49 protein-coding genes and 1 pseudogene (1 of these 50 running past the window's edge) are annotated in these 57,671 nt (G+C 63.3%); 16 read left to right on the forward strand and 34 right to left on the reverse strand.

Annotation, left to right across the window (positions count from 1 at the left end; translation table 11 throughout):
• The 6 genes from JQ641_RS09400 to JQ641_RS09425 all read right to left on the reverse strand — a co-directional run.
• On the reverse strand, positions 1-682 hold the 5' end (the start) of the coding sequence (locus tag JQ641_RS09400; protein ID WP_211995689.1) for a hypothetical protein. It extends 830 nt beyond the left edge of the window; the window shows 682 of its 1,512 coding nt (coding positions 1-682); it begins with the start codon at positions 680-682; its stop codon lies off the left edge, out of view.
• Between the two features lie 186 nt (positions 683-868).
• Positions 869-1,951 (reverse strand): zinc-binding dehydrogenase, encoded by a 1,083-nt coding sequence (locus JQ641_RS09405; RefSeq protein ID WP_211995690.1) that lies wholly within the window; start codon positions 1,949-1,951, stop codon positions 869-871.
• Between the two features lie 98 nt (positions 1,952-2,049).
• Positions 2,050-5,136 (reverse strand): autotransporter outer membrane beta-barrel domain-containing protein, encoded by a 3,087-nt coding sequence (locus JQ641_RS09410; RefSeq protein ID WP_211995691.1) that lies wholly within the window; start codon positions 5,134-5,136, stop codon positions 2,050-2,052.
• Between the two features lie 200 nt (positions 5,137-5,336).
• Complete coding sequence (locus JQ641_RS09415; RefSeq protein WP_210337193.1) at positions 5,337-6,281, reverse strand: DMT family transporter; 945 nt, start codon at positions 6,279-6,281, stop codon at positions 5,337-5,339.
• A gap of 312 nt (positions 6,282-6,593) precedes the next feature.
• Positions 6,594-7,436 (reverse strand): aldo/keto reductase, encoded by an 843-nt coding sequence (locus tag JQ641_RS09420; RefSeq protein ID WP_211995692.1) that lies wholly within the window; start codon positions 7,434-7,436, stop codon positions 6,594-6,596.
• A gap of 7 nt (positions 7,437-7,443) precedes the next feature.
• Positions 7,444-8,073 (reverse strand): LysR family transcriptional regulator, encoded by a 630-nt coding sequence (locus tag JQ641_RS09425; RefSeq protein ID WP_211995693.1) that lies wholly within the window; start codon positions 8,071-8,073, stop codon positions 7,444-7,446.
• Positions 8,074-8,201: 128 nt separating this feature from the next.
• On the opposite strand from JQ641_RS09425, the gene JQ641_RS09430 reads away from it, so the two are divergent.
• Together JQ641_RS09430 and JQ641_RS09435 are read left to right on the forward strand one after the other, a co-directional pair.
• Positions 8,202-9,077 (forward strand): VOC family protein, encoded by an 876-nt coding sequence (locus JQ641_RS09430; protein ID WP_211995694.1) that lies wholly within the window; start codon positions 8,202-8,204, stop codon positions 9,075-9,077.
• Positions 9,070-9,744, forward strand: a complete 675-nt coding sequence (locus tag JQ641_RS09435; protein WP_211995695.1) for an L-2-amino-thiazoline-4-carboxylic acid hydrolase — start codon at positions 9,070-9,072, stop codon at positions 9,742-9,744. The genes JQ641_RS09430 and JQ641_RS09435 overlap by 8 nt, the downstream gene beginning before the upstream one ends.
• Before the next feature lie 9 nt (positions 9,745-9,753).
• On the opposite strand, the gene JQ641_RS09440 is transcribed toward JQ641_RS09435, so the two are convergent.
• The 6 genes from JQ641_RS09440 to JQ641_RS09465 form a co-directional block, all read right to left on the reverse strand.
• Positions 9,754-12,456 (reverse strand): nitrate reductase, encoded by a 2,703-nt coding sequence (locus tag JQ641_RS09440; RefSeq protein WP_211995696.1) that lies wholly within the window; start codon positions 12,454-12,456, stop codon positions 9,754-9,756.
• 13 nt (positions 12,457-12,469) lie between these two features.
• Positions 12,470-13,687, reverse strand: coding sequence for an NAD(P)/FAD-dependent oxidoreductase (locus JQ641_RS09445; RefSeq protein WP_211995697.1), 1,218 nt, complete (start codon positions 13,685-13,687; stop codon positions 12,470-12,472).
• A gap of 55 nt (positions 13,688-13,742) precedes the next feature.
• The gene (locus tag JQ641_RS09450; protein ID WP_192734817.1) at positions 13,743-14,537 is read right to left on the reverse strand and encodes an ABC transporter ATP-binding protein; all 795 of its coding nucleotides are present in this window, start codon (positions 14,535-14,537) and stop codon (positions 13,743-13,745) included.
• Between the two features lie 12 nt (positions 14,538-14,549).
• A complete protein-coding gene (gene ntrB, locus JQ641_RS09455; RefSeq protein WP_211995698.1) occupies positions 14,550-15,470 on the reverse strand; it encodes a nitrate ABC transporter permease in 921 nt (306 codons plus the stop codon).
• 60 nt (positions 15,471-15,530) lie between these two features.
• Positions 15,531-16,844 (reverse strand): CmpA/NrtA family ABC transporter substrate-binding protein, encoded by a 1,314-nt coding sequence (locus JQ641_RS09460; protein WP_211995699.1) that lies wholly within the window; start codon positions 16,842-16,844, stop codon positions 15,531-15,533.
• Between the two features lie 331 nt (positions 16,845-17,175).
• Positions 17,176-18,114 carry a dioxygenase family protein gene (locus JQ641_RS09465; protein ID WP_211995700.1) on the reverse strand — a complete coding sequence of 313 codons (939 nt, stop codon included), beginning with the start codon at positions 18,112-18,114 and terminating at the stop codon, positions 17,176-17,178.
• 135 nt (positions 18,115-18,249) lie between these two features.
• On the opposite strand from JQ641_RS09465, the gene JQ641_RS09470 reads away from it, so the two are divergent.
• On the forward strand, positions 18,250-19,512 hold the full coding sequence (locus JQ641_RS09470; RefSeq protein ID WP_211995701.1) for a serine hydrolase domain-containing protein: 1,263 nt from the start codon (positions 18,250-18,252) through the stop codon (positions 19,510-19,512).
• 49 nt (positions 19,513-19,561) lie between these two features.
• Here the strand turns inward: JQ641_RS09470 and JQ641_RS09475 are convergent, their stop codons facing one another.
• The 3 genes from JQ641_RS09475 to JQ641_RS09485 form a co-directional block, all read right to left on the reverse strand.
• Positions 19,562-20,881, reverse strand: a complete 1,320-nt coding sequence (locus tag JQ641_RS09475) for a TRAP transporter large permease (protein ID WP_211995702.1) — start codon at positions 20,879-20,881, stop codon at positions 19,562-19,564.
• Complete coding sequence (locus JQ641_RS09480) at positions 20,878-21,393, reverse strand: TRAP transporter small permease (protein ID WP_211995703.1); 516 nt, start codon at positions 21,391-21,393, stop codon at positions 20,878-20,880. Before JQ641_RS09480 ends, JQ641_RS09475 begins: the two co-directional genes overlap by 4 nt.
• 81 nt (positions 21,394-21,474) lie before the next feature.
• Positions 21,475-22,473 carry a TRAP transporter substrate-binding protein gene (locus tag JQ641_RS09485; protein WP_211995704.1) on the reverse strand — a complete coding sequence of 333 codons (999 nt, stop codon included), beginning with the start codon at positions 22,471-22,473 and terminating at the stop codon, positions 21,475-21,477.
• A gap of 276 nt (positions 22,474-22,749) precedes the next feature.
• Here JQ641_RS09485 and JQ641_RS09490 point away from each other — a divergent pair, with 276 nt between their 5' ends.
• A complete protein-coding gene (locus JQ641_RS09490) occupies positions 22,750-24,258 on the forward strand; it encodes a sensor histidine kinase (protein ID WP_211995705.1) in 1,509 nt (502 codons plus the stop codon).
• 193 nt (positions 24,259-24,451) lie between these two features.
• Here JQ641_RS09490 and JQ641_RS09495 read toward each other — a convergent pair whose 3' ends face one another.
• Positions 24,452-24,772, reverse strand: a complete 321-nt coding sequence (locus JQ641_RS09495) for a hypothetical protein (RefSeq protein ID WP_211995706.1) — start codon at positions 24,770-24,772, stop codon at positions 24,452-24,454.
• 589 nt (positions 24,773-25,361) lie between these two features.
• Here JQ641_RS09495 and JQ641_RS09500 point away from each other — a divergent pair.
• Positions 25,362-25,757 (forward strand): helix-turn-helix domain-containing protein, encoded by a 396-nt coding sequence (locus tag JQ641_RS09500; protein ID WP_192734827.1) that lies wholly within the window; start codon positions 25,362-25,364, stop codon positions 25,755-25,757.
• 191 nt (positions 25,758-25,948) lie between these two features.
• Here the strand turns inward: JQ641_RS09500 and JQ641_RS09505 are convergent, their stop codons facing one another.
• From JQ641_RS09505 to JQ641_RS09510, 3 genes and pseudogenes are all read right to left on the reverse strand, one after another.
• On the reverse strand, positions 25,949-27,130 hold the full coding sequence (locus tag JQ641_RS09505; RefSeq protein ID WP_349628524.1) for an FAD-dependent monooxygenase: 1,182 nt from the start codon (positions 27,128-27,130) through the stop codon (positions 25,949-25,951).
• Between the two features lie 91 nt (positions 27,131-27,221).
• Positions 27,222-27,605: pseudogene (locus JQ641_RS38650) on the reverse strand (FAD-dependent oxidoreductase); the annotation flags it as partial.
• A 77-nt stretch (positions 27,606-27,682) separates the two neighbouring features.
• Positions 27,683-28,666 carry a Bug family tripartite tricarboxylate transporter substrate binding protein gene (locus JQ641_RS09510; protein ID WP_211995707.1) on the reverse strand — a complete coding sequence of 328 codons (984 nt, stop codon included), beginning with the start codon at positions 28,664-28,666 and terminating at the stop codon, positions 27,683-27,685.
• 169 nt (positions 28,667-28,835) lie between these two features.
• On the opposite strand from JQ641_RS09510, the gene JQ641_RS09515 reads away from it, so the two are divergent.
• Positions 28,836-29,561, forward strand: a complete 726-nt coding sequence (locus JQ641_RS09515; protein WP_211995708.1) for a glutathione S-transferase family protein — start codon at positions 28,836-28,838, stop codon at positions 29,559-29,561.
• 20 nt (positions 29,562-29,581) lie between these two features.
• Positions 29,582-30,427 carry an enoyl-CoA hydratase gene (locus JQ641_RS09520; RefSeq protein ID WP_211995709.1) on the forward strand — a complete coding sequence of 282 codons (846 nt, stop codon included), beginning with the start codon at positions 29,582-29,584 and terminating at the stop codon, positions 30,425-30,427.
• A gap of 156 nt (positions 30,428-30,583) precedes the next feature.
• Here the strand turns inward: JQ641_RS09520 and JQ641_RS09525 are convergent, their stop codons facing one another.
• The 8 genes from JQ641_RS09525 to JQ641_RS09560 form a co-directional block, all read right to left on the reverse strand.
• On the reverse strand, positions 30,584-31,666 hold the full coding sequence (locus tag JQ641_RS09525) for an isocitrate/isopropylmalate dehydrogenase family protein (RefSeq protein WP_211995710.1): 1,083 nt from the start codon (positions 31,664-31,666) through the stop codon (positions 30,584-30,586).
• A gap of 134 nt (positions 31,667-31,800) precedes the next feature.
• The gene (locus JQ641_RS09530; protein WP_211995711.1) at positions 31,801-32,868 is read right to left on the reverse strand and encodes an alcohol dehydrogenase; all 1,068 of its coding nucleotides are present in this window, start codon (positions 32,866-32,868) and stop codon (positions 31,801-31,803) included.
• A gap of 171 nt (positions 32,869-33,039) precedes the next feature.
• Positions 33,040-34,020 (reverse strand): ABC transporter ATP-binding protein, encoded by a 981-nt coding sequence (locus tag JQ641_RS09535; protein WP_211995712.1) that lies wholly within the window; start codon positions 34,018-34,020, stop codon positions 33,040-33,042.
• A complete protein-coding gene (locus JQ641_RS09540; protein WP_211995713.1) occupies positions 34,017-35,012 on the reverse strand; it encodes an ABC transporter ATP-binding protein in 996 nt (331 codons plus the stop codon). Before JQ641_RS09540 ends, JQ641_RS09535 begins: the two co-directional genes overlap by 4 nt.
• On the reverse strand, positions 35,009-35,881 hold the full coding sequence (locus tag JQ641_RS09545) for an ABC transporter permease (protein WP_192734835.1): 873 nt from the start codon (positions 35,879-35,881) through the stop codon (positions 35,009-35,011). Before JQ641_RS09545 ends, JQ641_RS09540 begins: the two co-directional genes overlap by 4 nt.
• Positions 35,868-36,818 (reverse strand): ABC transporter permease, encoded by a 951-nt coding sequence (locus JQ641_RS09550; protein ID WP_211995714.1) that lies wholly within the window; start codon positions 36,816-36,818, stop codon positions 35,868-35,870. The genes JQ641_RS09545 and JQ641_RS09550 overlap by 14 nt, the downstream gene beginning before the upstream one ends.
• Before the next feature lie 6 nt (positions 36,819-36,824).
• On the reverse strand, positions 36,825-38,366 hold the full coding sequence (locus JQ641_RS09555) for an ABC transporter substrate-binding protein (RefSeq protein WP_211995715.1): 1,542 nt from the start codon (positions 38,364-38,366) through the stop codon (positions 36,825-36,827).
• 153 nt (positions 38,367-38,519) lie between these two features.
• Positions 38,520-39,725, reverse strand: coding sequence for a CaiB/BaiF CoA transferase family protein (locus JQ641_RS09560; RefSeq protein WP_211995716.1), 1,206 nt, complete (start codon positions 39,723-39,725; stop codon positions 38,520-38,522).
• A 193-nt stretch (positions 39,726-39,918) separates the two neighbouring features.
• Between JQ641_RS09560 and glgA the strand changes: the two genes are divergently transcribed.
• Complete coding sequence (gene glgA / locus JQ641_RS09565) at positions 39,919-41,346, forward strand: glycogen synthase GlgA (protein WP_211995717.1); 1,428 nt, start codon at positions 39,919-39,921, stop codon at positions 41,344-41,346.
• A 265-nt stretch (positions 41,347-41,611) separates the two neighbouring features.
• A complete protein-coding gene (locus JQ641_RS09570) occupies positions 41,612-41,896 on the forward strand; it encodes a hypothetical protein (protein ID WP_249150296.1) in 285 nt (94 codons plus the stop codon).
• A 107-nt stretch (positions 41,897-42,003) separates the two neighbouring features.
• On the opposite strand, the gene JQ641_RS09575 is transcribed toward JQ641_RS09570, so the two are convergent.
• The 3 genes from JQ641_RS09575 to JQ641_RS09585 form a co-directional block, all read right to left on the reverse strand.
• Positions 42,004-43,950 (reverse strand): alkyl/aryl-sulfatase, encoded by a 1,947-nt coding sequence (locus JQ641_RS09575; RefSeq protein WP_211995718.1) that lies wholly within the window; start codon positions 43,948-43,950, stop codon positions 42,004-42,006.
• A 43-nt stretch (positions 43,951-43,993) separates the two neighbouring features.
• Positions 43,994-45,814 carry a flavin-containing monooxygenase gene (locus JQ641_RS09580; protein ID WP_211995719.1) on the reverse strand — a complete coding sequence of 607 codons (1,821 nt, stop codon included), beginning with the start codon at positions 45,812-45,814 and terminating at the stop codon, positions 43,994-43,996.
• Positions 45,815-45,908: 94 nt separating this feature from the next.
• Positions 45,909-46,337, reverse strand: a complete 429-nt coding sequence (locus JQ641_RS09585; RefSeq protein ID WP_211995830.1) for an anthrone oxygenase family protein — start codon at positions 46,335-46,337, stop codon at positions 45,909-45,911.
• Between the two features lie 53 nt (positions 46,338-46,390).
• Between JQ641_RS09585 and JQ641_RS09590 the strand changes: the two genes are divergently transcribed.
• The gene (locus JQ641_RS09590) at positions 46,391-46,873 is read left to right on the forward strand and encodes a MarR family winged helix-turn-helix transcriptional regulator (protein WP_211995720.1); all 483 of its coding nucleotides are present in this window, start codon (positions 46,391-46,393) and stop codon (positions 46,871-46,873) included.
• Between the two features lie 141 nt (positions 46,874-47,014).
• Here the strand turns inward: JQ641_RS09590 and JQ641_RS09595 are convergent, their stop codons facing one another.
• On the reverse strand, positions 47,015-48,031 hold the full coding sequence (locus tag JQ641_RS09595; protein WP_211995721.1) for an ABC transporter substrate-binding protein: 1,017 nt from the start codon (positions 48,029-48,031) through the stop codon (positions 47,015-47,017).
• A gap of 109 nt (positions 48,032-48,140) precedes the next feature.
• Between JQ641_RS09595 and JQ641_RS09600 the strand changes: the two genes are divergently transcribed.
• From JQ641_RS09600 to JQ641_RS09625, 6 genes are all read left to right on the forward strand, one after another.
• Entirely contained in the window at positions 48,141-48,788 is a 648-nt protein-coding gene (locus JQ641_RS09600; RefSeq protein WP_211995722.1) for a TetR/AcrR family transcriptional regulator, read from the forward strand.
• Positions 48,789-49,002: 214 nt separating this feature from the next.
• Entirely contained in the window at positions 49,003-49,773 is a 771-nt protein-coding gene (locus JQ641_RS09605; protein ID WP_211995723.1) for an ABC transporter permease, read from the forward strand.
• A gap of 15 nt (positions 49,774-49,788) precedes the next feature.
• Entirely contained in the window at positions 49,789-50,826 is a 1,038-nt protein-coding gene (locus tag JQ641_RS09610; protein ID WP_211995724.1) for an NAD-dependent epimerase/dehydratase family protein, read from the forward strand.
• Positions 50,813-51,637, forward strand: coding sequence for a GNAT family N-acetyltransferase (locus JQ641_RS09615; protein WP_211995725.1), 825 nt, complete (start codon positions 50,813-50,815; stop codon positions 51,635-51,637). The genes JQ641_RS09610 and JQ641_RS09615 overlap by 14 nt, the downstream gene beginning before the upstream one ends.
• Positions 51,638-51,645: 8 nt before the next feature.
• Positions 51,646-52,701 carry a dihydrodipicolinate synthase family protein gene (locus tag JQ641_RS09620; protein WP_211995726.1) on the forward strand — a complete coding sequence of 352 codons (1,056 nt, stop codon included), beginning with the start codon at positions 51,646-51,648 and terminating at the stop codon, positions 52,699-52,701.
• Positions 52,689-53,477: an ABC transporter ATP-binding protein gene (locus JQ641_RS09625; RefSeq protein WP_211995727.1), complete on the forward strand. Its 789-nt coding sequence runs from the start codon at positions 52,689-52,691 to the stop codon at positions 53,475-53,477. Before JQ641_RS09620 ends, JQ641_RS09625 begins: the two co-directional genes overlap by 13 nt.
• A 38-nt stretch (positions 53,478-53,515) precedes the next feature.
• On the opposite strand, the gene JQ641_RS09630 is transcribed toward JQ641_RS09625, so the two are convergent.
• Genes JQ641_RS09630 through JQ641_RS09640 form a run of 3 tightly spaced genes read right to left on the reverse strand, consistent with a single transcriptional unit; the run spans position 53,516 to position 57,436 of the window.
• Entirely contained in the window at positions 53,516-54,619 is a 1,104-nt protein-coding gene (locus JQ641_RS09630; RefSeq protein WP_211995728.1) for an ABC transporter ATP-binding protein, read from the reverse strand.
• Between the two features lie 28 nt (positions 54,620-54,647).
• A complete protein-coding gene (locus JQ641_RS09635) occupies positions 54,648-55,679 on the reverse strand; it encodes an ABC transporter substrate-binding protein (protein WP_249150297.1) in 1,032 nt (343 codons plus the stop codon).
• A gap of 20 nt (positions 55,680-55,699) precedes the next feature.
• Complete coding sequence (locus JQ641_RS09640) at positions 55,700-57,436, reverse strand: ABC transporter permease (RefSeq protein ID WP_211995729.1); 1,737 nt, start codon at positions 57,434-57,436, stop codon at positions 55,700-55,702.
• Positions 57,437-57,671 lie beyond the last annotated feature (235 nt).

The raw sequence follows: 57,671 nt of genomic DNA on the forward strand, positions 1-57,671 counted from the left end.
CCTGGGCCTGACGCTGATCGAGCTTGCGAATGTTGTCGAGCACCTTCTGTTGCTTGGTACCGTCACGCGTCTCGAGAAACGGCGTCCACTGCCACAGCGGCGCATCGGCCGCCATGCGGGCGAGATCGGCGTCGTATTTTTGCAACCGCGCGGCCTCCTGATCGTCCACCGCCTTGCGCATCTGCGACAGCGGCCAGATCGAGGCGCAAACCGCAACGATCATCGCCAGCAGGACACCGCCGACAATCCGAATGGTGCCTGCGCGTAATCGCGCGGCCGACAGCGTGAATAGAGCCCACACAACGATCAGCGGCGGCACCAGCGCCGGAATAATGATGGGCCACGAAAACGGTGAAGCGAAAGGGCGCGCGAGCAAATCGGCAGCAAGCGCTGCCACGAGGCCCGAAGCCGGAACGATGACCAGCGCGGCAATTTTGGCGGCCCGGGGCGCTACACCTCTGGCGCCGGCGAGAATCGTCAGGACCATCAGCAGCAGCCACAGCACGGTCATCTGGATCGCCGCATAGGCCTGCGCGAGGCCGTTGCCCGCCGCATCGCTCTGGCCAAGACTGGCCACGGTCACCAGCTGCAGGCCCCATAGCAGGAGAATGACGATGCCGAGGACGGCACCGGCGGCGATGGCACCGACGGGAGGCTTTGGCTGGGCTGGTGTGCTGTTCATCGGCCCTGCCTAGCACGTGGATCACGCCGTCGTCCCGGCCTTGAGCCGGGACCCATAATCCCGGTCATCTGTTGTTGAAAAAAGGCCGTCGAGCAGCGTGCCTAATAACTACGGCCGCGGCGTATGGGTCCCCCGATGCGCAATTGCGCATCTGAGATCGCGCTTCGCTTGTCCGGGACGACGGAATCACCGCCACGGCTCCACGATGATCTTGGTGTGCCGCTCCGGATTCGCGAGATCCGCGAACGCCTGCGCGACGCCGTCGATACCGACGCTTGCGGTCACCAGTGAGGCCGCATCGACTTCGCCTTCCGCGATCAGGCGCAAGGAATAGGCGAATTCATCCGGCGTGTAGCCGAGCACATATTGGACGTTGAGCTCCTTGAGGATGCCGAGCATCGGCTCGGAGCGGTCGGTCTCCATGCAGACGCCGACCACGACGATGCGCGCATCGCGCGGCGCGCCTTCGAACACCTGCTGGATCACGCCGGGGATGCCGACGCATTCGAAGATCAACGCAGGCTTCAGCGCCGGCAACAGGGCCTGCAGCGGCGGCCGCGCGGCTTTTTCCTCCGGCGACATCGCGGCGTGCTCGGCCCAGGTCGTGTAAGGTTGGCTGCGCGCAGGGTCGACGACAATGTCAGCGCCGAGCTTTTCGGCCAGCGCCCGGCGCGCCGGCGAATAATCCGCCGCCACGATCGGGTGCAATCCCCTGATCTTGAGCGCGGCGATGACGGCAAGCCCGACCGGGCCGCAGCCGATCACCAGCGGCACTTCGCCTCCTTGGATATTGGCTTTGGCGACCGCGTGAACGCCGACCGCCAGCGGTTCGGTCAGCGCCGCATGCTCGGCCGCCAAGCCGTTCGGGACTTCCAGCAGCAGTGCTTCGCTGAGCAGCATGCGCTCGGCATAGGCGCCGACATTGTCGTTGGAATAGCCGATGCCCTGCGGGCCTTCCGCGGTCAGCAGCGCCGGCAGCGAGCACACCCTGGTGCCGGCCTTGAGTTTTCGCGTGGTGCCCGGACCATAGTCGAGAATTTCGCAGCAGAATTCGTGGCCGAACACGACGTCACGGGAAAGGTCCATCGGCTTTCGGCCAGGAAAATGTTTTGCAAGTTCGACCATGCGGTGGGCGTGCTTGCGCGCGTGCAGATCGGAGCCGCAAATGCCGCAGGCCAGCGATTTGACCAGCACCATGCCGGGGCCCGGCTTGGGCTCCGGCATCTGGTCGACGACGATCTCACCGTTCCGGAAGATTGCAGCCCGCATCGGCGTTCTCTCCTGTTATTCGTTGTCTTTTCCTCTCCCACAGCTGGCTGCGGAAGGAAAGAACGAAAACAGGCGGCGGTTTACCCCGGAAGACGGCGTCACCAAGTGTAACGGATGACGCCCTTGCCGGCATAGGAGCGGGTGATGTCGGAGAACTCGCCCTCGAAGGTAGCGGCGGCGGACCAGCCGTTCAGCCATTTCATTTCGGCGGAGGCCGTGGTCAGCGCGGTGTTCGGCGCCTGCGCGGCGCCGCTGACCAGGAAGGTGGCGCCGGGCACCGACTGGAACAGCGCCGTGATGCTGCGATCGGTGTTGAAATTATGCGCCCAGGCGGCGCGGCCGCGCAGCGTGAGGACCGCGTTCTGCATCGCAAAGGAGCGGTCGAGCCGGACGCCGAGTTCGCTGCGCCCTGTCGTGACATCCTTGGCCGCATAGTTCAGCGCAAAGGCATTCGAACCCGACAGCACCTGTTCGGCATAGGCCGGCAATTGATAGGTGGTGAACTGGCCGGCGGCATAGGGCGTGATGCCCATCCATGGCGTGACGTAACGGTAACCGCCCTCGACGCGTCCGGACCAGGCATTGGCGTTGAACTCGGCGCGCAGGCGGTCGACACCGGCCACGGTGACGGTGCGATCGGTCGTCACATCCTGCCAGCCATAAACCGCCGCGGCGGTGACATAGGCCGCACCGACATTGTGGCGCACGAAAGCGCCGGCCTGGAACAGGTCCGACCGCCCGTAGCCCGAGCCATTGACGTTGAAATTGGTGCCGCCGCCGGCCAGGGCGAAGCCGACCAGCGTCGACGGCGAGATCCGGTAGTCCGCGCCGGCGGCGAGACCGAACGCGCGCACCGCGGCGTTGTTCGATCCGACATTGGCGTTGCCGTCGCTGTTGCTGCCGCCGCCAAAGGCCGAACCCCACACGCTCCAGCGCTGATCGAACAGATCGTTGCGCGCGACATCGGCCTTGGTCGGGAATTTGGCGAAGGCGTCGCGCGCAGTGCCCTGCCGCTTCGCCGCATAGGCGTATGAACCGCTCTCGTCAGTGAACGGCGTGGCGCTGCTGCCACCGACGCTCGCGCCACCACTGCGGCCGGCGATGAAGGGATCGGTCAACAGGCCGAGGAAGATGTTCATCGCGTCGAAGGTCGACTGCTGCGATCCGGTCGCCAGCTCGCCCGAGATCTGCGTCAGGCCGGCGGATGTCAGGGAGCCGACCGCGACCGGAACGCCGCTGCCGGAATTAAAGGCATTCGTCAACGCGTTGGCGACGTTCTGCTGGTTCGGCGTGAGACCGCTCGTGAAGCTGAGCGCGAGATTGAGATACACATTGCTGGCGTCGTAGCTCAGGGTCGTCTTGAAGTTCGGCGCAACGTTGCCGACCACCGGGTTGAACGTGCCGTTGATGCCGCCGGCAGCGTTGAGGATGGTGTACTGCCTGGCGACGTAGTTTCCAGGCTCGAAGCTCACATTGACGGTGGCGCTGCCGAGCGTCGCGGTACCCGTTACGTTGGTGCGGTCGGCAGTGGTGGGTGAAACCTCGACCATGTAGCTCGCCGCTGCGGTGAAGACGAGACTGCCCGCCACGGTGAGGGTACCGATCGAATTGCCGGGCGCCAGCGCGCCGCCGTTGATGGTGGTGTTGCCGACGGTGCCGGTGCCGCCGAGCGTGCCGCCGGCGTTGACGGTCACGACGCCATTGATGACGCCGTTGACCGAGAGCGTCCCTTCGAGGACGTTCCAGTCCTGCGAACCCGTTCCGGTCACGGTCCAGTTCGAACTGCCGATCTTGTTGAAGGTCGAGAAGCCGTCATATTGATTGCCGGGACCGATCAGGCTGAGATTGAACGTGTCCTTGCCGCTGCCGCCGAGCTGGAACGTGTCGGTGCCGGTGCCCAGCACCAGACCGTAGATGGCGCTGCCCGGGCCCAGGGTCAGAGTATTGCCGATGCCGCAGCCGCAGAATTCGATCGCGGCGAAACCCGTCGCGGCATTGATTGTGCCTGAGTTGAAGACGTTGCCAGGCCCGTTGACGAGAATCCCGGTACCGCCCACTCCGACATTAATTGTCCCGGTGTTGATAATCGTATTGCTGCCGAACAGGCTGGTGATGTCGATGCCGGTAGCTACGCCATTTCCGACCGTGATCGTGCCGCTGTTGGTAACGGTGATGGAATCGCCCAGCACGATCATGCCGACGGTATCATCGCCGCCGACGATGTGGCCGCTATTGGTGACCGTGCTCGAAAAGCCGTTGTACACCATGCCGGCGCTGGTGTTGCCGGTCGTCAACGTGCCGCTATTGGTGATCACGGCACGATCGCCCTGCACAAAAAGCGCCGGCGTATCGACGGTGGTGATCGACCCGGCATTGCTGACGGTCGCATCATTGCCCTGGGCGATGATGCCGGCGACACCGCTGCCGACATTGATGCGGGCTCCTGCCGAATTGGTAACCGTGTTGAAGTCGTTGATCGCAACGATGCCGCCCGCGAAACCGCCGCCCGACGCGCCGACCGTAACGCTGCCGTCGTTCGTCACCGCGCTGTTGCCGGCAACGAAGATTCCCGGACCATTGTCGACAACGGTGATGATGCCGGTCGCGGCGTTGGTGATCGTATTATTCACGCCCGCGAAGATGCCGGAGCCGAACGTTCCGACCGCCAGCGTGCCGGTGTTAGTGACGACATTGTTGTCGAAGACCGAGATCGCAACACCGCTCGCGCCTGCGGTGATGGTCCCGCTATTCTTTATGGTGTTGGCGTTGAGCGCGGCAATGCCGGTCCCGAGATCGCCGACGTTCATGGAGCCGCTGTTGACGATGGTATTGAGATTGCCGGCGTTGATGCCGATCAGGCCGGCGGCGGGCGCCAGCGTACCGGCATTGGTGACAGTGTTGGAATCGTTGACCCCGATCGACGCCGTGCCATTGTCGTTGACGGTGGCTCCGGCAACCACGTTGACGGTGAGATTGTTGACGCCGGCGCCGGCCTCGAAACCACCGGCCACGACGCCGCTGCAGGTGACCGTCTGACCGCTCGTCGCCGGGTCAGGCGCACACGCCGCGTTCGCTGATGTCGTCGAAAGGCCGAAGCCAACGAGAAGCGCCGACAAGCCAACCAACAGCCCGGCCACGCGCTGCCGCAGCCGTTTCTCCACGCCCGATGCCGATCGAAAATGCACGCCCAAACCCCACTACCCCCAGCGCTCTGCGGCACTGTCCGGGCACAACCTAGCATGGGGTTCCTCCGTACAATTACGGTTTGCCGGGAATCCCTTGTTCTGGCTTCGGAAAATGGGCGTTTCCGGACACACTGTGGTACCCGGGCAACGCTTGGGGCGCGGTCCTTCTCATTCAGCGCAAGATCGTCGGCCGGGACCGCTCAGGCGTTCGGCGACGACTCGGCCGCGACCGTCAGCAGCTGCGAGCGGCGCACCCGTTCGCGATGCGCGGTGTAGAGACCGCTGGCGACGATGAAGCAGGCACCGGTCACGGTATAGACGTCAGGCACCTCGCCGAAGATCAGGAAGCCGAGGATGCTGACCCAGAGCAATTGCGTGTAGGAGAACGGCGCCAGCACCGAGGCATCGGCGTAACGGAACGCCAGCACCACGATCCACTGTCCCGCGGTCGAGGCGACGCCGATGAAGATGCCGAAGGCGATGTCGTGCCAGCTCGGCGTCACCCAGACGAACGGCACCAGTGCGCTGAGGATGCAGACGCCGGCGATCGACGAATAGGTCATCACCGTGATGGCGCGCTCGGTGCCGCTCATCATCCGCGTCATGATCAGCGTGCAGGCCCAGGCGAGCGCCGAGACCAGCGGAAAGAACGCGGCGGGGTGAAACGCTCCGGTGCCGGGACGCAGGATGATGATGACGCCGATCAGGCCGACGCCGGTCGCGATCCAGCGCCGCAGGCCGACCTTCTCGTTCAGGAACACGATCGACAGTGCGGTGACGAGCAGCGGCGCGACGAAGCCGGTGGCGGAGGCTTCCGCGATCGGCAGGTACCGCAGGCCGGAGATGAAGAACAGCGACGAGGCCAGCACCGTCACGCCGCGCATCAATTGCAGGCCGGGCCGCCTGGTCTGCAGCGCAAACAGCGGCGAGCCCGGCAGCATCGCCGGCATCATGATCATGGCGAACACCACGAAGCGGATCCACGCAATCTCGATCGAGGGCAGCGTCGCGGACAGATATTTCGCCGTCACATCCGAGATGCCGAGGAATACCGTCGACGCCAGGATCAGCGCGATGCCCTTGAACGGACGATCGGCACGAGCGGGCGCTTTAGGGGTGGAGTACTTCTTCTCGGGCAACGGCAATGGCGCGCTGTCCAGCCTGGCGGCTGCGGCGGGGGGCGGTGTCACGGCAATCTCGAAGGCAAAATGATCGAATCGGGCGAGGCTCTAAAAAACGCCATTTGAGGGGGAACAACAAGGTCCGATAACGGGATGCGGATATGCGCTGAGGGCGCGATTGCAACACTTTGTTAAGAACCGTGCTGCGCTGAAGCTCCACTCTCCTCTTCGTCATGGCCGGGCTTGTCCCGGCCATCCACGTCTTCCTCTCTTATAGAGACAAGACGTGGATGCCCGGCACAAGGCCGGGCATGACGTAAAACTGAATCGCGTTCACTACAGCATCGGCAGACCGCGCGGCTTCGGGCCACGCGGAAACGCGTTGTCGAGGGCTTCGATCTCGCTGGCGCTCAGCGTCAACTTCCCCGCCGCCGCATTATCCGCGGCATGCTCCGCGCTCGCGGCTTTCGGAATGGCAAACACCGCTGGTATGCGCGTCAGAAACGCGAGCGCGATCTGGCGCGCGGTGACGCGGCGCGCATCGGCAATCGCCTGCAACACCTGCCCTTCCCTGCTGTGCGGCGAGGGAAAATCATTGTGACCGAACGGTGAATAGGCGACGACGGCAACGCCGTGCCGTTCGCACCACGGGATGACCGCATGCTCGATCGCGCGCTCCTGCAAATGATAGAGCACCTGGTTGCAGGCGATCCTGCCCTCACCGGCGACCGCCAGCAGTTCGTTGAGATCGTCGGTGTCGAAATTGCTGACGCCCCATGAGCGGATTTTTCCGGCTGACATCAACTGATCGAACGCCGCCACGGTGTCTTCAAGCTCATGGGATCCGCGCCAGTGCAGCAGGTAGCAGTCGAGGTAATCGGTCTTCAGCCGCTTCAGCGATCGCTCGCAGGCCGCAATGGTGCCGCGACGCGACGCGTTGCTCGGCAACACCTTGGAGACGAGATAGAGATCCTCGCGCTCGCCGGCGGCCATCGCATCGGCGATCACGAGTTCGGCATCGCCATACATTTCAGCGGTGTCGACATGGGTCATGCCGAGCTCGATGCCGCGGCATAATGCTGCGACCGCGCTCTTGCGGTCGCCACGATCGATGTACCAGGTGCCCTGCCCGATGACGGACACTTCCGGGCCTTTGACGCCGAATTTTTTCTGCTTCACGATCGCCTCAACTTCTGATGTTGCCGACCAGACGAGGGCGGCGATGAACTTCGAGCGGGTTCTCGACCGGCAGCGCGCGCAGCCAATCGCGGAAGCTGACGATTTCGGGACAGTCAGCGGTGCCTTCAGGCGCAATCAGCCAGTCGCCCAAACCGGATCCCTCATCGACGCGGTCGCAGCGATAGCCTGGATGGTGGCCCAGGCCGCGGGCGATCAGCAGGTCGACTTTGCCCTCGACCAGCTCGTGCAGGCCGGCGGGCTGCAGGACCCGCAAGCCGATTTCCGCATTCGCGCTGCGAAACGCCGCCAACTCCAGCCGGCGCAGGTCGAAGCTGCCGTGGACCCCGAGCTGCAGCAGCACCGCGCCCGCCGGTTTCAATTGCGAGGTCGCGTCCGCAATGCGACGAAAGCCGTCCGATATTTCAGGCAGATAGGCTTGGCCGGCCGCGGTCAGGATGAGCTGTTTATGCAGCCGCTCGAACAGGCGTACGCCGAGGCGCGCCTCCAGCGCTTTCACCTGCTGCCCCACGGCGGCAGGTGTCACATGCAGCTCGTGCGCAGCCAGTTTGAAGCTGAGATGTCGCGCGGCGGCTTCGAATGCGCGAAGCGCATTGAGTGGTGGAAGGGTGTAGGTCATCGCGCTGCAGTTTGTCACTGATAGGCCCTGGCCTTGCAATAGATTTTCTAGTGCTTGAGCGAAGGAACTATGCTTTGCGCTGACCTGATGTCCCCGGTTACGGTCGCTTCGCAGCATCCGGAGATCCCATGCCTCGCCGACTGGATCATCTCGTTATTTGCGTCCACAATCTGGCAAAGGCCGCGGTGGACTGGCAAACGCTCGGCTTTTCTCTGACGCCGACCGGCGTCCATCCCTTTGGAACCAGCAACCGTCTGGCGATGTTCGGGAATAATTTTCTGGAACTGCTTGGTGTCACCGATGCCGGGGCGGTGCCGCCAGCGGCGCCCGGCCACTTCAGCTTCGCCGCCCACAACCAGGATTTTCTTCGCACCGGTGAAGGGATGTCGATGCTGGCCTTGCACAGCACCGACTCCCATGCCGAAGCGGCGCGCTTCAACGCGGCCGATATCGGCGGCTATGCGCCGTTTGATTTTGGCCGTGACGCGGTGCTGCCGGGCGGAGGCACGGCCCGGGTCGGATTTTCGCTGGCGTTTGCCACTGATCCTGCGATGCCCGGGCTCGCCTTCTTCACCTGCCAGCAACGCCATCCGCCGGAACTGTTCTGGAAGGCCGAATACCAGCATCATCCCAACGGCGCCTTGCGCGTGATCGAGGTCGTGATGTCGGCGCCGGCGCCGGCGCAGCACCGTGCGTTCCTCGAGCGCCTCACGGAGGGTGCCGCCGAGCTCGCGCCCGGGCGGTTGACGATCGGCGAGCGCGGCGACCGGATCACCGTGCTCGGCCCGTCCGAGATGGCGCGCCGGTTGCCGAATTGCGCCGCCGATGGTTCGCCACGTTTTTGCGCACCGCGGCTGGCGGTCACCGATCTCGATGCGACCGGGCGTGTCTTGAAGAATAACGGCGTCGCGTTCGAGGTCATCGGCAATGTGTTGCTGACTTCGCCCGCCGCATCGCATGGCCTGGCTCTCGAGTTCGTCGAACAGGAGACTGCCTATGGCTGAGATTCACCCCTTTTACGAACAGCATCGCGCTGCAATGGAAGCCGCCATGCGCCATCGCCTCGACCTTGCCGAGGCGATGTTGTGTGAGCGCGCGCAGCTATCCAATATTGACGGGATCAGGCAGGAGGTGATGGACGAGTTCGAAATCGTGCTCACCCAAATGCCCTATGTCGGAGGTGCCGCAAGTCGCATGAGCGATTTCTTCATGCGCCTCATCGGCTTTATGGCCATCAGCCGGGTGCTCCGGCGACACGGCGTGTCTCTGCCCGTGATCGGCGAAATCGAGCGGGAAACCTACAAGGCGCAATTGCTCACCGTGCCCGAAGCGGAACGCCTCGCCTCGGGGCGTCAATTCATGTCGGCAGAGAATCAGGCTTTGCTGCGCGAGCAGGCTGCAAAAAGCCATCAGCAAGAATTTCCGGAAGATTTCGTCTACGATTTCGTCGAGCCGGATACGGGTGACAAGTTTGAATTCGGCATCAACTACAAGGCTTGCGGCTTCTGCAAATTCGCGGCGCGCCATGGCGACAAGGAGATCCTGCCGCACATTTGCGGGCTTGATTTCGACGCCTATGCAACGCGAGGCATCCACCTGGAAAGGACACAGACGTTGGCTGGCGGCGCGAGCCACTGCAATTTCCGATTCTCGCGGCTGGCGCCGGAGTAGGACGAACTTCTAGTTAGCCACAGCCAATTGCTGCGGGACGGCAGCCGGCGCGGTTTGCGCGATCACTCGCTTCAACTCCGGAATGCAGGAGCCGCAATTGGTGCCCGCTTTCAGTTTGGCGCCGATGTCGGCGGCAGAGCGCGCGCCGGCCGCGATCGCATCGCAGATGGTGGTGCGGCCGACGCCAAAACAGGCGCAGACGATCGGGCCGGCATTGGCGAGGCCATCGATCGATTTGCCCGACAACAGCATGCGGCGCTGGTCGTTGCTGAGCGCGTCGGCGGCAAACAGCCCCTTGACCACATTCCAGTCGCCAGCGTCCCGTGCAGGCCCGATGAACAGGCAGGTCTCGATACGGTCGGCGGCAAAGGACGCCGCGCGATAGACGCCGCCGCCAAAGTCCTTGTATTCGGCGAGATCATCGCCGGCGATCGATCCGAGCCAGGACTGCCAGCCCCTGAGATCGGCATTGTCGGCGAGCAGATAGCCATGGCCGCCATTGACGGCGACGCGCGCCCACCAGGCATGATCGGGCAGTTCGAGCGGCGTGCGCGACAGCGCAAAGCCGCGGAACACATATTCGTATGGGGTGATCGAGGCCGGCGTCGCCTTGTTCTCGGGCTGGCCGGAAAACGGATCGGTGAGCGGTGCAACCAGCGATCCCACGCGTGCGCCGGTTGCCGTCACCGCGCTCCAGTGGATCGGCGCGAACAGCATGCCGCGCTGCTGGCGCTCGCTGACGACCACCCGCAGCGTGCATTGTCCGTAATCGGTCGTGACCCGCGCAAAATCACCATCGGCGACGCCGTGCCGTGCGGCGTCGTCCGGGTGCACCTCGACGAACGGCTCCGGCAGATGCTGGCCGAGCCGCGGGCTCATCCCGGTACGCGTCATTGTGTGCCATTGGTCGCGGACGCGGCCGGTGTTCAGCCGCAGCGGGCGCGCGGCCGTGGTCTCGGTGCGCAGCGCGGGAGTCTCGGGTGCAATAAAACGGGCTTTCTGTTCGCCAGCGAAAAACCCGCCTTCGGCAAAGAAGCGCGCCTGCGGCTCGGCATTTTGGCGGATCGGCCATTGCACCGGCGCCATCGCGTCAAACGCTTCGTCCGACAGCGCCTGCAAGCCGCCGATGTCGAAATCGCGGCCACCATCGTTCTCGAACGCCGAGAGTGCAGCGTGCTCGCGAAAAATGTCGGCGGCCGATGCAAAATTGAACGCCGCGCCAAAGCCGAGCCGTTTTGCAACCTCGCCGATGATCCACCAATCCGGCCGCGCCTCGCCCGGCGAGGACAGGAACGCGCGCTGCCGCGAAATGCGCCGTTCCGAATTGGTCACGGTGCCGGATTTCTCGCCCCAGGCCTGGGCCGGAAACAGCACCTGCGCCCCGGCATCGACGGTGTCGTTGGTAACAACGTTTTCGGAGACGACGAACAGTTCGAGCTTCTTCAGCGCCGCGCTGATGGCATCGGCGTTGGGCAGCGACACCGCCGGATTGGTGCCGATCACCCACAGCGCCTTGATCTCGCCGCGTGCGATGGCCTCGAACATCTGGACTGCTTTCAGCCCTTCATGGGTGGCGATCCGCGGCGCCTTCCAGAACCGGCGCACGCGGTCGATATCCGCAGGCGTGAAACCCATATGGGCCGCCAGCTGGTTGGCGAGCCCGCCGACCTCGCGGCCACCCATCGCATTGGGCTGCCCGGTCAGCGAGAACGGCGACGCACCCGGCTTGCCGATCCGTCCCGTCGCCAGATGGCAGTTGAGGATCGCATTGACCTTGTCGGTGCCCTGCGCGGACTGGTTGACGCCTTGCGAATACATCGTGACCACGCGCGGCGTAGTCGCAAACATCTGGAAGAATGCCGCGACATCAGGCTCGGACAGGCCGGTCGCCAGCGCCGTCGCACTGAGGCTGCCGGCCATGCTGCGCGCCCGCGCCATCGCATCGTCGAAGCCTGACGTGTGGCGTTCGATGTAATCGCGGTCGAGCGCGCCGTTGTCGGCAAGGTGCACCAGCAAGCCGCTGAACAGCGCGGTGTCGGTGCCCGGCTTCAACCCCAGAAACAGATCGTCATCGCCGACCGTATCGGTGCGGCGCGGATCGATCACCACGATGCGCGCGCCGCGGCTCTGCTTGTTGACCAGCATGCGCTGGTACAGCACCGGATGACACCAGGCCGCATTGGAGCCGACCAGCACCAGCAAATCAGCCTCGTCGAGATCCTCGTAACAGCCCGGCACCGTATCCGCCCCGAACGCGCGGCGATGGCCGGCGACCGATGACGCCATGCACAGCCGTGAATTGGTGTCGACATTGGCGCTGCCGACGAAGCCCTTCATCAGCTTGTTGGCGACGTAATAGTCTTCGGTCAGCAGCTGGCCTGAAAGATAGAACGCGACGGCGCCGGGGCCGTCGCGCGCGATGATGTGCTGAAAACGATGCGCGACATGGTCGAGCGCATCGCTCCAGGCCACGCGCTCCATGGTCCCATTGTCGCAGCGGATCATCGGATGCAGCAAACGGTTTTCAAGGCCGAGCGTCTCGCCGAGCGCCGAGCCCTTCGAGCACAGCCGTCCGAAATTCGCCGGGTGCTCGGGATCGCCCGAGATCGCCGCCCCGCCCCTTCCGTCCGGCGTCGCCAGGATGCCGCAACCGACGCCGCAATAGGCGCAGGTGGTCTTGGTGGCGCGCAGATGGGGATCGACGGCGGTCATGCGAGCAACCGGCTCATGCCGCCTCTGAACGGATCGCAAGCGAACGGCCGAACATCATGTCGGCGCGAATGCGCGCGGTGGGCTGACGGGTGCGGATCAGTTCGAGATACCAGAGCGCGTCGCTGACGTCGCCGATCAGCACTGCGCCGGTCAGCCGTCCGTCCGCGACCACGAGCTTCTTGTAGGTGCCGTAGTTGAGATCGCTGAGCACGATGGTCTCGGAGCCCTCAATGCCCACGAAATCGCCCGCAGAGAACACGCTGACCCCGGAGACCTTCAGATTGGTCGCCACGATGCTGCCGCTATAAGAGGCCGCGCGGCCTGCCAGATGCCGCGCCAGCACGCGTGCCTGCTCGTAGGCCGGCTCGACCAGACCGTAGCAGATGCCGCGGTGTTCGGCGCATTCGCCGATCGCAAAGATGTCGGGCGAAGCGGTTTGCATGACGTCATCGACGACGACGCCCCGGTTGACGGCGATGCCCGCTTCTTTTGCCAACGCGATGTTCGGCCTGATGCCCGCCGCGAAGACCACGGCATCGGCGTCGATACGGCGGCCGTCCGTCAGTTCGACGCCCTCGACCCGGGTTTCGCCGTGGATGCGCGCGGTATTGGCGTTGAGCAGGATCTCGATGCCTTTGCGCTCGACCAGCGCTTTCAACAGTTCCGCGGCGGGCGCATCGAGCTGGCGCTCCATCAGCCGGTCCATCAAATGAACCAGCGTCACCGGCGCGCCGGCCTTGGCGAGCCCGTAAGCCGCTTCCAGTCCGAGCAAACCGCCACCCACCACCACGACGCGCTTCTTCTGCGCGGCCAGCGTCAGCAGGAGATCGACGTCGCGGCTGTCGCGAAACGTATGCACGCCGGCAAGATCGGCGCCTGATACGTTGAGCCGCAACGGCGACGAACCCGTGGTCAGGACCAGTTTCGAGAACGGGATGCTCTCTTCATTTTCGATTTTGACTTCGCGCCGCCCGACATCGACCTCGGTGGCCCGGCAACCATATTTCAGCGTAACGCCGCGGTCGCGCCACCATGAAGCCGGCCGGAGCTCGATATCATGCGAGGCGGTCTCGCCGGCGAGAACCGACGACAGCAGCACGCGATTATACGCAAGCCGCGGTTCGTCCCCGATCACGGCAATGGCGTAGCGGCCGAGCGCAACCTTGGCCAGCTCGTCGACCAGACGCGCGGCAGCCATTCCGTTGCCGACAATCACCAGCGGTTCGCTCATGACGTATCCTCACTCGGCCGCTTCAGCGCCCGCGCGGGCGCGGAGATAACAAGAACTACGCCGCTTCGACGAAGCGATGCCGCTCGTACAGGAATTCGAGCACGCGCTGCCGGCACTTGAGGTAACCGGGGTTGGTTGCGAGCTCGAGCCGCTTGCGCGGACGCGCCAGCGGCACTTCCAGCACTTCGCCGATCCGCGCGCTCGGCCCGTTGGTCATCATCACGATGCGGTCCGACAGCAGCACGGCCTCGTCGACGTCGTGGGTGATCATCAGGATGGTGTTGCCGAGCTTCTGATGCAGCGCCATCACCGAATCCTGCAGATGGGCGCGGGTCAGCGCGTCGAGCGCGCCAAAGGGCTCGTCGAGCAGCAGAACCTTCGGCTCCATCGCCAGCGCCCGCGCGATACCGACGCGCTGCTTCATGCCGCCGGAGATTTCCGACGGGCGCTTGTCCTTGGCATGGGCCATCTGCACGAGGTTGAGATTGTGCATCACCCAGGCATCGCGCTCGCTGCGGGTCTTGCTCGAAGCGAACACCTTGTCGACGCCGAGGCGGACGTTTTCATAGACGGTCAGCCAGGGCAGCAGGCTGTGGTTCTGGAACACCACTGCGCGATCCGGTCCCGGCGAATTGACTTCGCGGTTTTCCAGCAGCACGCAGCCATTGGTGCAGTCGGTAAGGCCGGCCACGATGTTGAGCAGCGTGGACTTGCCGCAACCGGAATGGCCGATGATCGAGACGTATTCGCCCTTGTCGATCGTCAGGTTGATTTCCTTCAGCACCTCGGTCGTGGCATTGCCGCGGGTGAAGGTCTTGTCGATGTGGTCGAGCTTCAGATAGGCCTGCATGATAAGTTCCCTTCAGCCTGCGGAGGTGCCGCGGGTCACGATCTTGCCCAGTCCTGCGATCAAGCGATCGAGCACGAAGCCGATGATGCCGACATAGAACAGCGCCAGGATGATTTCGCTGATGTGCGAGGAGTTCCAGGCGTCCCAGATGAAGAAGCCGATGCCGACGCCGCCGATCAGCATTTCAGCGGCGACGATCGCGAGCCAGGACAGACCGATGCCGATGCGCAGACCCGTGAAGATGTAGGGGGCGGCGGCCGGGATCATGATCTTGCCGAAGAACTCCAGCGGATTGAGCTGCACCACGGCGGCGACGTTGCGGTAGTCCTGCGGGATGTTGCGGATGCCGACCGCGGTGTTGATGATGATCGGCCACACCGAGGTGATGAAGATAACGAAGATCGCCGAGGGCTGGCCGTCGCGGAACGCAGCCAGCGACAGCGGCAGCCACGCCAGCGGCGGGATGGTGCGCAATACCTGGAACAAGGGATCGAGCCCGCGCATCGCCCAGACCGACTGGCCGACCAGCGTGCCAAGCGCGACGCCGACGATGGCGGCGATCGAATAGCCGAGCGCGACGCGCTGCAGACTGGCGGAAAGATGCCAGAACAGGCCCTTGTCGATACCGCCGCGATCGAAGAACGGATCGAAGATCAGTTCCTTGGTGTCCTTGAACACGCGCGAGGGCGGCGGCAGGGTGGAGCCAGCGCGTTGGCAGACCAGCTCCCAGAACAGCATCAGGAGCGCGATCACGATCAGCGGCGGCACGACGCGCACCGCGGTGTCCTTGGCCATCTTGCTGTATTTTTCGGAACGCGGCGGACGCTTCGGCGTCATCGTCACGACCGGGGTGGCAGCCGGAGCCGAAGCTCCAGGTGTCTTGGGCGCAACAATCGCGGTGGCGGGCTCGGTCTTGATCGCAGGCATGTTCATAGGAAATGCGTCTCCGTTTCAAATGGCAGGCCGCACGCCGAGGCGTGCGGCCGCCCTGGATCAGACATCTGCACGCTTGATGGACAGCGACTTCAGGTACGCGGCCGGATCTTCCGGATCGAACACCTTGCCGTCGAAGAAGGTCTCCTTGCCGCGTGACTTCGAGGCCGGAATATCCGCAGCCGCGACGCCGAGCGCCTTGGCGGCATCGCGCCAGATGTCTTCGCGGTTGACCTTGGCGATCAGTGCCTTGGAGTCGAAGCCGGGCTCGAACTTGCCCCAGCGAATGTCCTCGGTCATGAACCACAGATCGTGGCTCTGGAACGGATAGGAGGCGTGGTCGCGCCAGTACTTCATGATGTGCGGTGAGTTCTCGACCACCTTGCCGGTGCCGTAGTCGAACTTGCCCCTGGCGCGATCGAGGATGTCCTCAACCGGGCAGTTGATCCACTGCCGCTTGCCCATGATGGTGGCGAGCTCTTCCTTGTTCTCCATCTTGTCGCACCATTGCTGCGCCTCCTGGATCGCCATGGTGATGGCCTGCGCAGCCTTCGGATTCTTGTCGACCCAGGCCGAGCGCATCGCGAAGGATTTCTCGGGATGCTTGTTCCAGAGCTCGCCGGTGTTGAGTGCGGTGTAGCCGATCTTCTGATGCACGAGCTGGCCGGGCCAGGGCTCGCCGACACAGAAGCAGTCCATGGTGCCGACCTTCATGTTGGCGACCATCTGCGGCGGCGGCACCGTAATGGTTTCGATGTCCTTGTCGGGATCGATGCCGCCGGCGGCGAGCCAGTAACGAATCCACAAATCGTGCGTGCCACCCGGGAACGTCATCGCCGCCTTGATTGGCTTGCCGGCAGCCTTCTTCTTTTCCAGCGCCTCCTTGAACGGTTTGGCGTCCAGGCCGACCTTGAGATCGGCGTATTCGTTCGAGACCGAGATGCACTGTGCGTCGAGATTGAGCCGCGCCAGGATGTACATCGGTGTCGGCTGGTTGTTCTGCGTCACCTTGCCGGCCGAGATCAGATACGGCATCGGGGTGAGGATGTGCGCGCCGTCGATGCCGTTGCCTTCCGATCCCAGCACGAGGTTGTCGCGCGTGGTGCCCCAGGAGGCCTGCTTCTGCACGTCGACATCGGGCACGCCGTGTTTGGCGAACAGGCCCTTGTCCTTGGCCACGAACAGCGCGCCGGCATCGCTGAGCGCGATAAAGCCGAGCTTGGCCCCCTTCACTTCCGGACCCGCCCCTTGCGCGAAGGCGCCGGCCGGGAAATTCAGCTTGGCCGCGGCGAGCAACGCCGCCGTACCACCGGTCGCCTTCAGAAGCTGGCGGCGGCTGAAACCGTTTGAGGTCGGAATGGTGGGCTTCGTCATGGGTCTCTCTATCCTTCGTTGGAAATGGGGCCGTCCGAATGGGTCACCGCGCGAGGTCGCACGAGGGCGCGTTCCAGGGATGCCCCCGGAGTGCGGCGTCTCAATTCGGATGAGTGGTCTCAAGGGACGGCATCAATGGCGTCAGCACTAGCTATTCAAGCTTCGTGCCAAGCCTTCTTCGATACAAAAAACTTATAAATATCAGCGCGATGCAGATTCGATGCCGCAAAAATCGGCAGTGGTCAGGAACCAGTCATCGCTTTTCAAATTTGCGATTCGCCCAATCATTGTGCGCCGCACAAGGATTGGGCAGGCTTCGCACCAGCGTGCCTCAAGCGTCTTCCTTGGCGTTGTCAGTGGCCTTGTCAGCGGTCTTGGCCATCATCGGTTTTGGGGCGGCGCCATCGCCCGGTTTCATCCTGAATTCGTAAGTCATCAGGTGCCACGGCGCGGCCGCGGGCTTGCCGTCCGGCATCGTTGCGTCAGTGCGTTTTTCGATCTTCGCGACCAGCTCGTCCTTGACGCCGAACACCACGTCGGAATCCAGGTACTTGTCACCCTCCATGAACACATGCGTGATCAGCGGCTGATAGCCCGGTGCCGCGACCAGGAAATGTACATGCGCCGGCCGCATCGCGTGACGGCGCACCCCAATGATCATCTCGCCGACCGGACCATCGGTCGGGATCGGATAGCTGCACGGCAAAATGGTGCGGAAGAAGAACCGGCCGTCGGCATCGGTGACGAAGCGCGCCCGCGACGAGGGTCCGTCAGCGGCATAAGACGCCTTCTGTGAATCGTAATAGCCCTCGTCGTCAGCGTGCCAGATATCGACGGGAACATTCGCCAACGGCTTGCCGGCGAGGTCGGTGACACGGCTCTGCACGAACATCCGCTCGCCCGGCAAATTGGCCGAAACGTCGGTGCCGTGCGGCATCACCTTGTGTTCGCCGACATAGAACGGCCCGAGCACGGTGGTCTCGGTGGCGCCTTCGCGTTCGCGATGATTGACGGCGTCGACCAGCATCGAGACCCCGAGCACGTCGGAGAGCAGGATGAATTCCTGGCGGATCGGCGTGCACTTCTGGCCGGTCCGGGTCAGGAAATCGATCGCATATTCCCATTCCTCGAAGGTGAGATCGGTCCGGCTGACATAATCGTGCAACGATTTCACCAGCTCCTGCAGCAGGAATTTCGCCCGCGGATCCGGCGTGTCTTCGAAGCTGCGGATCACGGCGGCGGTCAGTTCGGTCTCGTTGAATTGGGGCATTTTGGCTGTCCTGCGGGGTGCATGGTGGCTCGATCAAGCCTACACCACCATACCGCACGGGGTAAGCGCAGGCGGTTGGAACGGGGCACACTTTTCGGCTATCAAGGCTCCCTCGCCAGCCGGAGATCAGCCCTGATGCTAGCCCCTACCCCCGCCTCGCCCGAGTCTGCCGGAATGTCGAAGCCGGCGCTCGACCGTCTCGAGAACCATCTCAAGCGGCGCTACATCGACGCCGGCCGCTTCCCGGGAACACAGGTCCTGATCTACCGCCGCGGCAAGGTCGTGCACTCGACCGTGCAGGGCTTTGCCGACATCGAGCGCAAGGTCCCGGTCAAGGACGACACCATCTTCCGCATCTATTCGATGACCAAGCCGATCACGAGCGTGGCCTTCATGATGCTGCTCGAGGAGGGCCGCGTCGCGCTCGACGAGCCCGTCCATAAATACATTCCGGAATGGAAGAACCTCGGCGTGTTCCAGGCCGGCATCTTCCCGGCATTCCTGACCCGGCCGCCAACGAGGTCGATGCTGATCGTGGACCTGTTGCGGCACACCTCGGGTCTTACTTATGGCTTCCAGCAGCGCTCCAATGTCGACGCCGCCTATCGCGAGAACAAGATCGGCGAGGTTATCAAGTCCGGCACGCTACAAAGCATGATCGAGGACCTCGCCAAAATCCCGCTGGAATTTTCGCCGGGCGAAGGCTGGAACTATTCGGTCTCCACCGACGTCGTCGGCTATCTGATCGGCAAGATCAGCGGCATGCCGTTCGAGCAATTTCTGAAGGAACGCATCTTCAATCCGCTCGGCATGAACGACACCGACTTCTTCGTGCCGGCAGACAAGGCGCATCGGTTCGCGGCGTGCTATTCGGCCGGCGTACAGATCGGCATGACGGCCGGCGAGGCCACATTGAAGCTGCAGGATGACCCGGCTACGAGTTCGTTCCTTACCCCGCCCTCGCTCGTCTCCGGCGGCGGCGGCCTGTGCTCGACCGCTGCCGACTATCTCACCTTCTGCCGGGCGCTCCTCAATGGCGGCGAGCTTGGCGGCGTCAGGCTGCTCGGTCCGAAGACGCTGAAGCTGATGACGTCGAACCATCTGCCTGGCGGAGCGGACCTGCCGGCGATGTCGCGTTCGCTGTTCAGCGAAGCCGCCTATAACGGAATCGGGTTCGGTCTCGGCTTTGCCGTCACCATGCATCCGGAGCAAACGCTTATTCCCGGCAGCCCCGGCGAATACAACTGGGGCGGTGCGGCGACGACGTCGTTCTTCATCGATCCCGCGGAAGAACTGATCACGATCTTCATGACGCAGGTGCTGCCGTCGAGCGCTTATCCGCTGCGACGCGAACTGCGCACCCTCGTGTACTCGGCGATCACCGACAGCAATCTCTGAAACCGGAACCCCATCCCGCGGCATAATTGCCGCGGGACGGGTAGCCCGGCTATTTCAGCATCTGCGGCACGATCAGGCGCGGCAGAAACAGCGACACGCTGGGCCAGATGATCAGCGCCGCCAGCACCAGCAGCATCGGTATCAGCATGATCACGGTGTCCTTGAGCGCATAGCGCAGCCGCACCCCCGCGATCGAGCACGCGATCATCAGACATAGCCCATAAGGCGGCGTCACCAGCCCGAACGCCAACGAGACAATCGAGATGATCGCAAACTGCACCGGGTGCAGATCGACCGACCGCGCCAGCGGCTCCAGCACGGTGCCGACGATCACGATCGCCGGGATGGCGTCGAGGAAACAGCCGACCACCAGGAAGCAGAAGGCGATGAAGAAGCCTGCCGCGATCGGTCCCATGCCCCAGGTCGAGACGTTGGCGAGCAGCCCCTCCGGGATCTTGTAATAGGCGAGCAGCCAGCCGAATGCGCTCGCCGTGCCGATGCAGAACAGCGCGACCCCGGCCAGCCGCCCGGTGTCGAGCAGAGCCTTGTACAGCTCCTTCGCGCCGGTCTCCCTGTAAAAGAAGGTCGACAGCGCCACCGAATACAGCACCGCGACACAAGCGGACTCGGTCGCGGTGAACCAGCCGAGCAGAATGCCGCCAACGATGATGAACGGCGTTATCAGCGCTGGAATCGAGCGCCAGAGCGAGCAACGCATCTCCACCCAGCTCGATTTCGGATAGGTCGGATAACCGCGGCGTACCGCATAGACGTGCACCGTGACCATCTGCGCGCCGGCAATCAGCAGTCCCGGAACGATGCCGGCGAGATACATCGCCGCGATCGATGTCGAGATCAGCCCACCCCACACGATCATCAGGATCGACGGCGGGATGATGACCGCGAGCACCGCCGACACCGCGGTAATGGCGATGGAGAACGAGAGGTCGTAGCCCTCCTTGGTCTGGGCGTCGATGAAGATCTTGGACTGGCTCGCCGCATCCGCGGTCGAGGAGCCGGAGATTCCGGCAAAGAACACCGACAGCACGACGTTGATCTGCGCCAACGACCCCGGCCAGTGCCCGACCATCGAACGCGACAGCGCCACCAGGCGGTCGGTAATGCCGCCAATGCTCATCAGGTTCGCGGTCAGCAGGAAGAATGGCACCGCCAGCAAGATGAACGAGTTGTAGGCGTTGAAGGTTTCCTGCGCGAGCATCATCGCGGACAGCCGCGGCTCGATCAGCAGGATCGGCAGGCAGGCAAGCCCGAGCGCAAAGGCGACCGGCACGCGGATGATCAATAGCCCGATAAAGGTGCCAAACAAGACCAGCGCGGCCTCGCCGGAGGAGAGAACGCTGCCACTCATCGCTCAGTCCCCATCAGGATCCGCGTTTCGTCGACGATCTGCTCGCCCGCGAACGCGATCCAGGTGAAGCCTGCCACCGGCCATGCGACGTGAATCAGCCAGAGCGGAAGATCTGCGAGCTCCGACGTCCTGTTCCAGGCAAAGCGCGTGAACTCGATACCCGCCCACACGAACACCAGCGCCAGCGCCAGGATGCCGAGGCGTGCCAGGATCCGTACCAAAGCCTCGGAGCGCCGCGACAAATCCGGCCACACATCGACCTCGAAATGCTGCGCCTCCCTGACGCCGACCATGGCCCCGATCATGATCGTCCATATGAACAGGAACCGCGCCATCTCCTCGGTCCAGATGTAGGACGGGATGAACGGCGTATAGCGCGAGATGATCTGCAGCGTGACCGGAATGACCAGGATACCGACACAGGCCGCCAGCAGGATTTCCAGCAATTTGCCATAGGCGCGCGTCAGTCGCCGCCACAGTGACGGATTGAAATCGATCGGCAGTTCGGTCATTGGCGCCCCCGCGCGGTAATACTCATCAAACGGGGCAAGCGGTGAAGCTTGCCCCGAAACTCCGGTCTGCGACGCGCAGCCCTAGGCCATGTTGATTTTTTCGAAGATGCCCTCGGCGCCGATTTCCTTGGCGTAGGTAGCCATCACGGGATCGGCGAGCTTCTTCATGGCGTCGCGCTCCTGGAACGGCACGCGCTTGAGCTTGCCCGCCTTCTCCAGCGCGTCGAGCTTGATGACTTCCTCACTCGACTCGAGCTTGCGGCCGAAATCACCGGCCTCCTTGCCCGCTTTCATGATGGCGTCCTGCAGATCCTTGGGCAGGGTCTTGAGCGTCTTCACCGAGAAGCAGATCGGCCGGATCGAGACCGCGTGCTCGGTCAGATTGAGGTGCGGCGCCACTTCGTAGAACTTCATCGCCTCGACGCCGGCGGCTTCGTTCTCGCCCGCGGCGATCACGCCATTCTGGATGGCGTTGTAGACTTCGTTATAGGCGATGACAGTCGGACTCATGCCGACGGCTGCGAACGTCTTCGACCAGATCGGCGCACCCTGCACGCGCACCTTGAGGCCCTTGAGGTCAGCCAGATTCTTGCACGGCTTGTTGGCGAAGATGTTGCGGATGCCGCCGCCGGAATAGCCGACCAGCACCACCTCGGCCTTCGCGGCGACTTCGTCGGCGATCGGCGCCAGGATATTCGCTTCAACGACCTTGTTCATGTGATCGATGCCCTTGAACACAAAGGGTGCATCGATGAACGGCGCCGCCTTGGCGAAGGTCGACATGTGAGCCGGCGAGACGATGCCGTAATCGACCGCTTTGCCCTGCGACATGTACTCGAAATACTGCTTCTCGAGACCGAGCGACGAGTTCTTGTGCAGCGTGAAATTGACGGGCTTGCCGTAATACTTCTTCACCAGCTCCTCGAACCGAACCAGCGCCTTGGTAAATGCGTGGTCGTCGTTGAACTGCACGGCGCCGTTCAGCGTGACAGGCGCCTGCGCCTTCAAAATGGACGGCATTCCAAGAACGCCCGCGGCCGCTGTCGCACCGAGTCCAGCCAATACTGTTCTGCGCTTCATGTTGTCCCCTCCCTGTGCCCCGCCCTTGTACCGGGTCGTGGGCTTGCCGACGTTGCGGCATGCAATTTTCCGAGCGTATTCAAAAGAGCGCTGCGATGGAAGCTAATTCCAATGCGCGGATCGAACAGCACAGTGCTGCAGCATACGCAATGATGCGGCGCACCACGCAAGCCGCCGCTCCGCCGGTCACGAACGCTAAATCGGACTAAAATCCTTGGCGGATGCCGGCTGCTTCTCCTATGCTCGCGGCGGTTGGGGGCCGATCCGGGACGAGCATTGCCAAAGCTTTCACTGCCAATGCGTCTCGTCCTTCTGGTGGCGGGAACCACGCTGCCGCTGATCATTTTCGCGGCCGGCATCGTTTTCAATAATTACGTCCAGGACCGCAAGGACGCCACGCAGCGCGTGCTCGAGACCGTACGCGGCATCCGCCTCGTGCTCGATGCCGAAATGCAGCGCATGACCGGCGGGCTTCAGGTGCTGTCTCTGACCAACGCGCTGCGGGACCGCGACTTCGACGGTTTCCGTCGCATCGCGACCGGTTTCCTCGAACAATACGGCAGGGACGGCGTGGTGCTGGTGGCGGACCGCGAAGGTCGTCAGTTGTTCTCCTCGGTCACGACTGACACCGCCACCCTTCCGCTGCGCAACAACCTTGACCTTGTCGAGAAGGTCTTCGCGACCAAGCGTCCATACTACTCGAACCTGTTCACCGGCGTGGTCAAGAAGGGGCTGATCGTGACGGTCGAAGTGCCGGTCATTCGCGACGGCGAGGTGAGCTACGACATCTCGTTCAGCCCGCCGATCGAGATTTTCCAGGACATGATCGAAAAGCAGCTTCCGGGCAAGGACTGGACGATTTCGATCTTCGACGGCGAAGGCGTCAATTTCGCGCGCGTGCCGAACCCGCAAAACACGATCGGCCAGCGTGCGTCGCCGTCGCTCTATGCCGAGCTGTTCCGCAAACCCGAGGGGACCTTTGCGACCGTGTCGCTCGAAGGCGTGCCGCTGATCACCGGCGTTGCGCGCTCCTCGCTCACCGGCTGGACCGTCGCCGGTGGGATCGCGGAAAGCTCGCTGGTCGCCCCTTTATGGCGCAATCTGGCGATCACCAGCGTGATCGGAGGCGTGCTGTTGCTGGTCGGCCTTGCCTTTGCGGTGCGGATGGCGACGGCGATTGCCCGCGGCGAGATGCTGCACGATCTGCTGATCGACGAGCTCAACCACCGCGTCAAGAATACGCTCGCGATCCTGCAGTCGATCACCACCCAGACCTTCCGCAGCGCCAGTCGGGCCGAGCGCGAGAAATTCGAGGGCCGGCTGGGTGCGCTCGCCGAAGCGCACAACCTGTTGAGCCAGGAGAAATGGCAGGGCTCCGAGTTGCAGGACGTCATCGCACGGGTTCTCAAACCCTATCTGCTGAGCAATCCGGATCGGGTGCGGATGTTCGGACCGATGGTGCCGCTATCGCCGCGGCTCGCCGTGGTGCTGTCGATGATCGTGCACGAGATAGCGACCAATGCCGCAAAATACGGTGCGCTGTCGAACGACAGTGGAACCGTTGCGCTGGATTGGGAGATCATCGCGCAAAGCGATGGCCGCAAACTTCGGATGATCTGGACCGAATCCGGCGGGCCGCACGTTTCTGCGCCGGTGCAGCGCGGTTTCGGCTCGCGCCTGATCGAGCGCAGCGCGCGAGACCAACTCGGCGGCGAAGCCACCGTCGACTTTCTGCCGCGCGGCGTCGTCTGCACGGTGACCGCAGCGCTCGAGCAGGACACTTGAGCGCACGGCGATTTCGACCGCGACAAGCCGCCGCGCGTGTTCGAAGGCCTAACCGGTAGATGTCACCGCAGGTGGAGCCGGGATGGGGTTGCCCGCAACCAAAGAGCGACAACGAGTCGCACCGACAAAGGCGCAGTGCAACTCGGCCGGTTGGGGAGTTTTTGCGCCAGGCCTATCGGGCCGAAGGCAGTGCTTACTTGATGAGCTTCAGATAAGGCGGCAACCGCGGGCCCGGTGCGGCCTTGGTGGTTTGCGCAGCCTGAGCATCCGTCATCCGGTCGCACAACGCCTTGAGTTCGGAATCGGTCACCCGATGCAGTTCCATCCGAAGCTCGAGAATGGCCAGCGACAGCAATCTCGCGGCCTCGGGGCTGGCCTTATCCATCAGAAACGCCCGGCATTCCTCCAACGTTGCGAGGAGCGACAGCAATCGTTCTTCTGAATGGGCCGCCGGCATTTTATCAGTTCCCGAGCTTGCAAGGTAAATTGGAGGCGGTCCGGATCGTCGCTTCATGAGCCTCTCCACGAAAAGGCACCAAAATAATTCGGCCGCTGTCACGCAATGGATCGTGTGAGAGCCTGACCTGATGATCCCGAAGTTTTACTCAATTGTCCAGCGCGCTATCGATTTGAAAATCGTATCGACCGTGCTGTATTTTTCTAAATATCACGGTTGAGGCATGCGCGCGATACAAGCCACGGGAAGTCCTCGCGTACACCTAAAGCGGTATTTCATCGGCCCACAACCCGCCACAAATATCCGTAAAAGTACCGGGTACACAGGCGCTTCACGGTAAGTATGCTCCCAAAATCTGTGGCAAGTGAACTCGCGGTGGTTGTAGTTTGTCGAATAGTTTGCCAAATGTAGGAGTGCGGGGTTTTGCTAAATCATGCCCCGGGCGCCAATGGCTGAAGGCAGCCGACGGCGCCGGTATCAGGGTGTTTCCAATGCGCAAATGCGTTTGGCTACCATCCCGCAATCACTCGATATCCCGTGGTTCTAACGACGAACTCACGACCCTGACGAACTTAACGCGGTAAATGCGGATGAACCCCTGGCCTAATCGCGCAGGGTTTCCCGATCGAAGGACGGTAAAACCAGAATGAAAACATCAGCAGCAAAGAAGATGAAGCAGCGCAGTGCCGGCAAACCCGACATCGAATTGGGCAAGCGGATTCGCCTGCGGCGTGTTGAGCAGAAGATCTCGCAAGCAGAGCTTGGCGACAAGCTCGGCGTCAGCTTCCAGCAGGTCCAGAAGTACGAGAAGGGCGTCAACCGTGTCGGCGCAGCTCGTCTTCAGCAGATCGCTACCGCGCTCGATGTGCCCGTCACCTTCTTCTACGACGGCGACGGCAAGGCGCGTGAGGTCGAGAGCCTGCTGTTCCTCGACAGCGCTTTCAGCCTGCGGTTGTTGCGAGCCTACAGCAAGATCAAGGACCAGACCGTGCAACGTCAGCTGGTGTCCTTGATGGAATCGATCGCAGCGAACGAAGACTAATCGGTTGCCTGGTGCTTTCGCGCGGACCGGGGCCGGTTCGCGCGAAGAACACGCGTGAAAAAGTATGTGTCAAAAAAAGTACGCGTCAAAAAGTACGCCGTGAACAACCACGCCGATAATCCACGCCTTCGACAAATCCACGCCTTCAACAAATCGAGCCCGGTTGTGACTCCGTCAGAACCGAAACGGCTCTAGCCTCCGGCGCCGCGCACACGATCGATCAGCCCCAGCGGATCGTCCGGCACCCGAACGCCCCGCCAGGCCACATGCTGGTCCGGCCGCGACAACACCAGACCCGGCAACACCAGACCGTTGCCAGCATCGGTGGCAATGTCCGCTCCCTCGACATCGAGCACCGCAAGCGGCACACCCCTCACGCGAGCCGCCGCCTCGAGCGCCGCGACGTCTGCGGCTGAATCGAACCTCAACAGCGTAAACCCCTCGCCCATGGCGTCGTAAATCGAACTGCCATCGGCGCGCCGGAAATGCGGCGTCCGGCAGCCCGGGACCGTCGAGGGCGTATAGAGGCTCATCGTGTAGGCCGGAGCCTCAGTGCCGTCATAGGCGATGATCGGCGAGCGATCGTAATAGGTGCCGAAGTTGAGGCCGGCGCAGGCATATTGCTGGACGTTGATCTCATAGGTGAGCCGGCCGATTTCTTCGCGCACGCGCTCGCCTTCCGGACCCGCCGCCTCGATGTCTGCCGGCACCGACCCTCGGCGGCGAATTTCGGCTTCCGCATGCGACATCGCAAACCGCGACACCTGGCTGGTGATCGGCCAGCGCTCCGCCTCATAGGCGTCGAGGATGGAGGGTGGCGCCCAGCCGCCCAGATGGGCCGCCAGCAGCCACGACAGATTCATGGCGTCCGCAATCCCCGCGTTCATGCCGTAGCCGGCGTAGGGCACCCAGATATGCGCGGCATCGCCGGCGATGAAGGCGCAGCGATCACGAAACTTGCTGGCGATTAGCCGGCGGCCGTACCAGTCTTCCTTCGAGAGGATGTCGTAGTTGAAATCATCTTCCACACCGAGGATGGTGCGCAGACAGGCATCGCGGTCGATCTCGTCGAAACCGCCCTCGCCCGGCTTCATGTAATTATGCACCAGCCAGCGCTCGCGGCCGTCGATCGCATACACCATGCCCGAGCGGCGCGGGTTGATGGCACCGGTGCCCCACGCCCGCTCGCATCGCTGACGATCGATCAGCCCGGGTGCGCGAATGTAGGTCGACTGCACGCGCTGGATCACGGCATCGCCGGACAACTCGGCGCCGATCGCCTTGCGAACGATCGAGCGCGCGCCGTCGCAACCGATCAGGTAACGGCAATTCACGGTCCTCACGGCGCCGGTGTCGAGATCGCGCAAGCCCATGCGCGCGCCGGTACTTTTTTACCACGACATCCTCGACCGAGGTCCGGTTGATGATCTGGATGCGCGATTGCCCCGCCGCATGCGCAAACAGGATCGGCTCAAGGAATATCTGGTTGATGCGGTGTGGTGGCTCCGGCGTCGGCCAGTTGCAGTCGGGGCCATCGGTTGCCGTGAAGCGATCGCGGCGGCAGGGAATGTGAATCCGCGTCAACTCCTGCCCGGTGAACGAGGTGCGGTAGCTGATGTCGTGCGGATAATCTGCGGGCAATCCGGCATTGCGGATCGTTTCGGCGAGGCCCAGCCGCCGGAAGATCTCCATGGTGCGGGCGGCGACGTGGTTGCATTTCGGCTCCGGCGGAGCCGCGGGCGCCCGCGTTTCCACCAACGTCACGTCGATGCCTCGCCACGCCAGATCGATCGCAAGCGTGAGCCCGACCGGTCCGGCGCCGACGATCAGCACATTGGTGTCATTCATGTCGGACGCTGACCGTACGCTTGGGAGCCATTGTAGTGGATTTCTTGGCAGTGGACTTCTCGGCAGTGGACTTCTTGTTATTCGAGTTCGGCGCCGGAGTTCTTGACGATCACGGCCCAGCGCTCGACTTCGGCCTTGATGTAAGCTGCAAAACTGTCCGGTGTCGATGGCGGCAGCGGCTCCAGCGAAAGCTTCACCAGCCTCTCCCGCGTCGGCGGGTCAGCCATCAGCTTCGCCAGTTGCGCCGCCAATGCATCGACGATCGGCCGCGGCGTGCCCGCCGGCGCGACCACGCCCTGCCAGGCCACCAGTTCAAAGCCGGCAAGGCCTGCCTCGGCAAGGGTGGGAATATCAGGCGCAATCGAAACGCGCCTGGGCGTGGTCACACCGAGCACCCTGACCTTGCCTTCGCGGATCTGTTGCAGCGCCGGCTGCAGATCCACCACCATGAAGGGGATGTGCCCCGCGATCACATCGAGCATCGCCGGCACGCTGCCGCGATACGGCACGTGGCGGACATCGATTCCGGCTGATGACTTCAGCATTTCCGCGCCGAGATGTTGCGGACTTCCATTGCCGGCAGAGCCGTAGCTGAGGCCCGGTTTTGATTTGGCGTAGGCGATGAACTCCGGCAGCGTCTTGGCCGGTATCGCCGGATTGATGATCAGCGCAAAGGGCACGCCGGCCACAAGGCCGATCGGCGCAAAGTCCTTTGTGGGGTCGTAGGGTAATTTCCTGTACAGCGTCTTGTTGATGGCGAGCGTGGTCGAGGTCGCCATCAGCAGCGTGTAGCCGTCGGGCTCGGACTTTGCGACCAGGTCCGCGCCCAGTGTCGTACCGGCTCCCGGCTTGTTCTCGACAATGACGGTCGCATCCAGGCCGCTCCTGAACTGGTCGGTGACAAGCCGGCCAAGCAGGTCGGTTGTTCCGCCCGGCGGATACGGCACGATCATCCTGATCGTCCGGTTGGGATAGGCCGCCTGGGCCTGCGCCGGCGAAACGGCCAGCCAGGCCAGCCCGCCGCCGCATCCCGCAATCGCTTCCCGGCGCGTCAGCGGCATGCATTCCTCCCGAGAGAATGACGCTTCTTGCTTCTTGTCTGTTGCGAACCACCATACCACGCCACAGCGAAAACGCATGGCAGGATTGGGCGTGCTTCCAGACCTTGCCCGGGATCGCCGAACCGTGGCACGACAGCCGAAAACAAGATCGGGTTTTCGGGAGGCGACCATGATGATCCTTCACCACGGCTCGCGCTCGAGCGCATCACGCCGGGTGCGGCTGTGCCTCGAGGAGAAGGGCATCGCATATGAAGGCCACGTCGTCGATATGGCCGCCATGGAACATCATTCGCCGGAGTATCTGAAGATCAACCCGCTCGGCGTGATCCCGACCCTGATCCATGAAGGGCAGCCGCTGCATGAGAGCGGAACCATCTGCGAATATCTCGACGAGACCTTTCCCGATCCGCCGCTGCGGCCGGACACCCCCCATCAGCGTGCCGAGATGCGGAACTGGATCCGGCATATCGACGGACTGATCGGCAATCTCATCATCTTCAACTGGCGACACCATCTGCAGAAGACAGCATCGCAATGGACCGATGCTGAACTGGCGGAAAAGCTGAAGAACATCCCGAGCAAGGAGCGGCAGGAAGCCTGGCTGCGGGTGGCGAGAAAGCCTTATACCGAGGAAGAGCGCGACGCCGCGCGGGCCAAGCTGGTGGCACTCCTCGACAAGATGGAAGAGGCGCTGAAGCCTTTCGGCTGGCTCGCCGGCAAGTCTTACTCGATCGCGGACATCGCGGCGGCGCCCTTCGTCAAACGCATCGACGAGGAGATTGCGCCAGATGAAATGACCCCGAAGAAACATCCCCGCGTCGCGGACTGGTGGACTAAACTGCAGGCGCGACCGGCCTATGCGCGCGCCGATTTCGGCCCCTTCGTTACCTCCTGAACCGGACTGGAACCCGACCGATGCTAGACGTTCCCAAGAACACTGAAAAATCCACCGAAAAATCCACCGAAAAATCCTTGGCCGACGGCAAGATCCTGCAGAGCGTCCGCGACGGCGTCGGGGTCATCACCTTCAACAATCCCGAGAAGCGCAACGCGATGTCGCTCGAGATGTGGGAAGGGCTCGGCAGCGCGCTGATCGAATTGCGCGACAATCCCGAAGTCCGCGTCGTGATCATGGCCGGCGCCGGGGACAAGGCGTTCGTCTCGGGCGCCGACATCAGCCAGTTCGAAAAGACGCGCCACAACGCCGAGGCCTCCGAAGAGTACTCAAAACGCAGCTCCGCACAGCGCGCGCTGCTGGCGGACTATCCGAAGCCGACGATCGCCTGCATTCGGGGCTTCTGTCTCGGCGGCGGCATGCAGGTCGCGATGCTGGCCGACATCCGGCTTGCGGCCGACAACAGCCAGTTCGGCATTCCCGCCGCCAAACTCGGCATCGCCTATGGCTATGACGGGCTCAAGCATCTGGTCTCGCTGGTCGGTCCGTCCTGGGCGCGGCTCATCATGTATACGGGCATGCGGATCGACTCCGCCGAAGCGCTGCGGATCGGCCTCGTCGACCGCGTCCTGCCCGGGCCTGATTTGTGGGACGCCACCATGGAGATCGCGCGCACGATTTCCGGCAACGCGCCGCTCGCGATCAAGGCCGCCAAGATCACCATCGCCGAGGTGCTGAAGGACGAAAGCAAGCGCGACATGAACGCGATCAAGGCGATCGGCACCGCCTGCATGGACTCTGAGGATTTTCGCGAAGGCCGCACAGCGTTCATGGAAAAGCGCAAGCCGCAGTTCAAGGGCAAGTAACGCACTCCACGTCGTCCCTGCGAACGCAGGGACCCATACGCCGCGGCCTCTCAGTTTCGCTCAGGCGACAGACAATTCGGCAAACGACTGGGGCTGGTGGTTATGGGTCCCGGCCTTCGCCGGGACGACGGTTGGGATTGATCCCTCGACCCAGCCTCACAACGCCGCCAGCACCGCCCTGGTGATGTCAGCGGTGCCGTTGCCGCCGCCGAACTCCATCGGCTTGATACCGTCCGCATAGGCCTTGTCGACCGCGCGCTCGATGCGCTCGCCGGCCTCGGCGGCGTTTTCGAGACCGTGCTTGTCGGCGAGCCAGTCCAGCATCATCGCGGCCGAAAGGATCATGGCCGTTGGATTGGCCTTGCCCTGCCCCATGATATCGGGCGCAGTGCCGTGGCAGGGCTGGAACACCGCATGGCGGTCGCCGATATCCGCCGATGGCGCCATGCCGAGGCCGCCGATCAGGCCGGCGGCGAGGTCGGAAAGAATATCGCCGAACATGTTCTCCGTCACCATGACGTCGAAATCCCAGGGACGCTTCACCATCATCAGCGAACAGGCATCGACATAGACCCGTTCGGCCCTGACATCAGGGTGGCGCCCCGCGGCCTCGTCGAACATCCCGCGGAAGAACGCGAACGCCCTGAACACATTTGCCTTGTCGACACAGGTCAGCCCGCCATTCGCCCGGCCGCGCGCCTTGCGGCGTTCGGCGAGGCGGAACGAAAACTCGAACAGCCGTTCCGAGGTCTTGCGGGTGATGACGAGCGTTTCGCGCGCTTCAGTGTCGGTCACGACGCCCTTGCCCATCGACGCGAACAGGCCTTCGGTGGACTCCCTGATCAGAACAAGATCGATGCCCTTCTGATCGGCGCCGACGATCGGGCTCGGCACGCCCGGAATCAGCCGCGCCGGGCGCACGCCGGCATAGAGGTCGAAATGCATGCGCAGTTCGATCTGCGGCGCGATCTCGGTGTTGTCGGGGTAGCGCACCGACGGCAGACCGCAGGCGCCGAGCAGGATAGCGTCGGCTTCCTCGCACAGCCGCACCGTGCTGTCCGGCATCGATTTTCCGGTCGCCAGATAATTGTTGGCGCCAGCCGGCGCGTCGGTGAAGCGAAATTTCAGATCCGTCGTCGCCTCGATCTTGCGTAAGACTTCAACGGCCGGGGCCATTACCTCAGGGCCGATGCCATCACCACCGAGTACAGCGATGTGGAGTGCGTTGTTGGCGGACATGGATTTCCTTCACGACGATGGATAGTGAGTTCGTCATGGCCGGGCTCGTCCCGGCCATCCACGTATTTCTTGGCATTTCAAGAAACAAGAAAGACGTGGATGCCCGGCACAAGGCCGGGCATGACGGGAGTCTTTTACGGCGTCAGCACCGCGCGCCCTACCAGCTTGCCCTTTTGCAAGTCAGTCAGTGCCTCGTTGGCCTTGGCGAGCGGCATTGTCGTTACCGGGATCGGCGCGATCTTCCTGGTGCGGACCAGATCGAGCAATTCCTGGGTTTCGCGCAGATTGCCGACATAGCTGCCCTGGATCGTGATCGCCTTGATCGGAATCAGCGGCAGCGCGAAGGTCGCCCCGCCGCCGAACAAGCCGACGATCACGAGCTTGCCGCCCTTGGTCAGGCAGTCGAATCCGAGCTGCGTGGTCTGGGCATTGCCGACGAGGTCGATCACCGCGCGGATCGGACCGCCGGCTTTTTTCTGCAGCTGCTCCAGCGCATCAGCAGCCTTGCCGTCAACGGTCGCAAGCGCGCCGGCCGCCTCGGCGGCTTCGCGTTTGCGCGCGTCGATATCGACCATGATCGCACCCTTGCCGCCCATCGCCTTCAGCAGCGACAGCGCCATCAGGCCGAGGCCGCCGGCGCCGAAGATCACGATCGGCGTATGCAGGACGTTCTCGACCTTTTTCAGCGCGCTGTAGGTGGTGACACCCGAGCACGCATAGGGCGCGGCGGTGACGGGATCGAGCCCGTTGAGATTCAGCAGATATTTCGGGTGCGGCACCGTCATGTGATCGGCATAGCCGCCGTCGCAATAGACGCCGAGCGAGTTCGGCTTGACGACGCACATGTTCTCGTCGCCGCCGACACAGGTCTCGCATTTGCCGCAGCCGAGCCAGGGATAGACCAGCGTGACGTCGCCGACCTTGAGGCCACCGGTCGCGGCCCTGGCGTCGGGACCGAAGGCCAGGATCTCGCCGACGGTCTCGTGGCCCATCGTGCGCGGCAGCGAGACGCCGCGATCTTTCAGCGACAGCGGCTTGCGCCCATGGCCGAGATCGTAGCCGCCTTCCCAGATGTGGAGATCGCTGTGGCAGACGCCGGCGGCCTTCACCTTGATCAGCACCTGCGAGCCCGAGGGCTCCGGCGTCGGATGATCGACCTCTTTCAGGGGGGCATTGAACTCGGCGACCTGGAAACTCTTCATCGTTTCTCTCCCGTCATTCTTGTTCTTGAGCAGGGCATTTTTCGAACGGACATTTTCTCGGGATGACATTGCCACGTCCATCCGGTCGAGACAAATAGATAGCGTTTTCATGCGAAGTGGATACCGGTTCGCATAAAGAAAACGCGTCAAACAAAAAGCTCTTCTCGATATTCAGATCAGCGGATGATGGCAAGCCACGAACTGCCCCGATGCCACGGCGCGCAGTTCCGGCACCTCGTCGCTGCATCGCTGATCCGCTCTGGGGCAGCGGGTCCGAAAACGGCAGCCGGACGGCGGCGAAATCGGCGATGGCGGCTCGCCGACCGGCACGGTTTCGGCAGGGCGGACGTCGGGATCGGGCACCGGGATCGCCTCGATCAACAGCGCGGTATAGGGGTGCGCCGGTTTTGCGAACAGTTGCTCGGACGGACCGACCTCGCACAACCGCCCGAGATACATCACCGCGACGCGGTCGCTAACCGCCTTCACGACTGCCAGATCATGCGCGATGAACAGCAGGGTCAGGCCATAGCGCGCCTTCATCTCCTCCAGCAGATTGAGGATCTGCGCCCGGATCGAAACGTCGAGCGCGGAGACCGGCTCGTCGCAGACGATGAATTCCGGATTGAGCACCAGCGCGCGCGCAATGCAGATGCGCTGGCATTGCCCGCCGGAGAATTCATGCGGCAGCCGTCCGACCACCAGCGCCGGATCAAGACCAACGGCGCTAAGCGCTTCGTCGACGAGTCGTTGGCGTTTGGCCGCATCCTTGACGCCCGAAATGATCAGCGGCTCGGCGATGATATCGCCGATCCGCCGGCGTGGGTTCAGCGATGCGATCGGGTCCTGGAAGATCAGCTGCACGCGCTGGCGCATCAGGCGCAGCGTGTCGCCCTGCATCGCCGTGAGATCCTGGCCGTCGAACAGCACGCGGCCCGATACCGGCCGGCGCAGCTGCAGCACCGCGCGGCCGAGCGTCGACTTGCCGCAACCGGATTCGCCGACCAGCCCGAGCGTTTCGCCGCGGGCGATCTGCAGGGAAACGCCGGATACCGCGTGCACGATCTTGTTGCCGACCGGATATTCGACGACGAGGTTATCGACGTCGAGCAGCGGGTCGCTCGAAACGGCGGGTGAGGCTTGCTGCATCATGCGCCGGCACCCGCGCTGATGCCGATCGGACGGAAGCAGGCAAATTGGTGGCCGGGCGAGTCCGCCTCCTCAAGACGCGGCTTCTCGACTTGGCATTGGGCCCACGCATAACGGCAGCGCGGCGCGAACGAACAGCCTTTCAGCGGCCGCGTCGGATCGGGCGGCCGGCCCGAGATCGCCGGCAGCGGCGTATGTGGCGCGGCGTCGATCTTGGGAAGCGCGGCCAGCAGCGCCTCGGTATAGGGCATCCGCATTTTCTTGAACAAGGCCGGCGTCGGCGCACGCTCCACCACGCGGCCGGCATACATGACCGCGACTTCGTCGGTGCGGCCGGCGACGACGCCGAGGTCATGGGTGATTATGATCATCGCCATATGCCGGCGGCGCTGCTCGCGCGCCAGCAAATCCAGGATCTGGGCCTGGATCGTGACATCGAGCGCGGTGGTCGGCTCGTCCGCGATCAGCAGCTTCGGCTCGCAGGACAGCGCGATCGCGATCGCCACCCGCTGCCGCATGCCGCCCGACAGCTGGTGCGGATACTGCATCAGCCGCTGCTCCGGCGCGGGAATGCCGACCGCGGCTAGCAGTTCGACGCTGCGTTTGGTCGCCGCCCGCATATCGAGCTCGAGGTGCTCCTGCAGCGTCTCGATCAACTGGGTGCCGATGGTCAGCACCGGATTGAGCGAGGTCATCGGGTCCTGGAACACCACCGCCAGCGACCGGCCGCGCAGCTTGCGCAGTCTCTCCGGTGAGAGCTGCAGCAGATCCTGCCCATCGAACATCACGCGGCCGGAGAGTTTTGCTTTTTTCGGCAGCAATTGCAGGATCGCGCGGGACAGCATGGTCTTGCCGCAACCGGACTCGCCGACTACGCCGAGCGTCCGACCGGCGCCCACGGTGAGGTCGACACGGTCCACCGCGCGCAGATTGCCGCGCGGCGTCGGCAAATCGACGATGACGTCCTCGACGGAAAGCAGCGTACCCTCTGTCACAGCGCGCCCTGACGGGGATCGGTGAGTGCTCGCAGCGTGTCGCCGACCAGGTTAAAGGACAATACGGTCAGGAACATCGCGATGGCCGGAATGAACGCCAGCCGCGGCGCCATCTCGAGGCTTTCGCGGCCCTCCCCGATCATGCTGCCCCAGCTCGATATCGGCGGCGGCACGCCGAGGCCCAGGAACGACAGTGAACCTTCAGCCACGATGGTGATGGCGACGGCGAGCAGGAAGAACGCAAACAACGGCAGCATCACGTTGGGCAGCAATTCGCGCAGCAGGATGCGCGTATGCGTCGCGCCAAGCGCCTGTGCCGCGATCACGAATTCGCGGCGCGCCAGTGTCAGCGTTGCCGCCCGCGCCACCCGCATGAAGGCGGGAACGCCGAGCAGGCCGAGAATAAAGGTCAAATGCAGGATCGACTGGCCGAGATAGGCGGTCACGGCCAGCGCCAGGATCAGCGGCGGAAACGCCAGCAGCACATCCATGCTGCCGACCACCACCGATTCGAACCGGCCGCGGAAATAGCCCGCCAGGATGCCGAGCGCGCCGCCGAAGGTGAGCCCGATGATCGGCGCAAACAGTCCCACAATCAGCGATATCCGCGCACCGTAGATCACGCGGGCGAGTTCGTCGCGGCCGAGGCCGTCGGTGCCAAGCCAGTGCTCCGCCGAGAATGGCGCGCGCTTTTCCAGCATGTCCATGTCGGTCGGACTCGGTAGCGGCAGCACGTCGGCGAAGATCGCTACCGTAAACACGAACATCATCCAGACGATCGCCATCCAGAACAGCGGTCCGAGCCGGCGGCCACGCCGCGCCGGGACTTCCGCAACTGACGCGTCGATGCCGAGTTCAAGCGTGGCCATGGCGGATCCTCGGATCGAGCATGGCGTAGAGCATATCGACGATGAAGTTGATCAGCACGAATCCGGCTCCGACCAGCAGCACTACGCCCTGCAGAATGATGAGGTCGCGCGTGGTAATGGCGCCGACCAGAAGCCGGCCAATTCCCGGCAGCGCAAAAACCGTCTCGACGATGACGGCGCCGCCGATCAATCGCCCGATATTGATTCCGGTGATCGTGACCAGCGTCAGCGACGAAGGCTTCAGCGCGTGCACGAACAGGATGCGCGATGCCTTCAGGCCCTTGGCCTTGGCCAGCGCGATATAATCTTCCTGCAGCGTCGCGATCATGTCGGAGCGAAGCACGCGCATGATGCCGGGCCATTCGGCGAGCGCCAGCGTCAACGCGGGCAGCACCATGAACCGCAGGTTTTTGGCCGGATCTTCGCCGAACGGCACGTAGCCCGTCGCCGGCAGCCAGCGCAACTCCACCGCAAACAGATAGATCAGCAGGATCGCCGACAGGAAAGTCGGCACCGACAGCATGCCGAAGGCGGTGCCGGTCATGAAGCGATCGAACGGACCGCCGCTGCGCGCCGCACAAATGATCGCCAGGGGAACGCCGATTGCGAGCGCGATGACCTGGGCCAGGACCATGAGTTCCAGCGAGATCGGAAGCCGCTCGGTAACCGCCTGCAATACGGTTTGTCCGGTGCGGAACGAGCGCCCGAAGTCGCCCTGCAGGACGTTGCCGAGCCAGCCGAAGTAACGAATGTAGATCGGCTGATCCAGTCCCATGTCGGCTCTTAGCGCCGCCACCTTTTCCGGCGTCGCCTGGTCGCCGAGGATGGTGTAGGCGAGATCGCCCGGCAGCAGCGACGCGATCAGAAATGTCAGCAGTGAAACCGCAATCAGCACCGGCACGAGATACAGGAGCCTTTGCGCGACGAAACCCAGCATGCGCTGTTAATCCAGCCAGACGCGGGATACGTCCACCACTCCACTGTACATCTTTGGCAAGCCTTTAACCTTCGCGCTCGACATCGCGTAATAGGTGTTCTGGAAGGTCCAGTACCAGATCGCTTCCTTGTTGATCAGCCGGCTGATGGCGCAGTAATCCTCGCTCCGCTTCTCCTGGTCGGCGGTGACCCGCGCGCGCTCGAGCAGTTTGTCGAGTTCCGGGTTCGAATAGTTGGCAAGTGCGACCGGGCTGCCGGTGCGGAAATTAGCGTACATCTGGACATCGGGATCGGCGAGATCGACGATGCGCCATGGCGTGACCTGGAACTGGCGCATGAAGGCGCGCGGCGGGATCGTGGCCTGGTCGACCTGCTCAATTTCCATGTTGGCGCCGACCCGCTTCCAGAACTGCTGCAACACCTGGCCGGCGGCGCGCCCACGCGGCGTCGCCGTGACGAGCATCTTGAATTCGACCGGCTTGCCGTATTCCTTGATCAGCGCCTTGGCCTTCTCGGCGTCTTCGGGAAGCGCACCGTCATCCTTGCATTTGACCCAGGAGCCGTCGCCATAGGGGTTGGTGGCCGGCCGGGCCAGGCCATTGGTGAGCGCCTGCGACATCTTCTTGCGATCGAGCGCCATCACCAACGCCTGGCGCACGCGGACATCGTCGAACGGCGCGACCTTGGTATTGAAGGCGGCGACCGCGGCGCCGGACCCGGCATAGGTGTGGACGGTCAGCTTGGGATCTTTTTGTGCCTTCTGAATGTTGTCGGCATCAGCTTCATCGTCCCAGATGATGTCGGCCTCACCCGATTGCAGGCTGGCGAAGCGCGACTGCGCATCCGGCAACGGCTTCAAGATGATTCGATCGAGATAGGGCTTGCCCTTGTCCCAGTAATCCGGATTTTTTTCGAGCACCATGCGGTCGCCCGCCGTCCATGACTTCGGGATATAGGGTCCGGTGCCGACAGGATTGCGATTATACTCGTCGCCCTTGGTCTTCCAGGCGGTTGGTGAATGAACAACGTAGTTCGAACCGGGAACGCTAATGATCGCAGGCAGGTTCACCGACGGATCGTTCAGATTGTACACGACCGTTAGTTCGTCAGGCGCCTGCACATCCTTAATGAACGAGATGTAGAACGCGCAACGGCACTTGTTCGCCGGATCCTTCTGGCGGTCGAAATTTTCCTTGACCGCCTGGGCGTTGAACGGCGTGCCGTCGTGGAATTTGACCCCGGGCCGCAGCTTGAAGGTCCAGGTCTTGAAGTCCTCGGAGGAACTCCAGGACAGCGCCAGCTTAGGCTGCGCTTTACCCTGGTCATCGAGATAGGTAAGCGTGTCGAAAATCGCCGCCGCCGCAGTTCCGGCGGCCGTATCGTACACGCCGACCTTCAGCGGATCGAAGCCTGCAATATCGAGTTCGAGCCCCATCGTGATGCTGCCGCCCTTCTTTTGGGCGTTGGCGGGAACAGCACAGAGCGAGATCGCAAATCCCGCCACAAGAAATACTCGCGCAAGCGCGCTCGAACGGACCGCAGCTGTCATGGATGCTCCCTCTCAAAGTGTCGTCCGTCCGGTGTTCCGGATCGTCGATGGCTGACGGTAAGATTGTCTGGAATCGCAGCCCCGGGCAAGGCCGTTCGCAAGGCGGGATGAAAAGCCGCAGGCTTGAGCCTTGTTGCCGAAGCGCGATCGCCCTCAACCGCGCGCCGACTTCGGCGGTTTGCCGGCAAAGGCCGCGATTTCGGCTTCCGACAGGCCGGTCTCTTTCAGATAGGCACGCGTGTGCTCGCCAAGCGTCGACATGCGTTTCGCGGCAGAAACCCTGGCGCCCGACATGCGGAACGGCAGATTGAGGACCTTGAAGCTGCCGCCGCCATCCTGGACCTCCGCCAACGCGCCGCGATGGGCGATCTGCGGATCCTTCAGCGCCTCGGCCACCGTGCGATAGGCCGATGACGGCACGCCGTGCTCATTGAGCGCGACGAGGCACTGCCCGGTCGTCACCGCACGCGACCACGCCTCGACGCCCTCCATCAGGCTGCCCCAGTTTTCACGGCGATCGGAATATTTCGCAAAGCGCGGGTCGCTGACCCATTCGGGATGACCGATCACCTTCATCAAGCTCTGGAAGGTTTTTTCGCTGGCGATCGCGACCATGACATAACCGTCCGAGGTTTCGATCGGGCCGAACATCGGCCGCTGGGTCGCCTTGACCTCGAACTGCGACCACTGCAGTTCGTTCAGTGTCAGGCTCAGCATCGATTCCAGCATCGAAACGTCGATGTGCTGGCCCTTCCCGCCTCCGGCGAGTTGATACAGAGCCGCCGAGATCGCGCCGAACGCGTAGACGCCTGTAAGCACGTCGGCATGATAGATGCCGCAATAGTCCGGCCGGGTGCGCCCGGGCTGATAGGCCAGATGCGCCATCTCATACCCCGAGGCCGCATGGATCACCGGCGCATAGGCCGGCAGTTCGGCCGACGGCCCGGTCTGGCCGTAGCCGGAGATCGAGCAGTAAATCAGTTTCGGATTGAGCGCGTGCAGTGAAGCGTAGTCGAGCTTCAGTCGCCACATCACGCCGGGACGGAAATTCTCGACCAGCACGTCCGCGTTCGCCACCAGCCGGCGCACCGCCTCCACGCCTTCGGGCGATTTCAGATCGAGCACGAGGCTGTTCTTGCCGACATTGAGCTGCCCGAACGCTGTGCTGCAATGATTCCGCACCGGCGGGCGGGTCCGCATCGTCTCGCCTTCGACGGTTTCGATCTTGATGACCTCGGCGCCCATGTCGGCGAGCATCCGCGTGCAGTGGGGTCCGGCGATTGTGGTTGAGAAATCTATAACGCGCAGGCCGGCGAAGCTCCCTGTCAAATTCCCCTCATCCGCATTATCTATAGTCATACTCGTTAGCTCCCTCGGCCTTGCGGCTTCTCGTTCGCCTTTGGTTTTCCTGGCGCGGCATGACCCTAAATTGCGCGGTCACGGCATGGAAGCGTTTCTCCAGGAACCACCGGCTATCTGGCGCATTGCCGTGGATCAAAGTTGGACCTTTTCTTGCATAAGTCATAGTTAGGGTTGGTACGAGGGCGTTCCTTTGAAGGTCTTGTTCGTAACCACGGAAATGGATGACTTCGTCCGGGTGGGCGGTCTTGCCGCCGTTTCCGCCGCCCTGCCCCGGGCACTGCGCCCGTGGAGCGACGTCCGGATCATGTTGCCCGGCTACCGGGACATCCTCGAACAGTTCACCCGCATTGAAATCGTTGGGCAATGCGCGCCTTTGGCCGAGATGCCGGCGTGCTCGCTCGGCCGTGCGTCGACGCGAGACGGTCTGCCAGTTTATGTACTGTTGTGCCCACAACTTTACGACCGGCCGGGCAATCCCTACGGCGACGAATCCGGACGCGACTGGCCGGATAACGACATCCGTTTCGCGCGATTTGCATCTGCCGCGGCCGAACTCGCCGCAGGCAGTCTGGACAAGAATTGGGCAGCGGATCTGGTCCACGCCAACGATTGGCAGGCTGCATTGACACCGGCCTACCTTGCCTGGAAAGGCGTCAAGGTCCCCTCGATCCTGACCATTCACAACCTGGCCTATCAGGGACTGTTCCCGAGGGAGTCGCTGCGGCGGATCGGCGCGCCCGAAGCCTCCTTCCACATCGACGGTCTCGAGTTCTACGACCAGATGTCGTTCTTGAAGGGCGGCATCGTTTACGCCTCGCATCTGACCACGGTCAGCGCGACCTACGCAAAAGAGATCACGACGCGCGAGCTTGGCTGCGGGCTCGAGGGCCTGCTGCGGCAACGCTCGGACGCTTCGGAGTTGACCGGCATCCTGAACGGCATCGACGAAAGCTGGGATCCGCGCGCCTGCGCACAACTGGCGCAGCAGTTCGGCGCCGGCGATTGGCAAGGCAAGCAAGCCAACGCCGACTACGTCCGCAAGCAGTTTGGTCTTGCGGTATCGCGCGGCCCGATCTTCGGTCTGGTCGCCCGCCTCGTGCATCAAAAGGGCATCGACCTCGTTCTGTCCGCTGCCGACGCGATCGTCGAGGCCGGCGGACAAATCGTCGTCACCGGCAGCGGCGAGCCGTATATCGAACAGGCGCTGGTCGATGCGCATCGCCGCAGGCCGGACTCGATCGGCGTCGTCATCGGTTTCAACGATGGACAGGCGCGGCGAATTTTCGCCGGCAGCGATTTCACGTTGATGCCTTCGCGGTTCGAACCGTGCGGACTGAGCCAGATGTATGCGCAGCGGTTCGGATCGCTGCCGATCGGTCACCAGACCGGCGGGCTGGCGGAAACCATCAAGGACGGCGAGACCGGCTTCCTGTTCTCGCAGCCGTCGCCGGAGTCCTTCCTCGGCGGCGTGCGCCGCGCGTTCGATGCCTTCATGGCGAAAGACCGCCTCGACCTGATGCGCCGCAGCGCCATGGCGCGGTCCTTTAGCTGGGATCTTTCGGCGTCTCTCTATAACGCGCTGTATCGCAAGACGGTGGGCTCGCACGCTGGCGCCTGAGCGCGACTGCCGGCGGCGCTGTTGACCATACGGCGCGTGATCAGCCCCGACTCCCGATAGTCGGCCCCGGAAGCACCTACCCGCCGCATACCCTGCACCGGGCCGCACCGCTTCCCGGAGGGGGCCGGCGACAGCGTCGCAGCAAGTGCTCACCTGGTTCAAACCACTTTTTACGTGGCGCGCTCGAACCGCCTTCCACCTGGCATCGTCGAACTCATGTGCGAACCATTCCGGTTTCGCCGAACCGAGAAATGGAGAGTTTAAGATGTCGATGAAGTCGAAATTGTCTTTGGCCGCTCTCGCCGGCCTCGTTGCGATCAGCGCCCTGGCAACCACCAGCGCCAACGCTTTTTCTCCGCTGCGGATGTGTGACGAAACGACACCGAGGCTGGGTTGTGGAAGTGGCTGGTTCTACCAGGAGGAGGCCCGCTCCAAGCGTCTGCCAACGCCCCCGCGTCACCAGGCCTTCGGTAGCCGCGAAGATGCCATGCTCAGTGCTGGCGGCGGCGGTGGCGGCGGCGGCGGTGGTGGTGGTGGCGGTGGCCGATAAGCTGCACTGACCCCTATTACGAGTAAGACGCCGCCGGGGTGACCCGGCGGCGCTTCGTGCTTCAACGCCTGAATGAAGACTGCTCGATCTCGGCGACGGCGGACCGCTCAGGTCACCGCTGTCCGCTTCGGTTCGACGATCTCGAACATGCGCGGGAATTCATCCATCAGCATCATCAGTTCGCCAAGTCGCATCGGATTGCCGCTGACCTTGATCGCGCCGCTGCCCACCGCGTCCGGAAACGTCGTCAGCTTGGCGATCACTTCGTCGAGCACGCTGCGCGCCAGCGTGAACGTCGCATCGGCATCCGCCGCCTGTGCGTCCGCCACGTAAGTCAGCGCGCTGTTCTCCAGATTGAGCACGAAGTTTTCGTTGGTGTCCGTAAATTGCCAATTCAGCACGATACGCTTGCCTTCGGCCTTGGGGCCGTTGAGGCGCACGCCGAGCACGTCCCATAGCTGCCCGGTGCTCAGCGCCGCCAGCGTTTCGCGCGGCATCGCCGCGCGTGCCGGCACCTTCGGCATGCCCAGCCGCAATTCCTGCGCGCCGAACAGATAGGCGTTGCGCCAGGTCGAGCTTTCCGAGGCATAGCCAAGTTGCTCGAACGTATCGGCCAGCATCGCGCGAGCGGCCTGATTGTCCGGATCGGCAAACACCAGATGGCTTACGGCCTGCGCCACAAAGCGAAACTCGCCCTTGGCGAAGTCTTTTCGGGCGCGATCGAGGATCGCCTCCGCACCGCCCATATACTCGACATATTTCCGGCCGGATTCGACCGGCGGCAGCGGATCGAGATTGACGGGATTGGCGTCGTACCAGCCGAGATATTTCTGGTAGATCGCCTTCACATTGTGCCTGATATGGCCGTAGTAACCGCGCCCGTGCCAGGCGCCGTCGAGGCTGGCCGGCAGTTTGATCGTCTCGGCGATTTCGGCCGCGGTGAGGCCATGGTTCATCAGGCGAATGGTCTGGTCATGCGCGAATTTATAGAGATCGCGCTGCTGGCGGATCATGGTGTCGATCCGCTCATGGCCCCACACCGGCCAATGGTGCTGGCCGCACATCGCATCGGCCTTGCCGCCCCACATTTGCAGCGCCTCGCCGAGATATTTCGACCAGGCCAGCGCGTCGCGGACGTCGGCGCCGCGGAACGGCAGCAGATTGTGGAAATTATGCGTGCAATTTTCCGCGAGATTCAAAAGCTTGTATCGCGGAATGAAGAAATGCATCTCCGCCGGCGCCTCGGAGTTCGGCGCCATCTGAAATTCGAACTCGAGCCCGTCGATGGTGCGTTTGTCGCCGGTCGCGATGATAAGGTCGGTCGGGCGCAGCAGCGCAACCGATCCCACCGCCATCGACTTGCCGAGACCGCAATCGACCTGCCCGTGCACGCCCTTGGCCAGCAGCGGCCCGAACTGATATTGCGCCCGGCGCAGCATCGCAGGCCCGGCGATGATGTTTTCGGAGACCGCATGCTCCATGAAGAAGTTCGGCGCTAATATCGGCACCCGGCCGCTCGCCAGGGTTTCGTCGTCCAGCACGCCGCGCGCCCCGCCCCAATGATCGGTATGGGTGTGAGTGAAGATCACGGCCACGACCGGGCGCTTGCCCCGGTGCTGGAAGTACAATTCCATCGCGGCGCGCGCGCCCTCGATCGAGGTCAGCGTGTCCACAACGATCACGCCGCTGTCGCCCTCGATCAGCGTCATGTTGGCGATGTCGAGCCCGCGCACCTGATAGACGCCTGATACCACCTCGAACAGGCCGTGATGCATGTTAAGGCGCGACTGCCGCCACAGGCTCGGATCCACGGTCGCGGGCGCTTCCTCAGCCGAAAGAAAACCATAAGGCTCGAGGCTCCAGACCACCCTGCCCTGCGGCGAGGTCACCTTCGCGTTTTCGATCGTGCCGAGGAATCCCCGCGCCGCATCGTCGAAATCGCGCGTGTCCGAAAACGGCAGCGCCTTGAGCGTCGCCGCGTGCTGCGCAATAACCGGCGCGGAAGCGTGCTTGGGAGTTTCCTTCTGTGCATCCGCACTTGTTGTTTGGGTCATACTCGTTCACTCCCTCGCGTCGCAACAGGATCCGGGAACAGCTTCAACGGAACGCCAACCCTTCGAAGTCACCACTGCTGCGCCAGGTGTCGATATATTTGAAATAGGCCAGCGGGCCTGCGGGATGGCCGACATTCAGCTTGGCCGCCGGACCGGGTTCGCGCCCCTCATTGTTGTAATAGCCGGGGGTGCAGTCCGGCGCGCCGATCATCCGCCCGGCGCCGGTCAACAGCAGCTCGACCCATTTGTCCTCGGCTTCCCTGGTGACTTCGATCTGCCTGAAGCCGTTTTGCTGCGCGTGTGTGACCATGAGGGCGATAGTCTTTGCCGCTTCGGTCAAATTATGCGGCACGTTGGAGATCAGGTTTGCGCCCTGCGTCGGCTGCACGAAGAAGGCGTTCGGAAAACCGTGGACGTGAATCCCGTGCTTGGATCGCATCCCCTCGGCCCAATGTTCCGACAGCTTGACGCCGCCCCGGCCCGCCATGTCGAAGCCGGATCGCCGCTTGTATTCAGTGCCGACCTCGAAGCCCGAGGCGTAGATGATACAGTCGAGCTGATATTCCTTGCCTGCGACGACCACACCCTTCTCGGTGATTCCATCGACGCCCTTGCCGTCGGTATCGACCAGGTGCGTGCCCGGAGTGTTGAACGCCTGCAGATAGGAATCGTGGAAGCATGGCCGCTTGCAGAGCTGGCGGTACCAGGCCTTGAGTTTTGCGGCGGTCTCGCGGTCACCGACGATCGTGTCGATCCTCGATCGGATTTCCTCCATCTTCTCGAAGTCGGAGTCCTCAAACGCGGCCAACATCTTGGCCGGAACCCGCTCCTCGCGCGGCAGCTGCATGATCTTGGCCCGGATCCGCCGCGACAGGTCGGTCCAGCCGTCCTGGACCAGATCTTCCTTGGCATTGCCGCCAGCCTGGTTGGCCGTGAAGTTTTCCAGCCAGCGCTGTTGCCAGCCGGGCGTGGCAATCCCCGAAAACCATTCCGGATCGATCGGCGCGTTGGCGCGAACGTCGACGGACGACGGCGTGCGCTGGAACACGTAGAGTTCTTTGGCGGCGCGGGCCAGATGCGGCACGCACTGCACGGAGGTGGCGCCGGTGCCGATGATGCCGACGCGCTTGTCGGCGAGCTTGTCCATGTGTGCGCCCATGGGGTCGCCGCCCGTGTAATCGTAATCCCACCGGCTGGTGTGGAACGAATGCCCCTTGAAGGCCTCGATGCCCGCAATGCCCGGGAGCTTCGGCACGTGCAGCGGCCCCGTGCCCATACCGACGAACTGCGCCGTGAAGGCATCGCCGCGGTTGGTGGTGACGATCCAGCGCGAGTGCGCTTCATCCCATGTCAGATCGGTGACCTCTGTATGGAACAACGCGTTGTCATAGAGGCCGTACTGCTTTCCGATGCGCCGGCAATGCGCGAGAATTTCCGGCGCGTGCGCGTACTTCTCTGACGGCATGTGCCCGGTTTCTTCGAGCAAGGGCATATAGACCATCGAGGCCGTATCGCATTGCGCGCCGGGATAGCGGTTCCAGTACCAGGTGCCGCCGAAATCACCGCCCTTCTCGATGATGCGGACGTCTTTAACTCCGGTTTCCGTCAGCCGCGCGGCGGTGGCAAGGCCCGCAAAGCCGCCGCCGATGAAGGCGAAGGTGACGTGGTCGGTCCTGGAATCGCGCGGGGTGACGGGCGTATAGGGATCGTCCAGATAATGCGCGAGCTGTCCCTTGACCTCGATGTACTGGTCGTTGCCGTCGGCGCGGAGCCGCTTGTTGCGCTCCTCCATATACTTCGCCCGCAGCTGCTCCTTGTCGAAAGCGCGGCTGCGCAGGTTTTGCGGTTCGTCCGTGACCGTCATCCGAAATTGCCTCTGATCTGCTGCCAATACACCCGTAGCCAACACGCAGTAAGCGTCCGCACGGCGAAAAGATCAACCAGGCGATCAAGAGGCGTCAGTGCTGCGCCCAGAGATAGGCTGCGGTCGCCGTGAAGCCGAGCGCGGTTCTCACGGCATGCAGCCCTCCCCAATGCACGATCAGGCGGCGCGATTCCGGGCCGGCATCGGCCGCGGCGATGGCGTTCAGCCTGCGGTTCGTCGGCATGATGCCGAACAACGTGTAGGGCCAGTTGGCCAGTATGAGAATGGCGCCGACGGTCCAACGCCAATCGCCGGCCTGCCACGCCGCGATCAATCCCAAAATTCCCGATATCACCGCGCAGCTCGCCTGCATCGCAAAGCCGCGCGCATAACTGGGTTTCCATTGCGTCAGCAGGCTCTTGTCATCGAGCAGCAGACGCGCCGGCTGCTCGGCGAAATTGATGAAGAAGGCCGCACCGGCGAAGGCGGCGGCGACGACGGTGGCCAGTTGTCCGATCAGCATCATCACGCACTCCCATATTGACAATATGTTGTCATTTAGTATACTCATTGCCAATGAGAAGCAAGCCACATACGCCAGCCGGACAGGCCCTGACCTCGCTGATCCTTGCCATATTCCGGCTCAACGGCCGGCTGCTGCTGGCCGGTGACCGGCTCGTCGCCGGTCTCGAGCTCACCAGCGCGCGCTGGCAGGTGCTGGGCGCCATTGCGCTGGCCGAACGGCCGCAGCCCGTGGCGTGGCTGGCGCGCAACATGGGGCTCAACCGTCAGGGTGTTCAGCGCATCGTCAACGAAATGCGGGACGAGGGCCTGCTCGAGCTGCAGCCCAACCCGCATCACCGCCGCGCGCACCTGGTCGTGCTGACCAAGCGGGGAAAGGAAGCGTTTGAGGCCGCGACAAAACTTCAGGTGCCCTGGGTCAATGCGCTCGCCGACGGCGTCAGCCTGAAGGATCTTGCGACCACGCAGAAGGTGGTTGCGCAGTTGTGCGAGCGGCTGGAGGCAGGGCTAAATGACGACGCTAGTGAGCGCGGCTAAACTCTCGGCCGCGATCTCCGTCATGCCCGGGCTTGTCCCGGGCATCCACGCCTTATCAGCACTGACGGAAGCAAGACGTGGATGGCCGGGTCAAGCCCGGCCATGACGACGAGAGATATTGCCCCCCGGAACGACGCCTTCCTATTTCTTCAGCTTGCTCGCATCCATCTTGATGCTCGTATCGAGCATCCTGGTCGAGAACGCGCTGCCGACCTCGAACGGCTTTTCCATGCCGAGATAGGTCTGCACCAGTTCATAGTCCTTCTTCATCCGCTCGGCGTCGATCCAGCCCAGCGCCTTGGTGGTGGTGAAATCGTCCGTCATCAGGAACTTGATACGCTCCCACTGGCGTTCCTGGTTCTCCTTGTCGAGCCCCGAGGCGGCATCGAGCAGCGCTTTCAGGCAGGGCGCGACGTCGGCGACGCAGGCGGCAAACGCCTTCTGGCTGACCTTGACGAAGGCATCGGCAATCTTTGGATTCTTTTCCAGATAGGCGCCGTTGACGATCAGCGAGTTGCCGTAGGGATTGAGTCCGATGTCCTTCCAGTTGACGTAGCCGAGGTCGGCACCGAACTCGATCACCTTGAGATCGTGCTCGTTGTAAAAATCGCTGATGATATCGACCGTATGGCTCTTCAGCGCCGCGATCTTGGCGGTCGGCCCGACATTGACGAAGCTGACCGCATCGGGCGCGATGCCGGCGGCCTTGGCGAACGCCGGCCACATCACCCGCGACGCGTCGCCGGGCGGATTGCCGATCTTGTGGCCCGGAAAGTCCTTGGCGCTGTTCACGCCATAGCTCTTCAGCCAATAGAACGTCTGCCCGGTGTTGGCATAGATGCTCATCAGCGCCACCACGTCGGCGCCCTTGCTCTTCGCCACCAGCATGGTCGCGAGATCGGCGATGCCGAACGGCGAACCGCCGGAGCCGACCTTCAGCGACGACACGCCGGAACCCTTGCCGGTCTCGATGGTGAGATCGATGCCGGCTTTCTCGTACCAGCCCTGCGCCTTGGCGTAGTAGAACGGCGAATGGTCCGCGGTCGGCGCCCAGTTCAGGATCAGGTTGACGGCCTCGCCGGCATGAGAGGGAGCCGCCTGGACAGCAAGCGCAAGCGCCAGTGACGCAATCTTCAAGCCCTTCTTCAAGCCCTGCATGGCATCTCTCCTGGTTTGCAGACTGGTAATATCCCGGCCTTGTCGTTGCACGCCCGCGACGTTACCAATGCAACAAGGACGAGACGAATTGTCAACTGTTTGGTTGGAAATGCCTATAAGACGAGCTGATAGCACCGGGCCCAAGCGGCGCGATCCGGCGGCGACGCGGGAGAAGCTTCTGACGGCCGCACGCCGTGAATTCGCCGATAGTGGCCTCGCCGGGGCCCGGGTCGACGAGATCGCGGCGCGCGCCGGCGTCAACAAGCAGCTGGTCTATCATTACTTCGGCGACAAGGACGCGCTGTATCTGGCGGTGCTGGAGTGGGTCTATGAGGAAATCCGCGCCCAGGAACGCAAGCTCAACCTCGAAGGCCTGCCGCCGCAGCAGGCCATCAAGCGGCTGATCGAGGCCTCCTTCGACCACCTCGCCGCCCATCCCGACTTCATCGTGCTGCTGAACGACGAAAACCGCGGCGGCGCCCGCCATGTGCGCGGTTCCCGCAAGCTGGAGGCGATGCACTCGCCACTGGTCAGCATGGTTTCCACCATTCTCAGTGAGGGCGTCCGGGCCGGCGTGTTCCGCAAGGGGATCAACGCGGTGCATCTCTACATTTCGATCGCGGGGCTGAGTTATTTCTACTTTTCGAACACCCCGACCCTGTCGGCGATCTTCGGCAAGGACCTGTCGAGCCCGACGGCGAGGAAAGCACGCCGCAAGCATGTGGTCGACCTGGTGATGCAGTCGCTGCGGCCGTGAGGGCTCGCTCATTGTGATCGGATCCGTAGGGTGGGCAAAGCGAAGCGTGCCCACCATCGCGAGCCCTGTGTTACGTGGTGGGCACGGCGCAAGCGCGCCTTTGCCCACCCTAGGGTTCTGTGGTCTAATCAACCAACTGGTTGAAACCTGCGACGCCCCGCGATAGACTGCCCCGGCGCGCCCGGGAACCGGACGCCTCAACAAGGAGTACGCGGTGTCTGGCGATGCAGGGCGATCGGCGAGGACGGTGGCGATCATCCTGATCGCGCATCTTTCCGTGATCGTGCTCTGGCAGGTGCTGGTCGACGCCTTCCAGGTGCCGAAATTCATCCTTCCCTCGCCGCTATCAGCGCTCTCGACCCTGACGTCGGCCAAGTATGCCTGGCTCTCCAACCTCTGGGTGACGGGCGCCGAAATCCTCGGCGGCTTCTGCCTCGGCGCGCTGGTCGGCGTCATGCTGGCTGTCATGTTCACCTGGTCGCCGCTGATCAGCCTGTTGCTGCTGCCGCTGTTCGTGACGCTGAACATGATCCCGAAGGTGGCGCTGGGACCGCTGTTCATCGTCTGGTTCTCCTACGGCATCTTTCCGAACATCCTGATTGCGTTTTCGATCTGTTTCTTCCCGATCCTGCTGACCACCGCGCGGGGGCTGAGCGAGGTCGAGCCCGACCTGCTGGATCTCGTGAAATCGCTGCGCGGCTCGCGCTGGACGCTGTTCCGGAAGATCCAGCTGCCGGGCGCGCTGCCTTACGTATTTTCAGGCATGAAGGTCGGCGCCATCCTGGCGGTCGCGGGCGCCATCGTCGGCGAGTTCATCGCCTCGGAGCGTGGGCTCGGCTACCTCATGATCCAGGTGCAGGCCTCGCTCGATACGCCGGCGATGGTGATGGCCGTCATTCTTCTGACCCTGCTCGGCGTGGCGCTGTACGGCCTGGTGCTCGGCCTCGAGCGGCTGTTCGTTGTCCGTGACGTCAGGCTGCAATAAGACAAGGGAACAGGCATGCTGCTGACACGCGACCATCTGCCGGAGACGATCCCGGACATCGCCGCCCTCGATGAACTGCTGTGCCGACCGAGCCAGGCGCTGATCGACGACCTGCGCAAGGTCGACGGCGACATCATGGTTTTGGGCGTGGCGGGTAAGATGGGGCCGACGCTGGCGGGGCTTGCCAAGGCCGCCGCACCAGACCGGCGGGTGATCGGCGTCGCACGCTTCAGCGATCCTGGTGTCAAGGACTGGCTGCAGGCCCGCGGCGTCGAAACGATCAATTGCGACCTGCTCGATGAGGCCGCAATCAAGGCGCTGCCGAAAATTCCAAACATCATCTTCATGGCCGGGCGCAAATTCGGCGCCGAAGGCGATCTGTCGCTGACCTGGGCGATGAATTCGCACGTCCCGGCTCTGGTGGCCCAGGCCTTTGCCGGTTCGCGGATCGTGGCGTTCTCGACCGGCTGCGTCTATCCCTTCGTGCCTGTGAGCGGCAAAGGCGCCGACGAGGACCTTGCGCCAAATCCGCCCGGCGAATACGCGCAATCCTGCGTCGGGCGCGAGCGCATGTTCGAATATTTCTCGCGCAAGCATTCGACGCCCGGCCGGCTGTTCCGGCTGAACTACGCGATCGACATGCGCTACGGCGTGTTGCACGACATTGCGAGCAAGGTGCTGCAGGGCAAGCCGATCGACGTCAGCCTCGGCCATGTCAATTTCATCTGGCAGGGCGATGCGTCCTCGCAGGCGCTGCGCTGCCTTGCACATTGCGACGCGCCGACCTCGCCGATCAATGTCAGCGGCCACGAAATTCTCGCGGTACGCGATCTCGCCGCGAAATTCGGCCAGCGGTTTGGAATTGCGCCCGTCATCACCGGCAAGGAAGAGCCGACGGCATGGCTGACCAACACGTCGCAAGCCGTAAGTTTGTTCGGCCTGCCGGTTGTCGATACCGATCAGCTGATCCGCTGGACCGCCGACTGGGTGTCGCGGTCGATGCCGAGCCTCGGCAAGCCCACCAAATATGAGGTGCGCGATGGCCGGTACTGAACATTTCGAGCTCATCGAACTCGGCGTCGGCGATGCGCCGGCTGGATTGCTGTTGTCGACGGAGGCGCACTGGAACCAGAACGAGGCCGACTGGCGGTTTTTCCTGAGCAAAGGAATCGTGCTCGGCGTGCGTGACGGCAAGCAACTGGTCGCGACCGCGGCGCTATTGCCCTACTCCGCCGACAACGCCTGGATCAGCATGGTGCTGGTGACCGCGAGCTGGCGCCGCCGCCGTGTCGCGACCCGGCTGGTCGACGCCTGCCTCAGCGCTGCGACAAAGCGCGGCCTCACCACCTGGCTCGACGCGACGCCTGATGGAGCCAACGTCTATGGCCCGCTCGGCTTCACACCGACGCTGCAATTGCGGCGGCTGCGGCTGGAAGCCCCGAAAGGCGTCAGCGCAGCGCAATCACTACCGACCTGCAGCGTCGCCGATTTCATCGCGCGCGATGTCAGCGCCATGGGATTCGAACGCGGCGCTCTGCTGACCGAGTTCGGCGGTCGCGCCGATTCCCGCATGGTATCATCGGGCAACGCCGTTGCCCTGGTCCGTGACGGCCGCACCGCGCGTCACATCGGACCGGTCTTTGCCGAGACCCACGACAGCGCGCTGACCCTGGTCGACGCCATCGTGCGGTCCGAGCAAGGCCCGTGGCTGCTCGACGCCGTGCATTCGCAGGAGGATTTCCTGCGCGGCCTCACCGACACCGGCTGGACCATCGAGCGGCCGTTCCAGCGCATGCGGTTCGGCCGCGCCACCATGCTGGCCGGGGAACTGCCGTTCGCGGTCGCCGGCCCGGAATTTGGATAGGGATTTTCATGCACCACAGCGAAATCAAATCCGAGGTACGAAAACTGATCGCCGACGGCACGGTGATCCCCGCGCATCCGCTGGCGCTCGATGCCAACCGCGCGCTCGACACCCGGCACCAGCGCGCTCTGTCGCGCTACTACATCGATTCCGGCGCTGGCGGCCTTGCGGTCGGCGTGCATACCACGCAGTTCGCGATCCGCGATGTCGGACTCTACAAGCCCGTGCTGGAACTGGCGGCGCGGACCGCGGCCGACTGGACCAGGCGGCCGCTCGCGATGGTCGCGGGCCTCGCAGGTCCGACGCAGCAAGCGACGGCGGAGGCGCAGATTGCGCGCGGCATCGGCTATCACGCAGGCCTGCTCAGCCTTGCCGCGATGAAATCTGCTTCCGAAGACGAGATCATCGCACATTGCGAGGCGGTGGCGCGCGAGATCCCGCTGGTCGGATTCTACCTGCAGCCCGCGGTCGGCGGCGTCATTCTGAGCGCAAACTTCTGGCGGCGCTTTGCAGCGATCGACAATGTCATCGCGATCAAGATCGCGCCGTTCAACCGCTACCGCACCCTCGACGTCTTGCGCGGCGTCGCCGCCGCCGGCGCGCTCGACCGCGTCGCGCTCTATACCGGCAATGACGACCACATCCTGCTCGACCTGATGCTGCCGTTCGACTTGCGCGACAAGGGCGTTACCACCCGCACTTACTTCAAGGGCGGGCTGCTCGGCCACTGGTCGGTGTGGACGGCGGCCGCGATCAAGCAGTTCGAAATGTGCAAGGCCGCGCGCGGCAAGGACGCCGTGCCCGCGGACCTGTTGGCACTCGACGCCCGCGTCACCGATTGCAACAGCGCGTTCTTTGACGTCGCCAATAATTTCCACGGCTGCATCGCCGGCTGCCATGAAATCCTGCGGCGGCAGGGGCTGATGCAGGGGCTGTGGTGCCTCGATCCGGCCGAGGGGCTGAGCCCCGGCCAGATGCAGGAGATCGACCGCGTCTGCCGCGAGCACGCCGATCTTTCCGACGACGGCTTCGTCGCCGACCATTTGCAGAAATGGCTGGCATGACGGCGGAAGAGCCCTTCATCAGCCTGCGCAACGTCCGCAAGGTCTACCGGTCGAAAGGTACCGAGTTTCTGGCTGTCTCCGACGTCACCATGGACGTCAGCGAGGGCGAGCTGGTCTCGCTGGTCGGACCGTCCGGCTGCGGCAAGACCACGGTGCTGAAGATTCTGGCCGGGCTGCACGAGGCCGACGGCGGCACCATCAAGATCGGCAATACCAAAACCCCGTTCGATCCCGCGCGCGACATCGGCATGGTGTTCCAGCAGGCGTTGCTGCTGAAGTGGCGGACCATTCTCGACAACGTGCTGCTGCCGGCCGAAATCGTCGGCCTGCCGATGAAGGCTGCGCGCGCCAGAGCCCGCGATCTGCTCAATCTCGTCGGCCTTGCCGGCTACGAGGACAAATATCCGCAGCAACTGTCCGGCGGCATGCAGCAGCGCACCGCGATCGCACGCGCGTTCATCCACGATCCCAAACTGATCCTGATGGACGAGCCGTTCGGCGCGCTGGACGCCCTGACCCGCGAACAGATGAATCTCGAAATGCTGCGGATCTGGCGCGAGAGCGGCAAGACGATCATCTTCGTGACCCACAGCATCCAGGAAGCCGTGTTCCTCGCCTCGCATTGCGCGGTGCTGACCGCAGGTCCGGCGCGAATGGCGGAGTATTTTCCGATCGAGCTGCCGTTTCCGCGTGATCTGCCGATCAAGACCACGGACGAGTTCGGCGCCTATGCGCGGCGGATTTACGGGAGTTTGGGGATGGGGCCGAGCGGCTGAGCCGTCATTGCGAGCCAACGGGTCGCAATGACGGGCCGTTACTCATACGACACCGGCCCGGTATCTCGATAGGCCCAGCAGCTTTCGCGCGGCAGCGACACCGGGGTCTCGGTGCCGACCTGATGCCGGGCGGCGGTGCCAAGTTCGACCACCTCCAGCCGGCGGCCGAACAATTCGATGCCGTAAGCCGTTTGCGTGCCCTGATAGCGGCGGTCGAGCACGCGGGCCGGAAATGTGTTGGCGCCGTTGTGCTGGCCGATCGTGATGTTCTCCGGCCGGAGTGCGATGCGCACCTTTTCGTCCGGTCCCAGCGAATGCAGCAACGCCACCTCGCCGCGGCGTCCGTCGCCGAAATCGACCGTGCCAAATTCGCCGTTGCGCGACACCAGCGTGCCCGGAAGTTCGTTGGTGGCGCCGGTGAAATTGGCGACGAACAGATCCGCCGGCCGGTTATAGATCGCGTCCGGCGTATCCATCTGCAAAAGCTTGCCGTCGCGCATCACGCCGATGCGGTCGCCGAGCACCACGGCTTCGGCCTGGTCGTGGGTTACGTACAACGCCGTCATACCGGTCTGCTTCAGGATCACGCGCAGATCGTCGCGCAAACGTAGCCGCAGCTTGGCGTCGAGATTCGACAACGGCTCGTCGAGCAGCAGCAATTGCGGCCGGTAGACGATGCTGCGCGCCAAGGCGACGCGCTGCATCTGGCCGCCGGACAGTGCGACCACCGGGCGCTCGGCATATTCCGACAGGCCGACCAATTCGAGCGCTTCATCGACCTTGCGGCGGGCGTCGGCGCGCGAGATTTTGCGATGCTTGAGCGGATAGACCACGTTCTGCCGCACCGTCATATGCGGCCACACCGCATAGGACTGGAACACCATGCCGAGTTCGCGCAGGCGCGGCGGCACGAGAATGCCGTTAGCGGGCGCCGACACGATCCGACCGGCGATACTGATCTCGCCGTCGGTTGGGTGCTCCAGCCCCGCCACGCATCGCAGCGTCGTGGTCTTGCCGCAACCGGACGGACCGAGCAGCACCACGATCTCGCCGGCCGGCACGGCGAAGCTGACGCCGTCGATCGCCGGGCGGCCGACCGCAAACTGCTTGCGCAGGTCTCTTACCTCGAGTGTCGCCGTCATGAAGAAGCCCGCGTCATGCGTAGATCGCTCACTGGCGGTGACCGTAGGTCTTGTCCCATTCCGCCACCCATGGCTCGTGCAGCTTGACGTATTCGTCGAACTTGGGAAACCAGACCTTGACCACCTTGGGATCGAAGCCTTCGGGGTAGACCGGCGCCACCTTGAGCGAGGTCAGATTGCCGAGCTCCTTGATCATGAAGGTTTGCCCCTCCTTCGACAGGCACCAGTTCAGGAACAGCTTTGCGGCATTTGGATTGGCGGCGGTCTTGGGAATTCCCGTGGCGTAGGGATTGACCGGCGCGCCTTCGGGCGGGAAGAAAATCTTGATCGGCGCGCCGTCCTTCTGCTTCGGATAGATCGCATTGTAGAGCAGCGGTCCCATCGCCACCTCGCCGCGCACCAGCGAGTCCGACATCGGCGCGCCTGACGGATAAAGGATCGGACGGGTCGCCGCCTGCTTGGCCCAATAGTCTTCCCCCAGCACCTGGCGCTCGAACATCACGCGGGTCCAGGTGGTGCCGCCGGACCGGGCGAACACCTGCCCGGTCTGCTTGTCGTATTCCTTCTTGGTCAGATCCATCCACGACTTCGGCGGATTCTTGACCAGTTCAGTGTTGTAGGCGATCGACCACACCAGGGTCACGCGCGGCCATAGTTTGGGAGAAATCAGCGAATCCGGGTTGTAATCCCCAGCATTCGGCGGCGCGTAGTCCTGGAACAGATCGGCCAAAGGCTGCATCAGCGCGCGATCGGAATGATCGACCACGTCGGCGATCAGCTTGCCGGCAGCGGCCTCGGTCTTGACGCGGGTGATGAGCTGGCCGCCCGGCGCGCGCACCATCTCGACCTTGATCTCCGGAAAACGTTTCTGGAACTCCTTGATCACCTGCTGCTCGACCTCGGCGAAATTCGCCGTGTAGAACACCAGTTTCCCCTCCTTCTTCGCCGCCGCGATCAGTTCGGGCGAACCGAACTCCTGCGCCTGCGATGGTGCGCCCCACAGGATGCCGAGACCGGCGACGCCAGCCAGCGCCATTTTGGTGAAGATCCGTCTATGCATAGCAATCCTCCCTCAAGTTTTTATCCGGTGCGGGCGACGCCGCTCTGCGTCGCCTCGCGCGACAGCCAGTTGGCACCGCCGATGAGAACGCCGAGCAAAACCGTCTGCACCAGGCTGAATGCGGCGGTCTTGCCGAGATTTCCGCCTTCGTAATAGTCGAGCAGCAGCACCGACATCACCATGGTGTTGCTGGTGTAGAGAAACAGCGACGAGCCGAGTTCGCGGATCGCCAGCACGAACAACAGCGTCATCGACGCGATCACGCCGGGCCGCGCCAACGGCAGCACGATGGTCCGTATGGTGGCGAACATGCCCCTGCCGCAGACCCAGGCGGCCTCTTCCAACTCGCGATGGATCTGCATGAACGAGGTCGACAACGCCTTGACGGTGTCGGGCATGAAGCGCGCGATGAACGCCAGCGCCAGGATCCAGATCGTGCCGTAGAGGCCGCCGGGAATCCCGATCCAGGCCCATAAATAAGCGACGCCGACCACGAGGCCGGGAATCGCGACCGGCACCGTCGAGATCAGGTCGATCCAGCGCCGCCCAGTGACCTGTGTGCGGTGAATGGTGTAGCCGATCGCAAACGCCAGCGCGCCGCCGACAACCGCCGTGATCACGCCGACCTCGACCGCATTGTAGATCGACCGCAGCGTCAGCGGATTGTCGAAAATGCTGTTGAAATGCACCATCGAGTATTGGCGCATGTCGAACAGGCTACTGACGTCGCGGATGAACATGAACTTGCGGAACGCCGCCACGATCAACGCGAGCAGCGGCAGCACCACCACGATCAGGAGATAGACGATACCGATGGCGAAGGTGAACCAGCGCCAGCGCCCGAGATCGAGGCTGCGCGGGCGGAACGCCTTGCCGGCCACCGTCGTGTAGCTGCGGCCGCTGAGCACCCTGTTCTGCAGGAACACCAGCGCGCCGGTCACGACCATCAGGATGATCGCAACCGCGGCAGCCGTGTTGTAGAGCGGCGGCGACCAGTTGGTGAGCTTGAAGATGTATGTCGTCAATAGCGCCAGATTGGTCGACGACCCCAGCACCGCCGGAATGCCGTAGATGCCGAGCATCACGATGAACGACAGCAGCATGCCAGAGATGATCGCCGGCATGATCAGCGGGAACGTCACCGAGAACAATGTCGCGAACGCACTGGCGCCGGAGATTTCGGCGGCCTCTTCCAGGCTCGGGTCCATGTTGCGCAGTGCCGAAGAGGTGAACATGTACACATACGGCGCGTAATAGATGCCGAACACGAACACCAGGCCCCACAGCGAATAGAAATCAACGCGCCAGTCGAGCCCGATCCATTTGAACATGGTGTTGATCAGGCCGGTCTTGGGTGAGCCGAGGATCGCCCATGCCACGCCCGCGACCAGCGGCGGCGCAAACAATGGCAGGATGCTGGCGGCGGCGATAAAGCCCTTGAACGGCGTGTTGGTGCGCACCACGATCCAGGAAAACAGCAGCCCGATTACGACCGCGATCGCGGTGCCGCCGCCGCAGGCGATCAATGTGTTGACCAGCGCCTCCCCGACATTGGGATTCGCCAGCACCACCAGAAAATTCGCGATCGAAAGATGGCGCAGGCTGATGCCCTCGACCACCGGGTTGGTGTCGGTGAGCGCCCCCAGCAGCAGCATCAGGATCGGATAGATGACGAGAAAGCCGAGAATGACCAGCAGGAGCACAACCCACAGGTTGGCCCACACGCGCTGACGCACCCCCTCACTCGCGCTACGCATCGCTTCGCCGCGCCGGCTCGCCTGTCCGTCCAAAGCGCTTCCCCTTGGCCTGCGACCGTCCGTTTTCGGATCTTGCGCCCACAATGCGCGGCGAGCCTAGTCGATCGGACGGCGGCCGGGAAGTAGCAGAAAGTCGGCGGCTCAAAATGCCGCGGAAGCCCGCCTTCGCATACGCATCATGCAACGGCGTGCCTGTGGAACATCTCGCGTCCGTAGTACACGCCCCTTAAGGCCG

Origin of the sequence: Bradyrhizobium sp. JYMT SZCCT0180 (assembly GCF_018130165.1) — a bacterium.
Lineage (GTDB): Bacteria > Pseudomonadota > Alphaproteobacteria > Rhizobiales > Xanthobacteraceae > Bradyrhizobium.

Coding starts and splice junctions, on each gene's coding strand:
- JQ641_RS09465 (WP_211995700.1), bottom strand. CDS start 18,114: ATGCCCCAATTCAACGAGACCGAACTGACCGCCGCCGTGATCCGCAGC.
- JQ641_RS09570 (WP_249150296.1), top strand. CDS start 41,612: ATGTCGATGAAGTCGAAATTGTCTTTGGCCGCTCTCGCCGGCCTCGTT.
- JQ641_RS09585 (WP_211995830.1), bottom strand. CDS start 46,337: ATGCTGATCGGACAACTGGCCACCGTCGTCGCCGCCGCCTTCGCCGGT.
- JQ641_RS09460 (WP_211995699.1), bottom strand. CDS start 16,844: ATGACGAAGCCCACCATTCCGACCTCAAACGGTTTCAGCCGCCGCCAG.
- JQ641_RS09525 (WP_211995710.1), bottom strand. CDS start 31,666: ATGTCCGCCAACAACGCACTCCACATCGCTGTACTCGGTGGTGATGGC.
- JQ641_RS09535 (WP_211995712.1), bottom strand. CDS start 34,020: ATGATGCAGCAAGCCTCACCCGCCGTTTCGAGCGACCCGCTGCTCGAC.
- JQ641_RS09450 (WP_192734817.1), bottom strand. CDS start 14,537: ATGCAGGCCTATCTGAAGCTCGACCACATCGACAAGACCTTCACCCGC.
- JQ641_RS09515 (WP_211995708.1), top strand. CDS start 28,836: ATGATGATCCTTCACCACGGCTCGCGCTCGAGCGCATCACGCCGGGTG.
- JQ641_RS09470 (WP_211995701.1), top strand. CDS start 18,250: ATGCTAGCCCCTACCCCCGCCTCGCCCGAGTCTGCCGGAATGTCGAAG.
- JQ641_RS09475 (WP_211995702.1), bottom strand. CDS start 20,881: ATGAGTGGCAGCGTTCTCTCCTCCGGCGAGGCCGCGCTGGTCTTGTTT.
- JQ641_RS09640 (WP_211995729.1), bottom strand. CDS start 57,436: ATGCGTAGCGCGAGTGAGGGGGTGCGTCAGCGCGTGTGGGCCAACCTG.
- JQ641_RS09435 (WP_211995695.1), top strand. CDS start 9,070: ATGGCTGAGATTCACCCCTTTTACGAACAGCATCGCGCTGCAATGGAA.
- JQ641_RS09485 (WP_211995704.1), bottom strand. CDS start 22,473: ATGAAGCGCAGAACAGTATTGGCTGGACTCGGTGCGACAGCGGCCGCG.
- JQ641_RS09495 (WP_211995706.1), bottom strand. CDS start 24,772: ATGAAGCGACGATCCGGACCGCCTCCAATTTACCTTGCAAGCTCGGGA.
- JQ641_RS09555 (WP_211995715.1), bottom strand. CDS start 38,366: ATGACAGCTGCGGTCCGTTCGAGCGCGCTTGCGCGAGTATTTCTTGTG.
- JQ641_RS09510 (WP_211995707.1), bottom strand. CDS start 28,666: ATGCCGCTGACGCGCCGGGAAGCGATTGCGGGATGCGGCGGCGGGCTG.
- JQ641_RS09620 (WP_211995726.1), top strand. CDS start 51,646: ATGCACCACAGCGAAATCAAATCCGAGGTACGAAAACTGATCGCCGAC.
- JQ641_RS09500 (WP_192734827.1), top strand. CDS start 25,362: ATGAAAACATCAGCAGCAAAGAAGATGAAGCAGCGCAGTGCCGGCAAA.
- JQ641_RS09560 (WP_211995716.1), bottom strand. CDS start 39,725: ATGACTATAGATAATGCGGATGAGGGGAATTTGACAGGGAGCTTCGCC.
- JQ641_RS09405 (WP_211995690.1), bottom strand. CDS start 1,951: ATGCGGGCTGCAATCTTCCGGAACGGTGAGATCGTCGTCGACCAGATG.
- JQ641_RS09630 (WP_211995728.1), bottom strand. CDS start 54,619: ATGACGGCGACACTCGAGGTAAGAGACCTGCGCAAGCAGTTTGCGGTC.
- JQ641_RS09545 (WP_192734835.1), bottom strand. CDS start 35,881: ATGGCCACGCTTGAACTCGGCATCGACGCGTCAGTTGCGGAAGTCCCG.
- JQ641_RS09590 (WP_211995720.1), top strand. CDS start 46,391: ATGAGAAGCAAGCCACATACGCCAGCCGGACAGGCCCTGACCTCGCTG.
- JQ641_RS09580 (WP_211995719.1), bottom strand. CDS start 45,814: ATGACGGTCACGGACGAACCGCAAAACCTGCGCAGCCGCGCTTTCGAC.
- JQ641_RS09520 (WP_211995709.1), top strand. CDS start 29,582: ATGCTAGACGTTCCCAAGAACACTGAAAAATCCACCGAAAAATCCACC.
- JQ641_RS09610 (WP_211995724.1), top strand. CDS start 49,789: ATGCTGCTGACACGCGACCATCTGCCGGAGACGATCCCGGACATCGCC.
- JQ641_RS09505 (WP_349628524.1), bottom strand. CDS start 27,130: ATGGGCTTGCGCGATCTCGACACCGGCGCCGTGAGGACCGTGAATTGC.
- JQ641_RS09445 (WP_211995697.1), bottom strand. CDS start 13,687: ATGAGCGAACCGCTGGTGATTGTCGGCAACGGAATGGCTGCCGCGCGT.
- JQ641_RS09430 (WP_211995694.1), top strand. CDS start 8,202: ATGCCTCGCCGACTGGATCATCTCGTTATTTGCGTCCACAATCTGGCA.
- JQ641_RS09575 (WP_211995718.1), bottom strand. CDS start 43,950: ATGACCCAAACAACAAGTGCGGATGCACAGAAGGAAACTCCCAAGCAC.
- JQ641_RS09600 (WP_211995722.1), top strand. CDS start 48,141: ATGCCTATAAGACGAGCTGATAGCACCGGGCCCAAGCGGCGCGATCCG.
- JQ641_RS09440 (WP_211995696.1), bottom strand. CDS start 12,456: ATGACCGCCGTCGATCCCCATCTGCGCGCCACCAAGACCACCTGCGCC.
- JQ641_RS09635 (WP_249150297.1), bottom strand. CDS start 55,679: ATGCATAGACGGATCTTCACCAAAATGGCGCTGGCTGGCGTCGCCGGT.
- JQ641_RS09480 (WP_211995703.1), bottom strand. CDS start 21,393: ATGACCGAACTGCCGATCGATTTCAATCCGTCACTGTGGCGGCGACTG.
- JQ641_RS09425 (WP_211995693.1), bottom strand. CDS start 8,073: ATGACCTACACCCTTCCACCACTCAATGCGCTTCGCGCATTCGAAGCC.
- ntrB (WP_211995698.1), bottom strand. CDS start 15,470: ATGAACATGCCTGCGATCAAGACCGAGCCCGCCACCGCGATTGTTGCG.
- JQ641_RS09615 (WP_211995725.1), top strand. CDS start 50,813: ATGGCCGGTACTGAACATTTCGAGCTCATCGAACTCGGCGTCGGCGAT.
- JQ641_RS09595 (WP_211995721.1), bottom strand. CDS start 48,031: ATGCAGGGCTTGAAGAAGGGCTTGAAGATTGCGTCACTGGCGCTTGCG.
- JQ641_RS09530 (WP_211995711.1), bottom strand. CDS start 32,868: ATGAAGAGTTTCCAGGTCGCCGAGTTCAATGCCCCCCTGAAAGAGGTC.
- JQ641_RS09550 (WP_211995714.1), bottom strand. CDS start 36,818: ATGCTGGGTTTCGTCGCGCAAAGGCTCCTGTATCTCGTGCCGGTGCTG.
- JQ641_RS09625 (WP_211995727.1), top strand. CDS start 52,689: ATGGCTGGCATGACGGCGGAAGAGCCCTTCATCAGCCTGCGCAACGTC.